This window comes from Micromonospora sp. SD19, assembly GCF_054462275.1.
Window position 1 is genome coordinate 115,344 of record NZ_JBTLMN010000005.1, and the last position, 57,671, is coordinate 173,014.

Below are 57,671 nucleotides of genomic sequence, written 5' to 3' on the forward strand. Positions count from 1 at the left end.
ACGAGATGGCCGCGCAGATCCGTGAGGAGGTCAACTCGGCGATCTTCGCGCTGGTCGCCGGCCGGATCGGCCCGGCGGGCGCGGCCCGGTTGGACGGGATGCTGGTCACGGCAGGTGCGGGAAGCAAGAGCGACGCGGCCACCGCCCACGGCTGACCGCCCCCGGCACCGGCCGACCTCCCATTCTCACCCTCGCCGACCGGCTTCTCGCCGCCATCCTCCACCACCGACTCGCGCTGCCCCAGGTCACCATCGCCGCCCTGTTCCGAGTCCGACCCGAAACGATCAACAGACATCTGCGCGAGATCCGCCAACTCCTACAGCAGGCAGGACACACCATCCAGCCCAACCCACACCGGCTCGCCACACTCAACGACCTCAACGACCTCGCGACCGCACAAGGCATCACCACACCGCCAGAGATCAAGATGACGTGTTAATGATCTGCAAGCCCATAGATGCAGGCTATTGGCGCTAGCTACGGTGGTGACGGTTTCTCGGCAGGGCGCCTGGCGGATCGGTGGACGTCGGTCAGCGCCACGACCAGCAGCACGATTGCGGCGACGACGCCGATTTCGCCGCCCCTGAAGAGGTGACCTGGCCCACCCGACGTGCTGTCCCCCACCACCGGCCCTGCTCCAGCCCGGCTCAGCAACCTATCCAGATCTCGCCCGAGCCTTTCGGAAGGAGAGTGTGTAGCAGGTCCTGAACGGAAAGCCGTTCCATCGTGCGACGCAGGGCTTCGCCGACACCGACACGGTGGTCATGGTGATCGTGACCTCGCTGGCGGGTTTCACACTGGTCTTCCCCCGTCTCGGCGGTACTGCGCAAGCGCGAGTCCGCCCCGGCCGGGCGAAGCAGTTAGGCAGCGTCCAGCAAAGGATCTTGTGGCGGATGATGTCGTTCACAGGGCTCTATACCTGAATCCCGTAGGGCGGGCGGTCAGCTGGCCGCGCCGGTGCCCCTTGCGTGGGCTGGCGGTGCGGGTTCGGTTACCTCGCCCGTCCCCAGTCGCGTCGGGCGAGTGGCAGGCCTACCCAGAGCAGCAGGAAGACCAGCGCGGTGATGGCGGATAGCAGCAGCGCGACGCCCCGCGAGAGCACGTAGTCGGTGATCAGTAGAACCGCGCTGGCCATGGCGATCAGCATGAAGCCCAGCGCGCCGCTGGAGACCCGGTGCGCGTACCGGACCAGCTCGGATTTGCGGCCCCGGCGGAACAGTGCCGAGTGCAACGCGACCGGCGCGATGATCAGGGCGGTCGCGGCGGCGGCGGACACCAGCGCGACGAGGTAGACGTCGCGCTGGAACGGGGTGGCGCGCGGGAATCCGGCGGTGAACGGCAGGGTGAGCAGGAAGGCGAAGAGGATTTGCACGCCTGTCTGTGCGCCGCGCAGCTCCTGCAACTCGTCGGTGAAGTTGCGCTCCAGGCGCTTCTTCTCGGTCTCCCTGGCCATAGCATTCCACCGTCCCGTCCGGTTCGGTCGTCAAGGGCAGGACCGGTATCCGATGGTAGAACGGCGCGGGGCGGGGCGCCGGTGTTCGGGGGTTGCCGGCCTGGTTCCGGACGTCGCGGGAGATGGGGACGCCGGCCGCGCCTGCATCTGCGGTGCGGCGGGACGTTAGGTGCCGCCATAAACAGGTATAGGGGGGCATGGCGACGGCAGGTGGCACGGGGACGGTGGCGGGCGGGGGACGGCCGGCCGAGCCGCCCAACATCCTCTTCATCCTGGCCGACGACCTGGGTTGGGCGGATCTCGGCTGTTACGGCTCCACGGAGATCCGTACCCCCAACCTCGACCGGCTGGCCGCGGCGGGCCTGCTGTTCCGCCACGGCTACGCCTGCTCGCCGTGGTGCTCGTCGACGCGCATCGGGCTCTACACCGGGCGCTACCCCACCCGGCTGCCGGCGGGCCTGGAGGAGCCGCTAACCACGCGCGCGGAGGGCAACGGGATCCCCGCCGAGCATCCGACCCTGTCGTCGTTGCTGCTAGCCGCCGGTTACGAGACGGCGATGTTCGGCAAGTGGCACTGCGGCTGGTTGCCCTGGTACAGCCCACTGCGCATCGGCTTCCAGAGCTTCTACGGCAACTTCGACGGGGCGATCGACTACTTCGAGCACCTCAACACCACGGGCGAGGCCGACCTGTACGAAGGGGAGACCCCGGTCGAGGAGGCCGGCTACTACACGTCGTTGATCTCCGACCGCGCGGCCGAGTTCGTCGCCGCGGACCGCACCGGCCCGTTCTACGTGCAGCTCAACTACACCGCGCCGCACTGGCCCTGGGAGGGCTCTGGCGACCGGGATGCCGGTGCGGAGATCCGGCGCAGGTTCAGCCGGCAGTCGGTGCCCACCCCCCTGATCCACCCCGACGGGGGCTCTCTGGCGAAGTACGCCGAGCTCGTCGAGGAGATGGACGCGGGCATCGGCAACGTGCTCACCGCGCTCGCCGACGCCGGACGCGCCGACAACACCGTCGTCGTCTTCACCTCTGACAACGGCGGTGAGCGATGGTCGAAGAACTGGCCGCTCGTGGGCGAGAAGGGCGACCTGGCCGAGGGCGGCATCCGGGTGCCGCTGATCCTGCGCTGGCCGGCCGCCGTGGCTGGCGGCCAGGTCACCGACGAACCGGTGCACACCCTGGACCTGACCGCGACGCTGGTGGACGCGGGCGGGACGGCTCCGGACGAGAGCTATCCGCTGGACGGGGTGGACCTGTTGCCGTGGCTGGTCGACGGCGCCGACTTCCCCGAGCACGACCTGTTCTGGCGCACCTCCAACCAGGGGGCGTTGCGCCGCGGCCGGTACAAGTACCTGTTCGACCGCCGCGACCGCTCGGTGCTGGGCAACTGGCCGCGCCGCCCCGGTCCCTTCCACCTGCTGTACGACGTGACGGTCGACGGCCGTGAGCAGGCGGACATCGCCGACCACCACCCGGAGCTGCTGGACGACCTGCGCGCGACCTGGACGCGGATCGACGCCGAGCTGCTGCCCTTCCCGCCGGAACACCCGGGCGTGCCGGCGACGACGGCCGAGCACAGCGAGCCGGACTGAGCTGGTGTGATGATGCTGCGTGATGTCCTGTCCGGGCTGGCGAACCTGGCGGTCCTGGTGTTCGCCGTGACGTCGATGCTCTCGGTCGGGTTCGCCCACTCGGCCCGGGAGATCCTCAGCCCGCTGCGGGACGTGTCGAAGTTGCTGCGGGCGCTGCTGGCCAACTTCGTCCTGGTTCCCCTCCTCGGGCTCGCCATCGTCCGGCTCTGGCCGCTCGAGCGCCCGCTGGCGGCCGGGCTGGTCCTGGTCGCAATGGCCGCCGGCGCACCCTTCCTGATCAAACTGACCGCGGTGGCCCAGGCCGAGGTCGCGCTCAGCGCCACGCTGCTGGTGCTGCTGCTACCCCTCACCGTCGTGTACGCGCCGATCATCGTGCCCCAGGTCCTGCCCGAGGCCGACGTCTCCGCCGGCGCCCTCGCGGTGCCGCTGGTCCTCACCATGCTGCTGCCCCTCGCCGTGGGCCTGCTGGTCCACGCGCGCTGGCCCGCGCTGGCCCGGCGGTCGGTGCCGTTCGTCCGTCACGCCTCCACCGTCGCGCTGGTGGTGCTCGTCGCGGGCACCACACTCGCCAACATCCCGACGATCATCGAGCTGTTCACCACGGGCGCCATCGTGGCGCCCGTGCTGCTGATCGCGGGCGCGTTCGTGATCGGCCTCCTGCTCGGCGGCAAAGACCGCAATGCCCGCGAGGTGCTCGGGCTCGGCACCGCGCAGCGCAACATCTCCGCGGCGACGGTGATGGCCACCCAGGGCTTCGCCGACAACGACACCCTGGTCATGGTGATCGCGGCGTCACTCGTGGGCTTCGCGCTGCTCTTCCCTGCGGCAGCAGTGCTGCGCCGCAGTGAGTCCGCCCCCGCCACCCCGAACGGTTGAGTCGCCTGGTCCGCGCACGCTCGAACCAGGCGCGCGGGGCGCCGGTGCGTCACTCCACCGCGATCCGCACCACCTGAACGTCCTTGTCGAGGCTCACCTCGATAATCCGGGGCCCCTCGCGGCGCGGGATCACGCTGATCGTGCCGTCCCGTTCAAGGTAGGCAAGCCGCACCCGCGAGAGATCGCTCTCGCTGCCCGTCTCGTGCAGCGCCTGGTCGAGATCCATCCGGGAGATGTGCGCGTCGCGCAGCGCGGCACGATCGGCCTGCCCGTCCTCGACCAGCAGCACCGGATGACCCTTGACGAGCGGACCGAACCAGTCGACGTGGTACGCGAGCGCCGCCATCAGCCGATGCAACATGACGAGCACGAAACCGGCCAGCCAGATCGCGAGCAGCCCCGAGGTGTTCGTGATGGCGCGGCTCATCACGGAGCCGACCATGATCGCGACAACGAGGTCGAACGCCGTCCCCTTACCGAACAGCCGCTTGTGACCCAAACGGACGATGATCACCGCCACCACGAAGGTCAGGACCGCCCGCAGTGCCATCTGACCGGGATTGAGGTCGTCCGCGCCGATGCCGACCAGGGACCGCAAAAACTCAATCACCGCCCGACACCTCCAGCCTCGCCTCAACCACAATAATCGCGGATTAATTGGAGGATACTGGACGCCACCGGGGCCGCAGCGACGTGAAACGACGTTTGCCGTGGACACCACCAAGGGGTGTCGCCGGGCCGCACTGCGGCGAGGGCCTGGTCCAAGTCAAGCCGGGCGCGGGTAGTGCCGGAATACGCCCGGTCGAGGTAGATCCGTTCGGCCGGCACCCCAGGGCGATTGCGTTCTCGCGGTTCCATCCTGGCCCTGGACATGAAAACCAGCAGCGAAGACCTCCGGCGCGAGTAACACCGGGAAGCTCTGGAAGCTGTCTCGATCCCGGCGTTCCAGCGGCAGCCCGAGCGGCTGATAACGATGGAGACCCTCTGTCCCGTAAACGCTCCTTTACGGGACGAGGAACCACGCTCGACCGCCGGAGGCGTTCGCACAGGACGGCGAGTCCCGAAACCCGTCCCAGAACCGGCGTGTCGAAACCGGGGTTACGGGACGTTTCCGGGACGATCGGCGGCGTGACTCTCGCCTCCGCCCACACCCCCGCCGCCGTGCCGCCGCAGCCACACAACCGGATCCGCGTCGGCTACGCCCGGGTCAGCACCCGCGACCAAGACCACGACTCCCAACTCGACGACCTCAACGCCGCGCACTGCCGTGAGATCATCATCGAGACCGCGAGCACCCGCGCCGACCGCCCCAAGCTGCGCACCGCCCTGGACGCCCTGCGTCCCGGCGACACCCTCGTCATCCACCGCCCCGACCGAGTCGCCCGCTCCATGAAGGAACTGCTCGTCTTCCTCGAAGACGAACTCCACGCCCGCGACATCACCCTGGAAATCCTCACCGGCATCTGCGCCGGCGTGCACCGTCCCGGCGGAGCCACCCTCGCCGACCGGCTCCTGTTCGCCGTCGCCGCCCTCGCCGCCGAGATGGAACGCGAACTCATCCGCGACCGCACCCTCGACGGACTACGCGCCGCGGCCGTCGCCGGCCGGCACGGCGGACGCCCCACCACCGTCACCGACGACGTCCTCGCCATCGCACGCGCCCGCCAAACCCGCGGCGAATCCGTCACCGCCATCGCCCGACACCTCGGAGTCGGCCGCTCCACTCTCTACCGGGCACTACAACCCCCCGACCAGGCGATCACGGCTTAGCGCCGGATCCACTGCCATTGGTCCCCAAGGGCCTGCTCAGAGCGGATTTGGCAGATCCGTCTGAGAACCGCAGCTCATCACCAGGATTGGGGCGGAAGCACTGAGCGGTCAGCACGGCGGTGACGCCGACTCCGGTGGCCTGCCCGTGGCCTGACGCCAGTCGAGTACGGCGATGAACAGCAGCACCACGGCGGCCGTGGCCGCGGTGGCCAGCGGCGGCAGGGGCCGCAGCAGCGGCGTGGCCGCGATCAGCAGGGCGATGGCGACGATCCTGCGCCGCGCGACCCGGGAGAACACCAACTGCTCCAGGCGGGCGCGGCCGGCCATGAACAGCGCGGGCCCTCCCACGATGGCCACCAGCCAGGACCACCGGGTGCCTGCGGTATGGGCGTACTGCACGATGTCCTGCCCGATGGCGGCGATGACGATCCCGAACACCATCACCGCGTGGGCGAACCCGACCCGCCGTCCCCAGCCGGCGGGATCAGCGCAGGCGGTGAGGGCCTCCGGAAGGAGTTGCCCGGACTTGAAGAAGTACACCCGCCACAGCAGCACGGTCGTCGCGAACGCCACCACCAGACCGGCGCTCTCATACGCGCGCCAGGGATGGGTGCTGTAGCTGATACCGACGGCCAGGACGCTCTCCCCCAGGGCGATCATCAACAGTTGGGCGTACCGGTCGGCCAGGTGCCCGCCCGCGACCTGCCAGGTCGTCGTGCGGCCCCGCCCCAGCCCTGGCACGGGCCAGCCCAGCCGCGCCGATCCCAGATCTAGCACGACCGCGACCGTCCACCAGGTCAGCTGGGTGAGGCCGTCGGTTAAGCCGCCGAGCAGCCACGGCACACCGGCCAGGCCAAACCACACCAGGGTCCGCCCATACAGCCGCCGCAGCCGATGCGAGCGCAGGCCCGCCGCCAGTACCCCGGTGCGCAGTACCTGCGTCGCGACGAACGCCACCGCGAACACCACGCCGCCGTCGCCGGCCACATCAACGACCGCGGCCCCCATGACGATCATCGCGAAGGCGCTGCCGACCAGCATCACCTGGGTGCCGGCGTGGCGCGGCTCGAAGCGGGCGGTGATGAACGCGGTCGTGGTCCACAGCCACATCACCGCCACGAACAACAGCAGCGTCCGCACGAGGGCGCCCCACCGCGGGACAGCGCCGGCGGCCAGCAGTGCCGGCAACGACTGGGCCACCAGCCGGTTGAGCGCGAACACCACCGCCAAATCGAAGAACAACTCCACGAACGTCGCCTGCTGCCCGCTGCCGCCGCGACGCAGCAGACCCACCGCCCGACCCTCGAGTCCCCGCCGTCGCGTCCACCGGCCGCCCACCTGACCATTGCACCGCCCGGCCGGCCCCCACACCCCCGATACGCCGAACCCCGAAACGCGACGTGATCCGGCAGCACGGCTGCCGGCCAGGAGTCGTATGGTGTCGGCGTACGACTTCAGGTGCCCGCCTAACGTGACTTTCCCAAACGTTGGTCAGGGCCTACCCCGGCCGGGGGCGTCGAGGCGTGCGACCGGCCCCGGATATAGCGCAGCCCACCGGCCACGGGGGAAGCCGGCGGGCTGCGCTATATGTCGGCTGAGGCTACTCCTGCCGGCCGTCGCGGTCGATCAGCCGGTTGAGCAGTCCCACGATCTCGGTCAGGTGGGCGCCGTGCTGATCGCGGAGGTGCCCGACCGTTACGGTCAGCTGATCGACCTTCTCGCCGAGCCCGGTGATCGCCTGTCCCTGTTCGAGCTGGGTCTCCCGCAGCGCGTTGAGCGTGCGGGTGTGCCCGCGCAACTCGGCCCGGTAGTCGGCGACGTCGCGATCGGCGCCGGACGCCAACGCGCGGGCTGCGGCCGCCTCCTGCCGCAGCACGCCGACCTCCGCCTCCAGCGTGGCGACCCGCTGGGCGAGCTCGTCGAGGTTCATGGTGGTCACGGTACCTTTCCGCTGTGCGGCTATCGGCCGGTGAGGTGGGCGGCCAGTTCCGCGCGGTCGTCGATAAGTTTGTAGATGGTCGGACGGGACACCGCGAAGTGCCGGGCGATACCGGTCACGTTCCAGACCGGCCGGTCGTCGGAGCCGCGTTCGTCGAGCATCTGGTACACCTGCTTGATCTGGCGCATGGACAGCTTGTGCGGACGCCCGCCGTTGCGGCCGCGGTTGGTGGTGGCGGCCAGACCCTCGCGGGTGCCCTCCACGATCAGTTCCCGGTTGAACTCGTCGAACGCGCCGAGCAGGTGGAACATGAGCCGGCCGGTGGAGGTGGAGGTGTCGATGTCCTGCTGGATAACCTTCAGGTCCACGCCCCGCTCGCGCAGATCACCGGTGAGGCTAATCAGGTGCTTGAGGCTGCGAAACAGCCGCGACAGCCGGGTGATCACCAGGGTGTCGCCGCGGCGCAGCCGCGCCAAAGCCTTGTCCAGCTCCGGACGGCTGGCGGTCTTGCCCGACACACCCTCGTCGATGTAGATCTCCTCACAGCCGGCCTCGGCCAGTAGCTGGCGCTGACTGATGGAGTTCTGCTCGCGGGTCGACACCCGGGCGTAGCCGATCCTCATCGGCCGAGTGTAAAGCAATCACGGTCCTGCAAGCCATGTTTGCTGACACAGTGTTTGTTGACACGTGTTTCTTGACACTCGACCTGGGCCTTCTCAAGATCTCGAAGTTGAGGCGGGTGTCAAGGAATCACGTTCGAGATTCCTTGACACTCCCGACCCGATCCCATGCGATCTTGAGACCCCGGCCCGGAACCGCCATCGAGGCAGAGGCTCCCGCCTATTGCCGGTTTCCGCCGTACCTTGGCTGACTCCCTGTAGGAGACGACGTTGTCGCAGGCCAGACCGTGCTGGCGGGCGAGCCAGCCCATGCCGCCGCCGAGGGTCAGGCCGCCGACCCCGGTGTGCGAGACGTTGCCGGCAGTCGTGGCGAGGCCGTACGGCTGCGACGCCCGGTCGAGTGCGCCGAGCAGCGCGCCACCCTGGACCCGGGCGCGTCGCCGGATCGGGTCGACCCGAACGCCGTTCAACGGGGTCAGGTCGATCATGAGGCCGTTCGCGGGGACGGCGAAGCCGGCCACGTTGTGCCCGCCGCAGCGTACGCCGATCTCCAGGTCGAGGTCGCGGGCCAGGCGCACCGCGGCCACCACGTCGGTGACGCTCGCGGCCTGCACGATCATCCGCGGCTGCCGGTCAACCATGGCGTTCCAGACGGTGCGGGCCGCGTCGTAACCCGGATCACCGGGGGTGAGGACGCGGCCGTCAAAGCGGGGATTGGTCGTTGTCGTCATACATCTGAGCCTGATGGAAATCGGTACACCCGGTAAGGTCCGATTCCATGGGGCGAATCAGGACCAATTCGAGCACCGCGGAGGACCTGCTCATCCATGTCGACCGGTCCGCCGCCGAACCGCTGCACCGGCAGATCGCCGCCTCGATTCGGGGCGGCATCCGGGCCGGCCGGTTGCGTCTCGGAACGTCACTGCCGCCCACCCGCACCGTCGCCGCCGATCTCGGCGTCGCCCGCGGCGTCGTCGTCGAGGCCTACCAGCAACTCGTCGCCGAGGGCTACCTCACCAGTCGGGCGGGCGGGTACACCCGGGTCGCGGTCGAGCCGGCCCCACCGACGGCAGGTCGGAGCGGCGCTGACCGACCGGCGGCACAGATCGACTTCGGGTATGGCCGCACCGACGTGTCGTCGTTCCCACGCGCCGCCTGGCTGCGTTCGGTGCGAACGGTCCTCACCACCACCCCGAACGAACGCTTCGCCTACCTCGACGGGCGTGGCGTACCCGAACTGCACGTCGCCCTGACCGACTACCTCAACCGGGTCCGCGGCACATCCGCCCGTCCGGAGAACGTCGTGATCTGCAGCGGCTACGGCCAAGGCGTCGCGCTGATACTCCAGGTGCTCGCGGCGCGCGGCGCGCGCAGGCTGGCCGTTGAGGACCCGTCCGCGGACGACGACGCCCGCCTCGTCGCGGCCGTGGCCGGCCTGGACGTGATCGGCGTCCCGGTCGGGCCAGACGGCCTCCTCGTCGAGGAGCTGGAACGGACCGACGCGGACGTCGTCGTGCTGACGCCCTCGCACCAGTGGCCCACCGGCGGCGTCCTGTCGGCCACCGCGCGGGCCCGGGTCATCGGCTGGGCGCAGCGCCGCGGCGCCGTGGTGATCGAGGACGACTACGACGCGGAGTACCGCTACGACCGGGCGCCCGTCGGCGCCATGCAGGGGCTGGCACCCGACACCGTCGTCTACTGCGGCACGGCGAGCAAGACCCTGGCGCCGGGGCTGCGCCTGGGATGGCTGCTCGCCCCGGCACACCTGGTCGACGAGATCACGGCGGCCAAGGTACGGGCCGACCGCGGTTCTCCCGTCATCGACCAATTGACCTTCGCCGACTTCCTCACCCGCGGCGAATTCGACAGGCACCTGCGGCGCATGCGCCCGGTCTACCGCCGCCGTCGCGACGCACTCCTGGCCGCGCTGCGCGCACGGCTACCCGAACTGGAGCCGGTCGGTGTCGCGGCGGGCCAACACGTCGTGACCTGGCTCCCGCAGGACCTCGACGAGGCGTCGGTCGTGGCCGCCGCCGCCCGGCGCGGACTGGTCGTGCAGGGCGTCTCCCGGTACCGCGTGAGCCCTGCCGGGCTCGGCGGGCTGATCTTCGGCTACGCCACCCTCACCGAACGCTCCATCGTCGACGGAGTGGAAGTCCTGGCCGACGCGATCGCAGAGGTCCGTGCCCAGGTCCGCCCTGAGGTGCCCGCCACCGACAGTGGCGCGGTCGCCGGTTCCTGAGCGAGGCGCGGTTTCCGGGTTAACGGACAGCGGCGAGGGCGGCGAGTCCGCCGGCAATGACGGGGCGCGGACCACCGGGATCGCGGCTGCCAGCGGGGTACCCGCGTAGATGCGGGCCCCTTCTACTGTGAGGACATGTGGTGGTATCTCCTGCTCGCTGGCATCGGGCTCGCCACGGGCGGCACAGTCCTGCTTCATCGGCGCAGACGCCGTCGGCCACAGACCGCCGAGGAGAAGGTGGCGGCGGCGCGGTCCGCCATGCGCGCGATACGGCGTAGATCGCCACGCCCTGGTCGCGACATCTTCGAGCGGGGTCGAGGTGTCCCCGAGCGCTATTCCGCCGCCATCGCGGAGAACGCTGTCTATGGCGACGCGGCGAACTTCGATTCAGGTGGTGGCGCAGGGGGAACGCCCTGACCAGCGACGTGCCGCCGGACAGCGAATCACCGAGACGAAGTTCTCGCGGGCGCGGCAGCGGCCGGAACACGGTGGGGTTGTCGGAACGATTTCGCCGCAGGCCCGACAGTGGGCACCGGTCAGGTCTGGCGGGTGGTGACGGGCCGGCGTAGTTCGGTTACCAGCGACCGTACCCATGGCTGGCGCATGGTGGGTTCGCCGGTTATCGCGGCGGTAAGCCCGGCTCGCCCTTCGGGCGAGCGGCCGTAGGCGACGATGGCCACGGCTTCGGCGAGGGCGGCCAACGCTGCTGTCGGGGGAGCGGCCGACGACGTAGAGGTCCGCGTCGGCGCTGCGGGCAAGGACCTTGGCGGCGCACTCGAGCAGGTCGGGTAGGAACCACAGATCGGGCTCGGGGACAGCGTCGAGGAGCGCGCCGAGCTGGGCCGGAGAGACAAGGTCCCACCGGAACGGACCCGTCGGTGGCGGTACTGCTGTCACAGCCGAGACCCTATCCGGCTGCGCACCTCCACCCCTTGGCCACCAGCGGTCGCCCATCGCAATCGCCCCACAGGACCACAACCACAGACGACTGTCGATGTTGCCCGAGCGGCCGCAGGTGTGCTGGAATGGCGACCATCGCTGCAGCGTGGGGGCAACCGCGCTGGGAACGGTCAGCGCGGGAGCAGCACAGTGCTGGCAGAGCGCCGCCCCGGCGGACGCGCGCCGCACCGCCGAACCATCTCCACGACGACGGGCAGATGTCCGCCGTACGTCAATGCGGCCACGTGTTCCCACCGGCACCGAGGCGTTCAACCTCCGACACGTCGGAGGCGTCCCTCGCGTCACGACGACGGACCCGAACCGGTGACGGGATGAGCAGCGATCGTGATGTCCGAAAGCACTGATCCGGCCCTGCCCGCGCGGTAGGGACCCAACGCCATGAAGGATGACCATGCGCCGTTCCCTCGCGGTGATCACCGCTGCCCTGATCCTCGGCACCACAGCCAGCAGTGTCCCGGCCGGCGCGTCGGGCGCCTCCCACCGCTCGTGCGCCGGTGGCCTGCTCTTCTGTGAAGACTTCGAGCGCCTGCCGCGAGGTGGCGCCAGCACGTTGGACTGGGGCGTCGACACCCGCAACGGCACGCTCACCGTCGAGCGTGCCCGCCACGGCAACCAGGTGTTGCACGTGCACACGGTCGACAACGGGCGGGCCTTCCTGCGGGTCGACGATTTCGCCGCGCCGGGCAACCGCTTCTATGGCCGGATGCGGCTGCGCGTCGATGCGTTCCCCACCGCCCCCGACTGGGCGCACTTCACGCTGGTGGAGGCGACCGGCACCGGTAGTGCGGAGGTCGTCCGGCCGGTCGGCGGCCAGTACGCGCCCACAGTCCCCGGCATCTTCTGGGGCGTGGGCGCCGACGGTGGCCCGACCGGCGACTGGACCAACTGGCGGGAGTCCGCCCCGGTTGCCGAGGACACCTGGCAGTGCTTCGAGTGGAAGCTCGACCCGACGGACAACCGCGTCACGGTGTGGATCGACGAGGTGGCGATCCCGGGGCTGAGCGCGTCGACGACCGATCACGGCGGCAACGACGTGCCCTTCGTCCTGCCGACGGTGAACACAGTGAAGATCGGCTGGCAGCTCTATCAGGGCGGCACCACACCACGCGACTTCGACCTCTGGATCGACGACATCGCGCTCTCCACCAAACGACTGGGCTGCTGACGTCGTTCGTCACCGGGGGCGTCGAGCATCTCGTCGCCGGCGCCCCCAGGACTGCCGTCGGCTTTCCGACTCACCTGCTCGGACGCTCACCGCTCTGGCCAACGTCGCTGCCTTCGCCAGGCACCGTCATCATCCGACGCGGCCCAACCGTGCCATCCGCGCCTCGCGCTGATGCGCGTGCACACGACTCCCACCTGCGACTACGTCAGGTGACGCCGGTGCCCGGCGGGTCAGACCGGCACGACGACCTGGACGGCCTGTTTGCCGTCGCCGGTCCAGTTGACCTCGAAATGGCCGTGACCTGCGCCCCGCCGGGACCGGTCATGGGGTCGAAAACATCGCCCAATCAGACGTTTCTATGCCGAGTCCCCTCCAATCACAATGGTTCCCTTGGACACGGGGGGTGATCGCCGCATGACAACTTTGATCTTCGTGCACGGTACGGGCGCGCGCACCTCACGGTACGAGCCCGTGCTCAAGAAGTTCGATGCGGCGATGCGAGACCGGTGTCCGGACACGACAGTCATCCCGTGTCTCTGGGGTGACCGGCTCGGCTCTCCGCCACCGGCCCCGCACAGGTCCATCCCCCGATACCGGCCGAGCACCACCGCACAGTCCCCGGTGTCCGGGTGGCCGACCGCCCGATGGACCATCCTGGACCTGGATCCCTTGCACGATGTCCGGGTCTGCGCGGCGGTCAGCGCTCGCACCCGTCCGGCGCCTCGCCTGCCGGGGCAGCTCAGTAACGCGGACCGCATCTCCCGTGCGGTGGCCCAGATGTCGCAGGCGACCACGCTGAACGAGGATCTGGTCGCGACCGGGCTCGCCGAGGGGTTCGACGTGGCGGTGGACTCGGTGCTGCGTTCGGCACCGGCCCGCGAGGCGATCGCCCAATCCCAGGGCGACGCCGCCTGGGGTGAGCTGGTCGACGCGCTGGCCGAAGCGATCATCGCGGAGACGCTGCGCCACCAGTCCACCACGACACGCCTGGTGCCCGCCGATCGGCGGCGGCTCGTCGAGTCGGTGATCGACGCCTTTCAAGGCGGTCAGCTCGGCGTACTGGGCACAGCGGCCAGGATCAGCGCGGAGCTCGCCATGCGGATGGGTGGCGCGTGGGCGCTCGACCACTGGCGCGGCTCGCTCAGTGACAGCGCCCACCCGTTCGTGGGCGACGTCCTGCGTTACCTCGCCCGCGGCGAAGCGATCCGGCGGCTCATCGCCGACTGCGTCCGGGACGCGGCCGGTCCGGTCGTCCTCGTGGGGCACAGCCTGGGCGGCATCGCGGCGCTGGACACGCTCGTCCTTCGGTCGCTGCCCGCTGTCGCGGCGCTCGTCACTGTCGGGTCGCAGGGGCCGCTCCTGCACGAGATGGGCGCACTGCCGAGTCTCGACGCCGGCGAGCCGCTGCCCGGCTCGGTGCCCCGCTGGCTCAACGTCCACCACCGGCGGGACCTCCTGTCCTACCTGGCCGAACCGATCTTCCCGGGGCGGGTGGAGGATGTCGAGATCGCCGGAAACGAGGTCATGCCGGAGGCCCACAGCGCCTACTTCGACCGGAAGGACTTCTACGACCTACTCGCGTCACTCGTCAAGGAGGTGGGGAGGGCCGCCCCATGACCACCCCGCCGGCTCTCGTACCCGGGGGCCTCTCCCAGCGGACGTTCGCACTCGTCGTCGGGGTGCAGGACTACCCGGATCTCGGCCCTGACTTCGCCCGCAAGGGCATCGCCGACGACGCCGTCGGCTTCGCCGAGGTCCTGTTGAGGTTCGGTGTTCCGCCGGCCAACATCCGGCTCCTGCTGTCGGCCGAGGAGATTCCGCCGATGCCGCACGGCCTGGAGGTCGCCGGTCCGGCAACGTCCGCCGCAGTTCGCGCGGAGATCCTCCGGTTGCCGCAGCACGACGGCGACCTGCTGTGGGTGTTCTGGGCGGGCCATGGTTGGTACGCCGACCTGCAGTCGCGTCTCCTCCTCGCCGACGCCACAGCGGCACACCAGATCAACATCAGCTTCGAGGAGTTGGTGACGCTCTGCGGCTCCGAGTTCCTGCCCGGCTTCGGCCGGCAGGTCTTCACCGTGGACGCGTGCCGCCTGCCGAACGCGCGGCTACCGAGGGCCGAGTCGCTGCCGGAGAAGGAGGAGGGCAAGAGCGAGTGCTGGCAGGCGATCATGTACGCGGCACCGCCCCGTCGCGCCGCCGGGTACTCGTACGGTGACCGTGGCGGGCTCTTCTCCCGTTCCCTGTTGGACGCGTTGAGGCGGGCCGACACGGCGGTGTGGCCCCCCTCGCTCGCCGACCTCTCGACCACGGTGCTGGCCGGGATGAAGGACCGGGGATCGTCCGACAGCGAGCCGACCACCTGCTACTTCAGCCCAGAGACCGGAGTGAACGAACCCGGCCGCCGGCTTGTCGCGGGCCCGGCGGCCGACGCCACCAAGGCCTACGAGCTGGCGGGGTACGTGATCCCGTCCGGCTGGTCGCCGGGTCGGCTGGTGCCGGGTTGCAGCGAGCGTACGGCGGTCCGGCTCGACCTGCGGTGGATCCTGGACCGGACACCGGCCCACGGCGTGGTGGCGGAGCCGTCGAATGCCGACCTGGCGACCGACCTGAACAGCGCTGAGCTGGTGCTCCGGGAGCACTCCCGGATGACCGTCACGCAGCGTCGATGGCTCACCGTCGAGCCGGCACGGTCGGGCGATCCATGGCGGCTGTCCGACGCCGACTCCTCGTTTCTCGACGCGGGCGGTCCTGACGAGGATCGCGCCTTCGTGCTCCGCGTCGACGTCGAGGTTGCCGCGGAGGGCCCGGACGCCGCGACGGCGAGCCTGTGCCGTGCCTGGACGGCGTACCTTCGGGACCGCTTCCCCGCGTCCTCGGTCGTGGTCGCCGTACGGGCTCCGACGCCGGTCGACGCCATGCTCACCGCACAGCGGTTGGCCGAGGTGCTGACCAGAGACGGGACCGGCTGGCTGACGGTGACCCGCTTCCGGCCGGGCGAACGGCCGACCACCGCCACCCCGCTGCCGTCGGGCAGCACCCCCGCGACGCCGGTGCTGCCCGCTGTCGTGCACCGGCTGCGCCAGGAGGCCGTCCGACGCGGGCTGAAGCCCGTGCTCCCGCCGCTGCCCGGCTACGCCGGACCGGACCTTGACAGCGTTTCCCCTTCGCTGCTGGCCGATCTGGTGATCAGCGAGCTGGAGGACGGCGACGGCCGGGTGGTGGAAACCGACCTGATGTGTGCCGTCCGCGACTTCCTGCCAGGCTGGTATCCGCAGTTCCTGACCGCTTCCGGCGCCCGGCGAACCGGCGCCGGCTGGGTTGCCGGGCTGACCGTGGCCTGCGCCTTCGACGCCGACGTTGGCAGGTGGCTGGACTCAATCGGTGATCGCCGGGTGGCACCGACCGACCTGCCCGCCCCGCTGACCGAATCGGTCGTCGAGGCGCTGGTGCTGGCGGCCCTCCGCGATCCGGCCGCGCGCCCGAAACTGCCCGGCTGGCGGTCCGCCTTCGCCGGCCGCGCCATAGCGGACCTGGTCCGGGTCATGGCCAGCCGCCCCGCCACCCCCGGCGACGGGGACGGCACGTCGTCGGCACCGACACCGGCCGAACTGAGCCGGGAAGCGGCACTTCTCACCGGGCGCATCGGCGTGGCCGCCGCGATCGTGCGCGCGGCCCGACCCGCGGACCGGCTGACCGACGCCTACATGGCTGCCCTGCGCGCCTGCCCGATGAGCGCGGATCTGATCGAGCTTCTGACCGGGCCGCCGGACGTGCCGTCCGCCGTGGCGATGGCGGTGGGACTGCGGCCGGTGGACCCCCGCACCGAACAGGTGCTCATTGACCGTATCGCCGAACTCAGACGCGTCCTTTACTACCTTCCGGCTCACCCCGACGGAGAGTGCGCATGATCGAGACCTGGTACTTCTGTTCGGCGGTGCACGCGTCGCCGCATCACGCGGAGGCGTTCATCTCCATCACGGAGGCGCTCACCTCGCGGCACTCCGGCGCTGACCTGCTGAACGCGGCTCTGCGTCAGCTCGCCAACTGTGAACCGGCCATGCGCCGGTACGCCGCCCCGCAGGTGCTGGCCGTCGCCGTGCGGCCCGGTGTCGAACCGGGCACGGCGGCCCTGGCGCGCAGTGCGCTCGACGACACGCTGGCAGTGCTGGACGGGTCGATCCGTACCGCGGTGGCGCAGGCGGTGGAGGCCATCTTCACGGCCCGGTCGGCCGAGACCGTCGCGGGTCACCTGTCGGAGGCGGCGCGACGAGCGCTGGCGCGCGTGCGTCCCGGCCGCGCGGCGCACCCCTATCTCGACATCGAGAGCTTCACCGCCGAGGTGGTGGTGCTCGCCGCCTGCGTCGAGGCGGCACGGCGCATCCCGGCGTCCGCGCGACTCGTGGTCGACGAGACGATCGGCAAGCTCAGCCGGGACGCGCTCGCCGGTCACTGCGGCCGCCGAGCGCAACTGCTCGCCGCGGAACTCGCCGCCATGGTCGGCGACGAGCTGATGAGCTCCGACGACGTCGTCACCCAACTCCTCGATCCGCGCATCGGCGCGACGTTCCAGGAGCCGGACCTCCTTGCCGCGATCGCCCGACTCACCTTCGGATTCCCCGGGACGTCCGCTCCGGCCGGCCCGGCGCCCGGTGCGGCCGGCCTGATCTCGAACGAGGTCGTGACGCTGTCGCACCTCCGCCGGCTGCGGCGCGGGCGACCCGATCCGTCGACCGCGTCGGAGGCCTTGTCGCGGCTGGGACTGTCCGGTCAGCATCCAGCCACCATCGCCATGGTTCTCTGGCAGGCCGTCCTGGACGAGCTGTCGGCCGACATCGATCCGCAGGGGACGGCGGACGCGCTGGCGCACCGGTGGATCGCACCCCACCGGGAGATCAACAAGCCGATCCGGGTACGGATCCCGCTGCCGACCCACGAACTGAACGCGTGGCAGACGAGCGCGGCGTCGCTCGCCCGACTGCGGACCGGGAACGAGAAGCCGGTGGAGTTCATCGTCCGGTCCGGGCCCCTGCAACTGTCGAGCTGGTTCTCCGTCGCCGTGCTGTCGCCGTGGTTCAACCGCCAGAACAGCGCGTACAACGCCCGCTTCACCCGAGATCCGGACGAGCAGATCAGGGACTCGCTGTTCCCGATGGGTGGTGACTCCGTCCTGCTGCTGCGGCTGATGCTCGCGGTGTGCACCGCCGTACGTCTGCTCCGCAGCGTCGAGGCCGGCCGGGCCGAACACCTCGCCGCACTCGTCCTGCACGCCGCGGACGTGCTGTCCGACACCCGGCACCGGGCCTTCCTGAGCGAGCTGGCGTACCGCCTGGAGTCGCCGAACCCCTCGATGTCCCTCCCGCTGGCCGGGCTGGCCCTGCACACCTACCGGGAATACGAGCGGGCCGGCGACGGCAGGTACCCCCAGATCGAGCCGTCGGTCTTCGCGGATCTGCTGCTCGCCGACCACCACGAGGAGGCGCTGCCACAGCAGGAGCGGTGGTTGCGCGGCCGACCGGGGGTGTCCCTGGTGACCGGCTGGATCGAGAACGCCCTCAGCGGAACGGTGCCGGACCTCGACACCGGTGGCCAGGGGCGATGGCGGCAGCCGGTGGCCGGTGGGCTCAGCCTCGCCGAGCGGGTCCTGATCCGCGCCGTCCAGATCCTTCCGCCATCGCTGACCAAGCGACCGGCAGCCCTGTTGCGGCTGCACTTCCGGCGTGCCGAAGAAGGCGACGCGCTGACGCCGTGGTACGAGCGCGACGTTCATCCGTCCCGCGTCTCGAACCAGTGGGAGGTCCTGGCCGTTCCGCCGCTCACTGCCGACGGCTGGCGACGCTACCCCAGTCTCGTCAACGATCGGCACGGCGTTCAGCTCGCCCTGCTGACCGAGCGTCTGGCGGCCCTCCTCACCGAGCCGGACGTGATCTCTGAGGCCGAGCGCACCGACTGGGTGGAGCAGTGGCGCACCGCGATCAACGCCGTGACCAAGGTGCGCGAGCTGTCCCGGCCGGTCCGGATGCGCCTGCTCGCCGCGCTCGCCCAGGGCATCGGGGGCCACTCCTGGCAGCGGTTGGTCCTCGAGGACATCATCGACACCGAGATCGAGTTCGGCCTCGGCACCCCACTCGACCGCTGGCTCATGTTCGACCGGCTCGGACCGAAGGCGGTGCTTCCGCCGTACCTGGCCGAGGCTCTCCGGCATCGTCTGCTTCGCGGCCTGTACCAGCGGCAGTCGGTGGACCAGCAGGAGCGCCTGCTCAACAACCCGTGGCAGTCACTCGGCGTTCGGCGGAGCAACGCGCTGCTGACCATGCTGATGCAGCGACTCGTCTTCGAGCTGGGTCCCGCCGACGTCGTCATCGGTGGGCACACGCTGTCCGACTTCGTCCTGCAACTGTGGCAGGACGCCCATCAGAACCTCCGCCTGACGGAGCTGAGCATCCCGGTGGACGAGGATGAGGGGGCACACGGCCTGGTCGACCCCCGGCTCCTCGCCGGGCTCACCGTCGACCCGGTGGACGGCGTGCTCCGGGTCCACTCGCGACGATCGCCGCAACTGCGGACCTTCTCGGGGGCGAGCGTCGAAGACCCGTTCCGGCTCTCACCCGAGCAGTTCGGGCGCCTGCTCGGGAACGACCCCTCGTACGTCATCGGCATGGTCTGCGCGGCCAAGGATGGTCAGGTCTGGGTGAACTGCGGCCTGGCCGACCCGCTGGCGGTGCCGGCGCCGGTCGACGCCGTCCGGGTCGGCGACCAGGTGGCGGTTCCGCTGCGCCGGAGCATCGCCGGACCGGCGGCAGCGGGCCCGATCGAGCGGTTGGCCTCGTTGCCGGTCGTCGGCGACCTGCGGCCCGCGACGATCGAGCGGCCGGCCACCGGACGCCTCGTCGTCCGGGTGGCCGACGCCATGCCGTTCGATGTGGCGGCCCTTCCGCAGCAGGCGCGGCGGAGCTGGGATCCCGATCTCCTCGGTGAGCTGGAGGAGCAGCCCGTGGGCGAGTACCCGGCCCTCGCGCGATGGGAGGGCGAGCACTGGCTGCCCGTCGACCGTGAGTACGTCGAGTTCCTGGCGATACTCACCGGTCGCGGCGAACCGGCGCCGATCCGGCTGGTGGTGATCGAGCTCGTCCGGCAGGGCCGCTCGATCCGGTTCTCGGCCGGCCCCGGCTGCAACGTGGTGCTGGACAACCAGGTCTGGGACGACGGTGACCGCGCGGACCTCCTCGCCGCCGTCCGCGAGGCCGCCGGTGACCCGTGCGGCCTTGTCGTGACGGCCGATCTGTACGGCGACGACGTCGGCGCGCCGCGACTGCGCCTGCGTCGGGAACCCGGCCGGCCGGCCGAGGATGCGCTCGACGTGCGCGCGTTGCGGTGGCGTGACCTGTTCCGGGACGGCTCGGACCACGAGGCGCGCCTCGTCGACGGCACGTGGCGGTTCGACCCCCGGTTGGCGGACCTTCCGGACGTCGTCGTCACCGGGCTCGACGCGCCCGGAACCCTGTGCCGCTTCACCCCCTCCGCCTGGGGGGAGGAACAGCAGCGGCGGCGGCAGATCGCCGGGCGGGTCGTGCCGGCCCGTCATCTGAACCTGCCGGATCGGCCGGATCGGGAGCTCTTCGAACGGCTCGTCGATCTGGCCGACGGGCACGTCGTTCAACTCCGCACCACCGTGGCGGAACCGCAGTGGGGCATGCGGCGCGGCTACACCGTCGAGGGGATGGCGGTCGACGTGGAGGCGGAGTCGATCTGGCTCGGGCCGGTCTCCGCCCGACACCGGGTGCATCAGCGCCTGCGACAGAACCGTCAGTCCCAGGTCTGCGACGTGCGGACCTTCGAGTTGCCCACCGGTGACGGCGAGCCGGCGCCGGTACCCAACATCAACCTCACCGCGGGTCTCGCCGAGGCCGACCGGGAGGCCGGCGAGGACGCCCTGGTGCGGCAGCACGAGTTGCGCGGCATCGTGGTCGACGCGCCGATCACCCGGAGCCGGGCCGACGTCTACACGGTCCTGCTCGACCTCGGAGTCGACATCGCGGTCTGCTCTCTGCGCCGGGAGAACTTCGACCGCCCGCCGACCGACATCGGCGCGATCGTGCGTGGCCGCCGCAGCCGGCACGGCTGGATCTTCACCGCGTACCGCCGGCGTATTCGCGTCCGGGCGGTCTGGGAGTACCAGAACGAGGTTCCTCCGTCGGACGCGATCGGCCTCGGCGTCGTGCAGTGGCGAGGACAGCGCAAGGCGCTGGCCCAGTCGACCAACCGGCCGGTCCTCTACCTGTACGACGACCTCTCCGCCACGGCGCATCTGCGACCGGTCGGAGCGAACGGCGAGGAACCCGCGCTGAGCGCCGGCACTGTCGAGATGTCCCGGGTCTACCCGGACCGCGACCGGCGTCGCATGGCGGTCCGGTATGCGGACCGGCGTGGATCGGCCGAGGTGCACGGTGAGACGCGCTACGTCCAAGCCGGTCCGTTCTCCCGGGTCGTCGGTGTCGACGTGGCGCTCGAGGACGTGGATCCGGGACATGTCGTGGTCCGGCGCAGCTTCAGCCTGTCCACCGGGGTCGCGCAGCAGCCAGCCGCCACCCCCGCTCCGGGGCAGTCGAGCACCGACGGTTACTACCGCTATCTCGCCGGTGAGCGCTCCCCGTTGACGGCGACGCTCAGCGGCTCCACGGTGACCCTGCAGACGGAGTGGACGGTGCCGACGCCCACCGGAGGGTCGACGTGGCAGATCCCGCTCGCCGAGGGCGAGGAGCCCTGGGTGGCCGTCGCGTACCGCAGCAACGATGTGCGGGTCGTTCTGCTGGAGTTGGCCGGCGGCGTGTTCGCCAGCTACCGGACCGCGCCCGCGCTCTCCATGGCGGAGTTCTTCCGGCACTTCCAGCGACAGGGCATCCGCCTCGGGATTCGTTCGGATCTGCGCGGGGCACGGCTGCACTACGTCGACCGCCGGGAGACGGCGCAGGGGGTGATGCACCGGTTCGAGTGGGGTTACGGCCACACGCTGGAACTGAACGAGCAGGCCCTCACCATCGACGGCAGACCGGCGGCGGACAACGCCGTCTCCCTCTTCCACGGCGACTTCGTCACCGACGTCCTGATCGACCAGCGCGCCGGCACCCAGGACCTCGTCCTGGACATCCGGATGGAACACATCCGCTGGGGTTGGTACGCGCAGCTCCACCGGGAGGCCGCCAACCAGGTCATCCACCTCGCCGACATCGTCGCCGACCAGGACGGTGGCCGCCCGCGCATCAAGGCGCTGCACGTCCGCTGGCGCAAGCAACCCGCCGACGGCCCGGTCTACCGGGACACCCAGACGGTGGTGCTGCGGCGGTTGCGGCTGGCGCCGGAGGCCAGCCGCCGCATCACCGACGCCTGGCAGGCGGAACGGCGCGAGGCCCGGCCGGACCGCCCGAACCAGGCGCTCGTCCGGCTCGACGTCGACAAGTTCAGGCGCAGCGGTGGCGCGCAGGTCGAGTTCCACTTCATCAGTCCGACGTTCGACAACGGTGAGCTTCCGCAGGGATGCCGCCTGTTCCTGACCGCTGACGAGATCCGCCCGCTGCCCAACGACGTCGCCCTCACGCTGCGCGGTGGCGATCTCATCGGCGGCGGATCGCGGACGGGTTTCGAGGTCGCGGTGCTGCGCCGTGACTTCTCCCGCCGGCAGGCGCTCCTGCAGCACATCCACCGCAACGCCGAGCCGGGAACCCACCCGCTGCGTGGCGCCGTCTACCTCGTCAAGCTGACGCGCATTCATCCGGCTGACAATCGCGCCGAGGGCTCGATCGTGGGCGGCCCCGGACGCCCGCACGCCGCCCTGATGAGCCGGCTTGCCAACGACGAGACCCCGTGCTTCGCCACTGTCGTACGGCAGGGCGACCGGATCGAGTTCGAGGTACGGCCGAACGTCGTGTTCCGTTTCAGCGCCGATGCCGTCGCCAACGCGGACGAGGCGCGCAACGGATCGATCGTCCGTCTGCTGCGCGGGCCAGACCGGTCACTCATGGTCCGTCAGGCGCTGCTCGGTGACGCGGCGTATCTGCCACGGGAGGGCCGGCCGGTCCAGCTGCTGCCGATGCAGAACCTGCTGAGCCGGCGCGATGACGGCGCGACAGCGCTCAGCCGGGGCTCGTACACCGTCGTCGGCCTCCCGTCGGTCATCGTGCCGGCCTCCCGTCGGGGGCGTACCCCGGACGCCCAGGCCCGGGAGCTGATCGCGACGCCACATCCGAAGCTGGGCGTCGTCCGGCGGGAAGCCCGCAACTCCTACCACCTGGAGCGGATCGGCAGCGACGTCCGCGTGGGCATCCTGCGACGCGAAGCCGATGGCACCCTGTCCGCCGCTGGCCGCGACGCCGACGGGGTCGCCTGGCGTACGCGGGTCCGTTGGGCCCAGGTGTCCTTCTTCGACCGTGGCGCGAATGGAATCCGGGAGTGGTGCGACAAGTCGTCCTGGGAGTATCACGACAGCACGACCGGGTACCGCCAGGGCGAGCGACTGGAGACGGTCACCACCGAGCGACTCAATCCGTCCGCCACGGTCTGGACCGACCCGGTGTTCCTCGGCAGCGGCGGGATGCTGCGGTACAGCGCTGACGAGCTACGGCAGTACGGTCTGCCCGCTACCGAACTGGTCGACGGCGGCGCCGGTCGGAAGGTCGGTCGTCCCCGTACCTACGCGGTGGGTGGCGTCACCCACCGCGGCGGCCGTCCGAGTGGCCTCTGGGTCGAGGTCGCTCCGGGCCGCCTCATCGAGGTCACCGGTCCCATGCTGTCCACACCGGACGGGAACAGCCTCGACGGTATGGACTGGTCGAGCTTCGCCCCCGGCGACCGCGTCACCCTGTCGGTGCAGCGGCACGATCCCACCGAGATCGGCGGCCTTGTGCTGCACGAGTGGATCGCCGGCCCCCGGGGGGCGCTGGGGCGGCGCGCGCTGCTGCCGATCGGGCAGACCGACACCGCCCGCCGCAGCGTACGGGTGGGGGTCGGGATCTGGTCGGCCACCCTGCCCACCGAGCCCGACGAGGCTCACCGGAAGGACTCCCTGGTCTGGCTCACCGATCGGAACGAGGTCACGTCGGCTGGCGAGAGACCTGTGGTCGGTCGCGGTGACACGGTCCTTCTCGAGGAGGGCGAGGCCGGCCTCAGCATCGTTGGCCTGCCGGATCGTGTCCCCGTGGCGGCCGGGAGCGACTCCATGGCGGGATGGCTCGTCGCGGCGTTGAAGGATCCGGCGGATCGTCGGGCGCTGTTCGAGCTGTGCGGGGGTGCTCTGCCCGTCACGGTCGAGGAGGTGTCCGGGACGACCATCCGCTGTTCGCGGCGCCGGCACGACCGCGACCTGAGCCCGGGTGAACTGACAGTGCTTCAGCCGCTCGGTGTGCTGCCGTCCGGTGAGCTGCTGCTGCGCCGGGGGTTCCGGCTAACTGTGGGTGCCGTCGGTGACCTCGTTCCGGGTCTTCCGCTTCCCCTGGTCGACCAGGCCATCCAGACGATCCGCCGCACGCGGCAACCGCTCTGGGCGTACGCCGACCGGTCGGCGGGAGTCCGGCTCGGGTTGCCCGACGAGCCGAGCCGACCTGCCGAGGAGATCACCGTCAGGCCGGTGGGAGTGATCGGCACCGGTGCCGACGCCGGCATCATCTGCCTCGAACGGCGCACGAACCGGCCCCGCTGGCTGCCCGCCACGGAGGTCGGCTGGACGCCACTGGACGCCGAGCACCTGCACCACTACCTGGGCCGACCGAACAGCCGGCAGCGACTGCGCGAGCTGTCCTGTCGGCTGCTGCCGGACGGCACCGTCTCGCTGGTCCGCACGGCGGCGAACCTGCAGCGCTTCGAACAGCTGAGGCTGGGCGACCCGCTCCGGGTGGAGGTGATCGGCGAGGAGGCGACCGAACGTCTGGCGGACGGACGGCACCGGTACATCGTCCGCGCGTACATGTCCGACATCCTGCTCGACATGCGGCTGGAAGGGTCGGCTCCTCCACTGACCGCCGAGCCCCGCCTGTGCGAGGTCGACAGGCGTCTTCTGGACCGTGGTTCCCCACGAATCAGCGTCTGCGACCCCGACCAGCGTCACCTCGCTCTCGACCTGCCGGCGTGGCTGATCCCGCAGGCGCCGGACCGGTCATCCGCGGTGGATCCGTCGGCACGGGGCGAGTACCAGGCGTTGCTGGCCGGGGCGGGTGCCGTCGTACACGGGGACGCCGGGCCCAGTGAGGACCACCAGGCTTCCCTCGGGCGCTGGCTCGCGACTGACGCAGCGGCGGCCTTCGGGCTGGGCGCACCCCGGGACATCGAGCTGGCGCCCGCGGTGGCAGCCGCGCTGCTGCTCGACGCAATGCGCGGGCACCCGTCGGTCGGGGCGAGCGCCGCGGCCGCGGCCGTCCACCTGTGCCGCCAGTTGGCGCTGCGGGCGATCCGGTCCCGGCACCTCGAGCCGCTCCTGCACGACTGGATCGGTGACCCGGACACGGCGGTCAAGACCGACCTGTGGCGGCGGTTGGATCAGGTGAATCTGGGCCCGGTGCTCAAGCCGGCCGATTTCCGGACCATCAAGGACGTGCAACGAGGCATCCGGGCCCGAACCGCCCTGCGGCCGGACCAGGCGCTCAGCATCGTCATGGAGAGTCTCGCCGCGAGCGCCGGCACGCACGTCAGCTATGACGAGATCGAGGGGTACGAGGGCGTACTGGGCAGCGTCGCCGCGCTGGGCCGGCCGCTGGCGCCGTCGCCGGGGCAGGTGACGGCGCAGCGGGAGCTTCTCCCGGCGCAACGGGACGCGCTCGGGCGGGTGCTGTGGGGATCGGTGCAGCGATGGCATGGCCTGACGCTGCTTCCGGTCCCGCCGATCGTGCAGGATCCGGACTGCGCCCGCAGTGCGCAGCTGCTCGAGGCCCTCGTGGGGGTGATACCCGCAGCGGAACCACCGGCCAGCCAGGCGTGACGGGCTGAGCCCGTCCGCCACGACGCTTCCGATCGACATGCCGTGCCTGTCGATCGGAAGAATGTCGCCCCGGGTTGTTAGCGTGCCGCATTCGCCGGCGGGGGGCGGACGAGGTGCCGTGCCAGCCGTCATCATGCTGACCAGAAAGGGCGTGGACCGGGTGGACGACGCTGAGAAGAACGCACTGTTGATGTTCCTGGAGGCGCAACGTTCCAGTGTTCTCGCGATTGTTGACGGCCTTGACCTCGACGCTCTGACCACCGCGGTGCTGCCCTCAGGTTGGACGCCGCTGGGTCTCGTGGAGCACCTCGGCTACGCCGAGCGACACTGGTTCCAGGAGATCGCCACCGGCTCCGTCGAGCCGCTGGCCTGGCCCGACGACGACCACACGCCCCTGACCACCCCACGGCCACCGTCGGTGGTCTTCGCGTTCTACCGGGCACAGTGCGAGCGTTCCAACACCGTCGTTGCCACGACACCACTGTCCGCGCCGGTGCGCGGGCGTCATCCCGGTTGGCTCGGCGACGAGGTCACCGACCTGCGGCGCATCATCCTTCACATGATCGAGGAGACCGCACGCCATGCCGGTCACCTCGACGTCGTGCGCGAGCTGATCGATGGAAAGACGGGGCTCGGACCTCGATAGCAGTTCCCCCTCGACCGTCGCCGAAAAATTTTCTGGGAAAGGCGGTAACCAAATCAGCTGACCAACCCGTCTGGTCAGCGACGGATCACCACAGCGGGTGGTCGGCCGGGGGAGGGGTTCGGGACATGGGTGACGTCCGTGTGCGTTTCACTGACGATCTGGCCCGGCACCCCGCCCCGCCGTTGGGTGATCTGGTTCAGCAGTCGATGGTCCAGGGCCGCCGGCTGCGCCGTCGGCGCCGCCTGGCACAGTTCGGCGCGGGCGGCTCGGCGCTGGTGATGGTGCTGGTGGTCGGGCTGGCTGTCGGGCCGTTCGGCGTCGGCGCGAATGACGTCGGTCCACCAGGCGGCGCGGCCGGTGGCTCGCCGGCCAGGCCGGTCGGCTCCGCCCCGCCGTCCCCGGTTCAGCGCTCCGATGGGCCGCCGGGTCTGATGGGCGTCGACGACGAGGGGCGGGCGAACCCCTTCCGGGCGGGCCTGCCGACTTCCTCGACCACGGTGATCGGCACCGTGCGGATGGGCGTGGTACCGGACGGTGACCTGCTGCCCACCACACCGCAGGGGGCCCTGGAACTGCTCACCCGGCTGCTGCCCGAGGGCAAGACCAGCGGTTACGCGAGTCTGCAGGGCAGCGGGGCGGGCCCCGGCACGCCGTACGTGCAGCTCTACCTGGATCGGGGCGCTGGCCCGGGGATGCTGCGGCTCTCCGTCTACCAGGGCGGCCTCGGCGGCAACCCGGCCCCGGGGACGGTGGAGCTGACCGAAGTGCCCGACAACTGCGTACAGAACAAGATGGTCACGGTGCATCACCCCGATGGCGTCCAGGTCAATCTGATGATCTCGACGTGTGTGGACTGGGGCGCCAAGGGGACCTTGCCGGCACGACCCGTCCTGTCCGTGGACGAGGCGACCGCTGTCGCCGCGAGCCCGATGTGGGGGACGAAACTGCCGGCGGAGTTCGTCGTCACCGGTTCCAAGAGGTTCCCGTCGCTGGCCCGGTCGAATGGCTGACGAGGACTTCGTCGAGTTCGCGCAGGCTGCCGCTGGCCGCCTGCGCGACGCGGCGTTCCTGATGTGCCGCGACTGGCATCTCGCCCAGGACCTCACCCAGACGACGCTGGCCAAGGTGTACGCCAACTGGCGACGGGTCCGCCGCGCCGACGACCCGCACGCGTACGCCCGCAAGGTGCTGCTGCGGTGCCTGATCGACCAGCAGCGTCGTCGCTCCAGCCGTGAGTTGGCGATGTCGGCTCCGCCGGACCGGGGCGAGGAACATCCGGCCGAGCTGCGCATGACGCTGCTGGACGCGGTCGCCACCCTGCCGTTGCGGGATCGGGCGATCATCGTGCTGCGCTACTGGGACGACCTGAGTGTGGAGACAGTCGCCGAGGTCGTGGGCGTCTCCGCCGCGGTGGTCAAGAGCCAGAGCATGCGCTCGCTCAGTCGTCTGCGCGAGGTGCTCGGCGAGACCCGGGCCGAGCTGTTCGCCGAGGAACGGCATTGATCGGTCCGGCTGCGGCCGACGTGCGGCGGATCCCGCTGGTGCTGGGCCGCGCCTGTCGTACGCGGCGAATGACCCACCACGCGCGGTCGTCACGAACGCGACCCACGGTGGCGAACATCTGTGTTGGGGGAGGTCCATGGTGTCCGTATCGAGCAGCGGGAGGGGCCGAGGCCGGCCTCGCGGTGAGGGCCGCGGCTCGGCCGCCGTCGTCCCGGTGATCCTGACGGCGTTGGTGCTGAGCGCCGCGGGGTGTCATCGGGGGGAGCCCGGCGTCGGCCCCGCTGGGCGGCACACCGCGAACGCGGAGCCGGGCGGCTCGGGCATGCTGCTGGGGGCCGGCGAGCTGGGTTCGGACTGGCGCGAGGACGACGCGCGAACCGGTCTGCCGCCCTGGCCGTGGGAGCAGGACAACTGCCCCAGCTATCAGAGCAGCGACTACCCGGCCAAGTCGCATCGGCGCGCGGCCGTGCAGCGCTACTACCGGCCGTCTGACGGCTCGTCGCAGGCCCATCACGTCGTGGAGACGTACGAGCCGGGATGGGCCGAGCGGAATGTCGACGATGTCCGTCGCGTCCTGCTGCGGTGCGCGAGCTACCTGGCGTTCGGCTCGCGGGTCGCGTTCGACGTCGTCGATCCGCAGTATCTCGACGGCACCGGCATGCTCATTCGAGGTCGCATCGCGCGTGCCGACGCCCGGACCACCGTCAGGTGGTTCGTGATGCTGAGACGAGGCGAGACGGTTTCGACGGTCAGCGTGCCCGATCCGGGCAGCCGGGCCGCGGTGGACGTCATCGCGGCGAGGGTGGTGGCCCGCCTTGGCTGAGCGGAAAGGCCGGCAACTGCCGCGCCGGTGGGTTGTCTCCACTGTCGCCATGTCTCTCGCCGGTGTGGCGACGGCCGCCTTCGGCGCCACTCGCGATCGCCTCGGCGACCACCCCGGCCCGTCAGTCGGTCCTTCCCCTGCCAGTCCGATCCCCACCACACCGGCCGTCGACCGGGTCGCCGAGGCGAGGACGCGCATCGAGGCCTACGTGGACCGCTTCGACGGCCACCTGGCGGTCGCGGCACTGGACCGGCAGGGAACGGCTGCGGTGACGGCGGGCACCAAACGCTTCGAGACCGCCAGCATCGTCAAGGCCAACATTCTGGCGGCCCTGCTGCTGCGTCAGCGACCGCCGGGCAAGACCCTGGGGGCGAACACCCGGCGATTGGCCGAGGACATGATCATGTCCAGTGACAACGATGCGGCGGTGGCCCTGTGGCAGCGGATCGAGGGCTCGCGCGGCCTGACCGCCGCGAACCGCGCGTTCGGTCTGCGGGAGACCAAGCCCAACTCGCACTGGGGGCTCACCACGACTACGGCCGCCGACCAGCTCCGTCTCCTGACCGCGCTGACCTCGCCGACCGGACCGCTGACCCCGCAGGACCGTACCTTCATCATGGGCCTCATGACGAAGGTGATCCCCGAGCAGCGATGGGGGATCACCGCCGCCCGAGAGCCGGGCAATCGTTCCGTCTACGTCAAGAACGGCTGGGACACCGCTGACGTCGACGGCGGTCGTTGGTTGGTCAACAGCATCGGACGGATCGTCGAGGCCCGTCATGACTGGCTGATCGCGGTGCTCTCCGACCATCACGTGAGCCAGAAGGCCGGCGTCCGGGTTGTCGAGAAGGCCGCCACGTACGTGCTCAAGGAGCTGCGTGCCGCCACTGCCGACGATGGCCCTGCACAGGGGTAGGCCGCCTCACCTGGCACGCCGACGGGGTGACGGAGAGCGCGGTTCCTCAGCCTCGGTAGCCGTTCTGCTGGGTGCCACCCGACGGGGGAGAGCCGTACGAGCCCGGGAACCCGCCGCCGACGGGCCCGATGCGCAGCACCGCCGTCGGAGCGTCGGCCATGCTCCCACCGGTCGGCGTCAGCAACTCGGTCGTCGCCGGCGTACCCGCCTCCGGTGCGTTCCTCCGACGCATCACGACCAGTACCAGCGCGCCCAGGCCGGCGGCGACGAGTAGGCCGCCGAGGAGGAAGAACGGCGACGTACCGCCTGCCTCGTCGCTGACGGCCTTGAACGTCGGTGGCGCAGCCTCCGGGGTGCCGTCGCCCGCCGCCGCGACCGGGCTCGCCTCCGCAGCGGGCGACGGCGACGCCTTGGTGGGCGCTGCCTCCACGGCGAGGGTCAGCCGCACGGTCGCGACGTCACCGGCGCTGCCCCGTACGGTCGTGCGAGCGGTGCGGTAGCCGTCCTTGGTCGCGCGGACAGTGATGGACCCGGCGGCGATCGTCTTGCTGGCGCTCGACGTGATCGAGAACTGGCCGCTGGGGCTGCTGGTCGTCCGGTATTCGTGCCCGGCGCTGTCCTGGATGGTCAGGGCCACGCCGCCGATCGCCTTACCGTCGGCGTCGCGGACCCGGCCGGAGACCCCACGCACGCCGGCCGCCGGCTTGTTCTCGCCCGACGACGCCGCACCCGGGCCGTGGACGTAGACCATCTTGTGGGCGTAACTGTTCTGCCCGGCAAGACGCACACCGACCGAGATGTTGAGGCCGGTGATCTCACCTGGGCGAGCGTCGGGGGCGACGAGCGTCGTGTCGAACGTCTGACTCCGGCCGGGCCCGAGGTTCGGTTCCACCCGGCATCCGGAGGTGCATCGCAGGCCGCCGCCGATCACCACGATGGCCGTCTCGGCCTTGCGTCCGTTGTTGGTGACCCGGTAGCGCAGGCGCACCGTGTCGTTGGGTTTCACGTTCTCCGCCGACACGCTCAGGATGCTGACGGTCTCCGGGGCCGCCGTCGCGGGTGCCGCCGACACGGCGAGCGTCCCGCCGGTCAGCGTGATCAGTGCGGCCACGGTCCAGCGGAGACGTAAGCGCGTCGTCACTTCCCACCACCTTCTGTACAGCGAGCAACCCCGTCGATGGCACCGCGGGCCACTATGCCCTGTCCGGAACGGGTTGCGCGACCTACCCCCGACGGCAGGGCCGGGAGACGCTGCCCGGTGCCACGTCCGCACCTGTTGTGAGCCAGCGCCCTGCGTTGTCGCCGTGCCAAGCCCGGCCGAGACTGTCAGTATCGTGGTTTGTGGAGCCGGTCCGCGTGAGCGAGGAGAAGGCATGAGTGACTGGAACGACAAGATCATCGCCGAGTTTCGCGCCAACGATGGGCAGGTTGGCGGCCAGTTCGCGGGCGCGCCGCTGCTGCTGTTGCACACGGTCGGTGCCAAAAGCGGCCAGCCTCGGGTGAACCCGATGATGTACCAGAAGGTGGATGGCGGCTACGCCGTGTTCGCGTCCAAGGGCGGTGCGCCCAGCAATCCGGACTGGTACTACAACCTGCTCGCCAATCCGCGGGCCCAGGCGGAGATCGGCACGGACAAGGTCGAGTTGGTAGCCAGGGTGGCCACCGGGGACGAGCGCGAACGGATCTGGAGCGCGCAGAAGGCCGCGTACCCCGGCTTCGCCGACTACGAGCGGAAGACCGCCCGCCAGATCCCCGTCGTCGTACTGGAACCCGCGCCATAGCCGACCCCGGTCACCCCACCCGCGACCATCAGGGCTTCACCGGGCGTGACCGGGCAGATCGCCGCGCAGGCGGTCCAACTCGGCGAGGTACATCGCCTGCATGCGGTTGTAGTGCCGGACCAGCAGTTGGACCTCCTCGGCGCTGTAGCCCTCGATGAGCCATTCCGCCCGCTCGGCGAACCGCTCGTACGGTCGCTCCAACTCGGCGACCCGGTCCGGCCGCAGGGTGACGATCACCCGCCGCCGGTCGGCCGGGTCGCGCTCGGTCGTCACGTAGCCGGCCTGCTGGAGCCGGCGGAGCATGCTGGTCACCGCCCCGGTGGTGAGGTTGGTCCGTTCGGCCACCTGCCCCGCGGTGGCGGATCCGACGTCCGCCAGGTGGTCCAGGCATTCCAGGTCGCTCACGGTGAGGCCGAGCCGCTCCGCGATGGCGTACCGGAACACCATGGACAGCCGCGACATCTCCCGCCCGGCGCGCATCAGCTCGGCGATCGCGGAGGCGGGGGCCGGCTCGTGGGACATGCCCGCAATCATGCCTCCGGTACGGTGACCCGGTGCAGCCGAGGTAACACGCGGGTCAGCACCCAGTGCGGTGCGGCCGCACCCCCGGTGAGGCGGCGCATCAACCCGGCGGCGGTGTCGACGGCGCGGAACGCGTAGGGCACCATCTCGTCCTGGTAGCCGGCGATCGCCTCCTCCACCGACGCGCCGCCGGAGCGGGCCTCGACCAGCTTGCGGCCGAGCAGGGCGGCGTCGCGAAGCGCGGTGTTGCCGCCGTGTGCGCCGAACGGCGGCATGACGTGCACGGCGTCGCCCATCATCGTCGCGCGGGGCACCGCCCACCGGCGTGGGCGACGGCCGGTGGCGAAGAGGTTGAGCACCGTGGCGTCCAGCTCGGCGGTGCCGACCAGCCGTCGGATGACCGGGTGGAAGTCCACGCTCCTCTGGGAGGCCAGCCTCCACAGCGCCAGCAGGTCCCCGCGGCTGTCGACGGGCGCCTCCTGCTGCTGGAGCAGCAGTCCCCACATGACGTAGTCGTAGCCGGTGGGCGCGTAGTTGCCCGGGGCCAGGCGCCCGAACGCCTCCTGAGGGCTCTCGCCGAACCGCATGGAGGTGAAGAAGAAGGCGCGGCCCGGCCGGTCGGCGAGGGCCAGGACCCCGCTGGTACGCAGCGCCTCCGGGATGACGCTCTCGCCGTTTCGGTGGAGGGGCGACCGGCCGTAGATGCCCGCCATCGGGGTGTTCACCGGGTCCGCGTCCGGCATGAGCTGTGGGCGTAGGGCCGAGCCGACGCCGTCCGCGCCCACGACGACAGTTGCCGCGGCGGCCCCGCCGTCGGAGAACCGCAGCCGCAGCCCCGCCGGGCCGCCGGTGTCGACGGCGACGGCGTCCTTGCCGTAGTGGATGCGCCCGTTCAGCCCGGACTGCAGGATCGACCGCAGGGTCAGCCGGTCGACCTGGCGGGTCGCGTGCGGCTCGTCCTTGAAGGTGATGGTGAACGCGTCACGCAGCCGGCTGTCGGTGAAGCGCAGGTGCCCGCCGGGTTCGTCGCCGGTGGCCAGCGCCAGCTGGTACAGCGCGCGCGGCAGGCTTTCGCGCAGCGCCTGCAGCCCGTGCCGGTCGAGAATGATGCGGTAACCCTGCCGCCGGACGAAGGGGCCCGCGTCCCGCTCGTAGACGTGCACGTCGATGCCGGCGCGCATCAGGTACTGGGCGAGGCAGAGGCCGGAGAGGCCGGCGCCGGCGATTGCCACCGAGAAGTCAGTCGATGTGCCCATGCGATTATCTTAATGACTAAGATGATTTGGGCAAGGGCCCGGCGCCGCCGCGTGTCAGCGGCCCTGCAGGCGCTTCACGTTGTCGCCGAAGGTCCACCCCTTCGACCCGTCCCAGTTCGCCGACCAGGTCATCAGGCCCTTGAGGCCGGGTACGGAGTTCCAGGCCTGCGTGACCAGCGACGTCGACAGGTAGCCGCCGCCCGCCCCGATCTGCGCGGGCAGACCCGGGACCTGCTTGTCGTACGGCACCCGGATCGTGGTGCCCTGGATGGTGAGGCCGTTGTTCAGGCACTGGGTCTGCACGGTGAAGCCCTGCACGGTGCCCGCCGGGTACGAGTCGCCGGCGCAGCCGTACATGCTGCCGTTGTAGTACTGCATGTTCAGCCACCAGAGCCGGCCGTTGTCCACGTACTTCTTGATGATCGGCAGGTACGAGCCCCAGATCGAGCCGTAGACGACGCTGCCGCCGGTGACGTAGGCCGTTTCCGGTGCCATGGTCAGGCCGAAGTTCGAGGGCATCCGGGCCAGCACGCCGTCGATGATCCGGATCAGGTTGGCCTGCGACGTGGACAGCGTGTTGATGTTGCCGCTGCCGGTCAGGCCGGTCTCGATGTCGATGTCGATGCCGTCGAAGTGGTAGGCCGTCAGGATCGGCACGATCGTCGCGATGAACCGGTCAGCGACCGCGCTGGAGCTGAGGTCGATGCCCGCGGCGGCCCCGCCGATCGACATCAGGATGGTCGCGCCCGCCGCTTTGGCCTGGCACATCTCGGCCGGGGTGGCGACCTTCACGCCCGCGTCCATGCCGTTCTCCCAGAGGACCGTGCCGTCCGCGCGGATCACCGGGAACGCCGCGTTGATCACGTTGTAGCCGTGCTGGTTGAGCCGGCTGTCGGTGATCGGGATCCAGCCGAGGCCGGGGTGAACGCCGTTGGAGGCCCCGTCCCAGTTCTCCCAGTACCCCTGCAACACCTTGCCGGTGGGCCGTGACTTCACCGCGCACGTCCCGCCGGTCGGTGGTGGGGTGGTCGGCGGCGGTGTGGTCGGGGGAGGCGTGGTGGGCGGTGGGGTGGTCGGGGGAGGCGTGGTGGGTGGCGGCGTGCTTCCCGAGCACGCACCCAGGTCACGCCAGAGCGACGGCGTCGCGGCGGGGTTCCAGCCGGCGCCGGGGTGCGCGGTGTGGGTGACCAGTGCCTGGTAGAGCCGTCCGCCGTAGATGACCTGGCTGCCCGCCTGGTAGGTGGTGCCCTCCGCCCAGGCCGGGGCGGTGCAGGCGATCATCGCGACGGCGTTGGCCGAGGGTGCTGCCGCCGTGCTGCTGGGGACGAAGGCGACGGCGGCCGTGACGGTCATCGCCGCCCCGGCCAGCGCTGCGAAGATCCGACGGCTTCTCATGGCTCACTCCCCAAGGGCTCGACGACCCGCGACCTCCACATATTGACGTTCGTGACCGTGAATATCAAGGGTTGTTTACAGATAGCACGTGGCCGTACCGCGTCGTGCCCCACGCACCACGCCGAGGGCCGTTCCAGGCCCGGCCCCGACCGGGCCGGCGGCAATGGGAACGGCTGCCGCCGGCCCGGCTCGGCGTGACGTCAGAGTCGGGAGGTGAAGGTGGCCAGGAAGCGGTGCGGGGTGACCGCGCCGGTGTTGTCGAAGCAGATGACGTCGACGTCGGCGTTGGTGGTGTACGTCCATTGCTGGGTGAGGTGGCAGTAGTTGCTGCCGGCGCCCTGCGCCACCACCTGGGCGTGCGTCTCCTTGAGGCCGACCTGCGGGAAGGTCGCCAGGTAGCGGCCGGCGGGCGCCAGCGGCGCCACGGTGTTCGCGCCGACGCCGAGCACCGAGTTGTCGTTGGTCGGCCCGCCGACGGCGGTACCCAGGTAGCCGAAGTACGACGGCGGGCCGAGGGAGCCGATCACCGGCCGGCGACGGTGGTACGAGAGGACGAAGTCGGTGTTGACGAACGCGCCGGCCTGGTCGTAGCAGAAGACGTAGACCTGCACGTCGCTGCCGACCGCGCTCCAGGAGTAGACCTTGCACCGGCGCGGACCGGCGTTCGGCTGCACGGCGGTGACCTGCGGGTTGCCGGCGAGCACTCCGGCCAGCCCCACCCCGGGCAGTCGCACCAGGTACTGCCCGACGCCCAGCGGTCCGACAGCGTTCGCGACGCCGGTGGAGTTGTACGACTGCGTCATCAGGCCGCTGCTCCACTGCACGTACGCGTGGGAGGTGCCGGCCGGTAGCACGCCCGAGCTGGTTGTCCAGAGCACCGTGAACGGAGTGTCCTCGCGCGTGCCACCGGGACGGTGGCACTGCACGTCGACGATCTCGTCAGCGCCGGACTGGAACCAGCGGACCACCTCGCAGTAGTGACCGGTCCGGTTCACCGGGGTCACGTGGGGAACGCCCCGTGAACTGGCACCTATCTGCGGGAAGCGGACCTGGAACCGGCCGGGAGCGAGTTTGACGCCGTCGGCCCAGGCGGCCGGGAACGCGGTTTTCCAGCTGCCCCACTGCCGGCTGGTGTCCAGCACCGTCCAGACCGGCACGGTGGGGTCCTTGACGTACGCGAAGCCCCAGCGGTCGGCGGTGGCCGCCGCGGCCGGTGCCGCCGGCGCGAGTGCGCTGGCGGCCAGGACGGCGGCCAGTGCCGCGGTGGCAAACGATCGGAGACGCATCTGTTCCTCCAGTCGACGGGAACATGTCGGAGAGGAGCGTGCACGTAGTGACTCCATGGTCACAGTCGGCTACCTCGCGCTCTGGTGTCGGCTGTCCGCCACTGGGCGCCCCATGGCCGACCGGCAGGTGTGTCAGCCGGTGGCATTCTTCTGGTCCTGACTCGACGACCTGTCCGGCGTGGTACCAATACCCAGATAGGCCAAGCGGCAGAAGTGGGCGGCCCATGTCGACAAGGGCAGCAGCGCTGCTTCGAAAGCCGGGGCAACCGCAGCGACCGAGCCTTCTGGAGCTCTTCTTCGACCTGGTCTTCGTCTTCGCTCTCAACCGGGTGTCGCAGCGGCTGGTCGAGGAGCTCACCGAGCGGCGGATCGTCCTCGTCGAGGCCGGCGAGACCCTGCTGTTGCTGCTGGCCTTCCTGGTGCTGTGGTTCGTCACGGCGTGGGTCACCGACCTCTACGACCCACAGAAACCGCAGGTCCAGCTCCTGGTCTACACGGCGATGCTCGGCGCGCTGGTGATGGCGGTGGCGGTGCCGAACGCGTTCGCCGACAGAAGTCTGGCCTTCGCTGGCGCGTACGTGGCCGTCCATATCGCTCGTGGGCTGATCATCGTGCCGATGCTGCGCGGCCATGACGCGCAGCGCCGAGCGGCCGGGGTGTTCTTCTGGTTCGCGTTGTCGGCCGTGCCCTGGCTCGTCGGCGCGATAGCCACGGATCAGGCCCGAGTGCTGTTGTGGACGCTGGCGATCGGCATCGACTGCATGGCACTGCTGCTGTTCTATCCCACGCCGTGGTCCTGCCCCACCCCACGGCAGTGGCCCGTCCTGGCCGAGTACCTGTCCGAGCGCTACCGACAATTCTTCATCATCGCCCTCGGCGAGCTGATTCTGACGACCGGCTCGGCCTACAGCGACACGTCCTCCGGGCAGGGCGGGGCAGCCGCAGCCTTCGCGGTCTCCTTCATCACGACGGTGCTGCTGTTCCGCGTCTACCTCTTCCGGGCGGGCCAGCTGTTGCCCGAGGCGATCAGAGCCTCCGCCGACCCCTCGCACCTCGTCCGGGACGCCTTCCTCGCGCACGTCCTCATGGTGGTCGGCATCGTTGCCGTCGCAGTCGGATACGAAATCGTGATCGAACACCCGTTCGGGCACACCGAAGCGGCATGGATTCTCATTGTCCTGGGCGGACCGATGCTGTTCCTGATCGGGCGGGCCCTGGTGGAACATGCAGTCTTCGACCGGGTGTCACGCTCTCGGATCATCGGCGCCGCGGTGATCGCCGGCGCCGCGCCGTTCATGATCCGGCTGCCGCCGCTGGCTGTGGCCGTCACCGCCGTCGTCGTCCTCGCCGGCATCGCCGCCTCCGACGCCATCCACGCCAGTGGCAAGCCGCCTGAACGGCCGCACCCGCCCCACCCCAGGCAGTGAGCGGTTCGGGCTAGCCGTCACGGTTCAGGCGGGGCGGGTGACGATGGTCAGCGTCCTGCGGACGAATTCCAGTGCTTCGTCGCGGAGCGCCGGGGTTTCGGCCGAGACGATGAGGTAGCCGGCGCGTTCCGCGCTCCAGGTGGCCGCCGGCACGACGTCGCCGGGATTCTTCCACCAGCCGCACGCGACGAAGGCCGGGTGTGCCTCGATCTCGGCCATGCCCCGCATCTCGACCAGGATGCCGGGTGGCGCGATGGGGAGATAGCTCGCCGCGTACGCGACGGGGCCCGACGGTGGTTCGGGCAGGGGCATCGCCATGGCGAGCCGGACGACCATCTCGAACCAGTCCAGGCCGTAGGTGAGGCTGAGCAGATCCATGAGGTAGTCGCCGGGGGTCCGGACGGCGATCTCCATCAGGGTCGGCCCGTCGGCGGCGAGCCGGAACTCGAGGTGCACGATGCCCGTACGCATGCCGAGGGCGCTCACCACCGCGGTGCAGAACTCCGTCACCTCGGCGGCGGCCTCGTGGTCGAGCTGGACGCCGGTGCGATGCGCTATCTCGACGAAGTGGGGCGGCTCGGCGGTCTCCTTGGCGGTGAGGTTGGCCAGCCACACCTTCCCCTCGCTGATCAGCGCCTCCCAGCTGTATTCCGGGCCGTCCACAGCCGTCTCCACCAGGAGCGGACCCTCGTCGTTCCGGCGTGCCACAGCGTCCTGGAAGGCGTCCAGGCTGTCGACCAGTTCCACTCCCTCGCTTCCCGCGGCGGACAGTGGCTTCACGACGACCGGCAGGCGGGCGGTGGCCCAGTCGCGCGCCGATTCCAGGTCGCCGGTCATCAGATACTCCGGTTGGCGGATGCCCGCCGCGGCGAACAGCCCCCGTTGCAGAGCCTTGTTGCGGGAGACGGTCGCGGCGTGCAGGGACGGGCCGGGAACGCCGAGCCGGTCCTGCAGCAGGGCCGCGCCGAGCACGTTGTTCTCGGTGAACGCCACCACTCCCGCCGGCCGGCGGTCTGCCGCGGCCGCCCAGGCCCCTTCGGCCCACTGCTCGTCGTGGTTACCGGGGGCAACCCGGATGTGGTCGACGAGCCCGCCCGTGTCGGCGGCTCGGGCCGCGCCTTCCACGGCTGCCACCCGCAGACCCAGCCGTCGCGCGGCGGCGAGGTACGGCCTGCCCATGAAACCGACCCCGACCAGCAGCAGCTCAGACATTGTTGTCCGCCTTGCCGGCGGCCGTGACCTTGACCGAGGCGAAGATGTCCCGCAGGAACTGTTCGAGCACCGCCGTGGGTGCCGGGCCGACGATACCGGCGACGGGTACGTCGTACTCGGCGTAGCTCAGCGCCTGACTGACCGGCTCGTCCTCGGTGCGCTGCACCCAGCGCCAGGTCAGCGGGCTGCGCCGGAACTCGTCCGCGCCGTCGACGGTGCAGAACCTCGCGCCCAGGGTGTGACCGGGGACGATGAACCAGCCGTACCGGGCGTCCGGGCCGGAGTCGTGCGCCTCGGGGGCGGAGGCGCCGGGCGTCGAGAGGGCCCGCAGTTGCACCGACGGCATGTGCACGCCGGTCGCCAGCTCGAAGGTGTCGGCCACGCCGGCCCCGCCGAACCTGCTGGCCACCTCGAGGAAGACCAGGCCGTCGGGCGTCTCGATGCCTTCGAGGTGGAACAGGCTCGTGGTGATGCCGACGGCCTGTAGGCAGGCGGTGGTCCACTCCACGACGGCCGGCGGGGTGTCCGTCTGCACCGAACCGAGCGGGTTGCCCTCGGCGTACCCGAGGCAGGTGCCGACGTACCGGCTGGCCTGCAGCGTGACCGGGGTGCCGTCGACGGCCAACCCGTCGACGTGGATGATCGGGCCGCTGACGAATTCCTCGATCTCGAAGCCGCTCGGGTCCGCGTCGGAGGGCAGGCCGTCACGGCGTACCGTTTCGAGGGCGGATGCGGCGGTGTCGAATACGCGTACGCCCTGGCTGGAGGCGCCGTCGAGCGGCTTGAGCACCGTCTGGCCCGACCACCCGATGTCGGCTCCGGCGAGGGCCGAGGCCAGCGGGAGATAGCGCGGCACACGCAGACCCGCCCGGGCGGCGGCGGCCTTCATCATGACCTTGTCCCGGACGGGAAGCACGTCGGCCTCGCGTGGGCCGGGCACGTCGAGGGCCTCCCGGATGCGCGCCGCGGCGATCAGGTCGAACTCGGACTGGGCGATGACCAGGTCGGGCTTCGGGTGGCCGGCGAGCGCCGCCACCACCTCGGTCTCCGTGGCGCCCGTTCCGGGCCGCTCGATCCGTGTGCCGGGCAGCCGTGCGGGCAGTGTCGCCATGCGCTCGGCCGTACCGATGAAGGTCACCTCGTGGGCTTCGAAGTCGAGGCCATCCGCGTAGCGGATGATGTCATCGGTGATTCGGTGCAGGATCAGGATGCGCATGCGGATACCTCAGTTGAAGGACCAGTGGGAGCAACAGAACGGCGACGAGAACGGACCCGAGCACCGCGCCGAGCAGTACGGCCTGCGGGCCGTGCGCGGTGGCGAAGACGGCGACGACGAAGCCCGAGACCGGCAGGGAGACCTGGTTCAGCAGGACGATGAGGCCGATCGTCTTGCCGAGGTGTTCGCGGGGGATGCGGCGGATCCGTTCGGCGCGGATGAAGACGTTCAGGATGCCGACGGTGCCGATCAGCAACGTGTAGCCGATGGCGAACTGCGTGAACGTGTTCGCCTGGCTGATCGTGAGCCCACCCAGGCAGATGATCACGAAGGTGCCCAGGATGGCGACCAGTGGGGTGATCCGCCGGGACAGTCGCGGGATGATGAAGAAGATCAGCAGGGAGAGCACGCCCTCGGCGAAGGACAGCACCCCGAAGTAGCGGTCGGGCTTGCCGAAGGTGCCGGTGGTGATGGCGGCGCTGGTCGCCATGCCGACGCCGACCATGAGGTTCACCATCATCGTCAGCCCGACGAGGCCCACGATCGCGGGGAGCTTGAACAGCGTGCGCGCACCCTCGGCCACTGAGGCCAGCACACCGCGCACCGTCGTGGGCTCGGTGTTGGTGACCGCACTGCGCAGGCTGCCGCGCAGGGTCAGGACGTTGATCGTGGTGAGCGCGAAGAGCACCCCGGTCACCAGCAGGAGATCGGTCGTTCCCAGCAGTGTGGCCAGCAGGACCGCGATGGCCGGCCCGAGCACTGTGCTCGCCTGCTCGGTGCCCTGGATGACGGACTGGGCGCGCACCATGTGCTCGGGGGGCACGAACCGGGGGAGAGTGGTCTCCATCGCGATGTACGCCTGGGCGCTGGCCAGGGACATGGACGCGGCGAGAATGCTGAGCGTCACCACCGTCGCGCCCGGCCAGGCCAGCACGGCGGCGAAGGCCCCCACGGCGAGCAGTGCCCGGACGCTGTCGGCGATCAGATAGAGCCGGTAGCCGTCGACCCGGTCGGCGAGCACCCCGGCAACGGGGACGAAGATGACCCTCGGCAGCCACTCGACCAGGAAGACGAGCCCGCTCGCGGCGACACTGCCGGTGGTCTTGAAGACCAGCAGCGGAATGGCGAACAACAGAAACTGGTCGGCCAGCGCGGCGACCCCCCGGCCCCCGACGAAGCGCACGATCTGGTGGGGCCGGATGTCAGTTGTCGGGGACTCCCTGGCGGGGGCACGCAATGGTCCATTCACGCAGAGCTCCCCCGTCTGTCCATCGAGGAGCGTAACAGCGGCCGATCAGCAGCGACAACCCCGTCCAATCGGTGTGCGGTGAGCAGACCGTGGCCGGTGGCCGGGTTCGGGCTCTGCGCACCGCACTCGTCCCCGGTGATGGAACGACCCCGGATGACCGGAACACAGTGGACGGCCAACGACTCGGCGGTGCACGGCAGACCCTGCTGAATCGCCAGTGCCACCACGCCGGCGGCGTACGCCGTGGCACCTGACGTGCCGCTCGACACCAGCCAGCCGTCATCCGCACCCGTGCCGTCGTACTTGCTGTTGCGGCGGTCGAACAGGCAACCGGGTTGGGTGGGGAAGAGGATGTAGTTGCCGTTGGGCAACATGCCGCACGGGCCGGACACGTCCGGCACGGCCCGTCCGGGAAAGACCGCCGACCGGTAGCTGGAGGCGAGATCGGCGGCCCGCAGCTCGCCGTCCGGGCCGACGTGCACGCCCCCGACGGTGATCGCACCAGGGGTGGCGACGGACTGGAACATCGCTGTCGGCCGGTCGGTCGAGCCGTTACCGGCGGCGAACAGCACTGTGCAGCCCCGCCGGATCGCGTTGGCCACCTCGAGATGCAGATGGGGTTCCGCGCGCAACGTCCCCCAGCTGCAGGAGATGACGTCAGGTTCGAGCTGCACCGCCCGCTGGAACGCGGCGACCGGAAACGAGAAGCCCTCGGTGGCCATCTTGACCATGGTGAGCGACACGTCGGGCGCCACCGCCAGCAGCAGGGCCGACATCGCGGTGCCGTGACCGCGTTCGTCGACCGCGGGATCGAGCTGCGCCAGTGCGGGGATGACCGAGGTCCGGTAGCCGTGCTGGCGGTGATGCGGGTGGTCGTAGAGGCCGGTGTCGACCATGACGACGCGGACGCCGTCGCCGCGGACACCGGCGGCGTGCAGCGCTTCGGCTCCGGCCACCCGCACCGCGTCGCCGGGAAGGCGGAGGTGGTGCCCGGTCCCGTGCACCACCGGCGGCGACGCGGTGGCGGTCAGCTCGAATCCGGAACGTGGCACCGAGACCGCACTGATGAGGTCGGTGCACACCCGGGAACGCAGTGGACCCCGCGCCACGAGTTCGTAGCGGGGGGAGTCGCGGATGTACTTGTTGCGGACCACGCCGACGGCGCTGCCGAAGACGTCCCCGAGCAGGCTCTGCTCGCCGCTGACGGTCAGGCCCACGTCGGTTCGGGCCTCGATCGCGAGGCCTTCCCGGAGCAGCGCCTCGGCGACCCGGTCGACGGTGGCCGGCGTGGGGAGGAACTCCTCGACACCGTGGCGCAGCAGCTCGGCGGGGTCGGTGAGGCTGCGCCCGCTCGCCGCCCGTGGGACAACTGTCAGCACACCCCGCCCGGTGAACGCGGCGATCTCGTCATCGATCATCGGAGGTCACCAGGTCGCGCAGGCGGGAGCGGTCGAGTTTGCCGGTCGGTGTCAGGCCGACGTCGCCCTCGTCGATCATGACGATCTTGGCCGGGACCATGTACGGCGGCAACACCCGCGCCAGCTCGGCCCTCAGGTCGGTTTCGGCGCCGATCCGGTCGGCGGCCAGGACGAAGAGCGTGATGGCCCGGCCGGCGACCCGGTGCTGGGTCACCACCGCGCAGCAGTCGACCACCCAGTCCACGGCCAGCGCCGCGGCTTCGACCTCGGAGGTGTGCACGAGGTTTCCGGCGATCTTCACGGCATCGTCGCGTCGGCCGACGAAGACGAGCTGACCGGCGCCGGTGCGCCGAACGAAGTCGCCCGACCGGTAGTACCGGATCTCGGGGGAGCCGCGTGTGATCAGCACCTGCTCGGTCCTCGCCCGCTCCTCGCAGTAACCCAGCATGACCTGCGGGCCGCCGATGAGCAGCTCACCCGTGTCGCCGTCGGGCACCGGTCGCAGGTCGTCGTCGACGATCAGGACGTCGACGGCGGGCAGCGGGGTCCCGATCGGCAGGTACTCGTCATCGTGGCCGGCGATGTCGTCGGTCACGTACAGGGTGGCGCTGTGCGTGGTCTCGGTCGGGCCGTAGCCGTGCACATAGGTCAGACCCGGAAGCTTCTTGTCCATCGCCCGCAGCAGCGAGGTCGGGCACGACTCGCCGCCGAACCACAGGCGGCGCAGGGAGCTCAGGTCGCGGCGGTCGATGTCGCTGAACCGCCCGAGCAGCATCCGGATGACCGAGGGCACCAGCAGCACGTCGGTGATGCCCCACTGCTCGCACGCCTGCGTGACCTGGCCGGCCATCGACAGCCGGGGCAGCAGGTGCACGCTGCCGCCGACCAGGAAGGTGGAGTACAGGTCGACAACGGACGCGTCGAAGAACAGCGGCGCCACGTTCAGGTATCGCATCCGTTCCGGAAAACCGACCACCTGCTGTACGCCCTCCAGCAGCGCGCACACACTGCGGTGGCTGATCATGACGCCCTTCGGACCGCCGGTCGATCCCGAGGTGAAGATGACGTACGCCTGGTCGTCCGGCGTCCTGTCCCCGTACGCCGACGGCCGGTAGTCGGCCTCAGCCGACACGTCCCAGGAGTCACCGGCGACCACCAGAGTGCCGGCCGCCGCCTCGGCGAGCAGCCCGAGATACCGCGGATGCGCCACCGTCACCGTCGGGCGGCACCTGGCGAACTGCACCGCGGTCCGGGCCGGCGGCAACGACTCGTCGACGGGGACGTACCGCGCGCCGAGTCGAAGCGCCGCCACCATGCAGACCACCGAGTCGATGGACTTGTCCATCACCATCGCGACGGTGCCGTGCCGCCCGACAAGGGGAGCCAGCAGGTCGGTCAGGGCCTGGACCCGCCGAGCCAGCGTCCGGTAGGACACCTGGACGCTGGTGGCCAGATCGACCACCGCCACGGCGTCGTCGTCGTGGCGGCGGTCGATGACCTCGTCGACGAAGCGGAGCGGGCCACCGGTCACCTGTCGACCATCTCGAGTTGCCGGCACACCGCCTCCAGCAGCTCCGGGAAGGTGTCCAGCTTCTGGTCGTACGACCCGAAGTGGCCCATCCCCTCCATCACCGTCAGCCGGCTGCCGGTCAGTCGGTGCAGCTCCCGGGCCACGTCGAGGGGGACCCACGGATCGTCCGTCGAGTGGAACTGGACGATGAAGCGTTGGTTCCGCTTGATCGCCGCCCAGTCCCACGGCTGGTCGAAGAATCCGCTGCGCCGTTCGAGTTCGAAGCCGCAGTCGGTGTGGTGCCCGGCCACCACGAAGGTGCCCAGCAGCGGCGCCGACTCCGCGTACCGCAGTGCGGTCAGTGCTCCCGACGAATGCCCGACGATGACCGTCTGGTCGTCCGGACGGATGACGTCGGTCAGGTAGGGCAGCCAGTACCGCATCCGACCCTTGATCGGATCGGGGAAGGTCTGGGCCACCACGTTGTGGCCCCGAGCCTCAAGCTCCCGTTTGAGGTACGGGAACCAGATGCCGTCGATGGTTGCTCCGGCGTTGCCGTGCACCAGGACGACCCGTACCCCATCAGACATAGGAGTCGTCGTTGAGCTGGTCCTCGAGCATGGTCGCGAGCGAGCCGAGGGTGGCGAAGTGCTCCACCGTCAGCAGCTCCGGTTCGAGTTCGATGTCGTAGTACGACTCGAAGGCCAGCGTCAGCTCGATCATCTGGGTGGAGTTCAACGAGAGCCCGCCGTTGAACAGGGGCGTGTTCGAGGTCAACTCGACGTCGTGGTTCGGGAAGACCTCGGCTGCGATCTTGCGCAGGTCGTCCTCGATGTCGACGCGGGTCTTCCGGTCGGTGCTCGTCACGTCAGCCCGCCTTCGGCGCGGTGCTGGAGTCGGCTGGCCGGGTCGCCAGCTTGGACTGCAGGAAGACCGGTGTGCGGGGGATGTTCATCTCGTCCTGGTGGAACGGGTTGCGCTTGTTCTTCAGGGAGAGGTACATGGTGCGCCGGGCCCGCGCCTTCTCCTCGTCGGAGTAGAACAGGAAGGCGATGTTGCCGGCGTTCTCCCGGCCGACCTCGGTGAGGGTGATGTCCTCGTCGGTCTCGATCGCGTACCCGCTCTCGACCATCCAGTTGATCTCCCGGCGGTACTTCTCCAGGTTGGCGACGTCCGCCTTGCGTACGGTGCCGAAGACCGGGAAGAACACCATCACCCGGTTCTCGACCTCGTCCTCACTGCAGATCCGGCCCTGCTCGATCGGGATGATGCCGTCCTCGACGTCCTTGATCCAGCGGTCCACGTTGGTGTGGTTGCGGTAGCTCCGCTCGCCCATGTAGTTCTCGGCGGCCGGGCCGATGCCCAGTGTGTAACTCGCCCGGTAGCCGTTGCCGCCGCAGGCGTGGTCCAGCCCGATCGGGCCGGTCTCGTCGAGGTGGGTGAAGAAGTTGATCAGGAGCTGCTTGTCGTACCCGTAGTCGGCCAGGCTCTCCTTGATTTGGCGGTACTGGACCCGCTCGATGCTGCCGGACGGCAGCACGTCGCTCACCTTGCCGGCCCGGATCTGCTTGTCGAGCCGGGTGCCCTCCCACTGGTTGAACCGGTACGTCTGCACGAAGCTGGGGCGCAGCTCGGCGCAGATGCCGTGGATGTCGGAGGCGAGGATCTCGTCGGTCTGACCGGCGAGGTTGTACATCAGGTCCAGCGCGAAGGTCCTGATCCCGGCTTTGCGGATGTTCTCCGCCGTCTGGTAGACCTGCTCGACGGTGGCCTTGATGGTCAGCTTGCGCCGGATCTCCTCGTTGAGCGTCTGCACGCCGAACGAGATGCGGGTGATCCCCAGGGACTTGAGCATCTCGATGTAGCCGTCCGTGGACAGGCCGAGCGGGCTGCCCTCCAACGAGATCCCGTCGACCTCGCTCAGGTCGAACTCGCGGTGCACGGCCTGGATGATGGTCGCCATCGACTCCTGGTCGAGCGCCGACGGCGTGCCCCCGCCGAACTGCACGTACTTGATCTTCGTGCCCTGGAAGTACGCCGAGCGGGCGTTGCGCTCGATCTCCTTCACCATGGCCTTGACGAACCGCACCCGCTGCTCGCCCTGGTACTTCGCCGAGGACTCCTTGAAGCAGGCGCAGAAGTTGCAGAACGCCTCGCAGAAGGGGATGTGGAAGTACAGCAGGATGTTCGTCTGCTGCGGGTGCGTCTGACGGTCGAGGAAGGAGAAGTATTCCGCCTTCTCCTGCTCGGTCCGCAGCGCGTCCTGGAAGCCGCAGATCTTCGGGTAGAACCAGGTGACGTTGGTCCGCTTCTCCGGGCTCTCGAAGTCGTCCTTGAGGTAGAAGTTCGAATCGAGACCGAGCATGAACGAGTTCTCGATGGTAGTCATGTCTGTCGATCCCATCCCTTATGAGGCGGACTTCTTGCTGACGGAATTGGCGTCGCTCTGGTAGATCACCGGGTACTGCTGGCTCATCTCACCGTTGATCAGGATCCACTCGAACTTGTCCTCGGGCAGCTCGACATCGGCCCAGATGGCTTCCGGCGGACATTCGGCAACGCAGGCGTTGCAGTCGATGCACTCCTCCGGATTGATGTAGAGCATCTCCGGGCCTTCGTGGAAGCAGTTGACCGGGCAGACGTCCACGCAGTCGGTGTACTTGCACCCGATGCACGCATCGGTGACGACGTAGGCCATGATCTAGATCTCCTGACGGGTTGCGCTGCCGTGGTCAGGCGTGGACAGTCGAAACTTCGGTGAGCCGGCGCATCCAGCCGAACCGGTCGATCACCTCGCCGCGGTGCAGGCCCCCGAGCACCTCTCGGAGGTGCGACGCCACGGCCACGCTGCCGGGCAGTCGGTATTCCTCCCCGCGATAGCCGAGGCCGTTGATGGACACGACGCCCTCGACCGTGCCGGTGCCGAAGCACTCGGTGATCCGGCCGTCGCTGATGCCCTGCAACACCTCCGCCAACGGAACCGGCCGTTCGACGACAACGGTCCCGGCATCACGGGACAGCTTGATGATCGAGTCGCGGATGATCCCCGGCCGTACGGTGCCGTCCAGCGACGGCGTGGTCAGGACGCCGTCGATGACGAAGAACGCGTTCATCGCGCCGACCTGTTGGACAGTGCGCTCCGGATCGCCGCCCACCCACAGCACGTGGTGATAGTCGTAGTTGGCGGCGATCTCCCGCGGGACCAGCCCCGGCCCGTAGTTACCGACGGCGTTGATGTCGCCCGTGCCGCCCGGCCACGCCCGCACGTAGTCGTCCACGACCATCGCCCGCACCGGCACGTCGCTGGGAGCCGGCCGGGTCAGCGGGCTCGCCACGATCGTGAACAGGCACTCCTCGGCCGGGGCGACCTCGAGTGACGAGCCGTTGCCGGCCAGGACGGAGTGCAGCAGCAGCGCCGACCCGGGCTGCGCCGGGATCCACGCCTCGTCCAGGTCCACGAGTCGGCGGATCGCGAGCCAGACGCGGTCGAAGTCGAGTTGCGGGAGCGCCATCCGCCGGGCCCCGTTGTTGAGCCGCTTGATGTGGCTGTCCGGGCGGTACACCGACACGGACCCGTCGGTCATCCGGTAGGCCGCGAGGTCGTCGAAGACCGCCTGTCCGTGGTTCAGGGCCGAGGACGTGGGCCGTACGGACGGCAGCGCGTCCCGGTCGGCGATGACCATGCCCTGCCAGGACCGCCGCTTGCTCCACCGCATCGAGTACGCGTGATCGGTCAGAACGCCGCCCGGGCGCGTCGGCGCGTCGGCCGCCGGCTTCGAACGGGGTGCGGTCGTCGCCTCGACGATCAGATCGTTGTCCTTGCTCACGATCAGCTGCCTTCCTTGTCGGATATATCGACCCGCACGTCGCGGAGCACGGCGCCGACCAGTTCCTCGACCCGGCCGGGATCGCCGACGAAATAGACCTGCGCGACCCGGTTGTGGAAGATGTCGTCGGGATCGAGCGCCGCGCCGCGCTCGGCCTCGAAGACGATCCGGTCGAACTCGTCGACATCGAGAAACGGCTCGATGCCGGACACACTGCCGGCGAAGGCGCCCGGCCGATCGGTGGTGACGAAGGCGACCCCGGCGCTCGCCGACGAGACCGGCTCGTCCAGGTAACGGCCGCCCCGCGCCGCCTCAGCCGTCGCCAGGTAGAGATCCACCCCAGGGCCCGCCATGATCAGTTCGGGGATGCAGTCGCCGGCCAACCGCGCACCCACCTCGATCAGCACCGGACGACCGTCCGCGGCGATGCGGGTCTCGATGTGGAACGGCCCGACGGTGATGTCGAAGGCGGCGACCACCTGCGCGGCGAACTCGTGCAGCAGCTGTCCGTGCGGTGAACTCCGTGGCGGCGTGGCGACGTGGCCCATCTCGAAGAACTGCGGCAGCGCGCTGACGAGTTTCGTGGTGATGCTGACGAGATGCAGCCCGGCCGCGTCCACCCAGCCCTCCAGAGAGAACTCGGGGCCCTCGACGTACTCCTCGACCAGGGCGACCCGCCGCGGATCGTGGTGGAACTTGACCTCGCCGTACCGGTGGATCTCCGCGCACGCGCGCTGGTATTCGTCCGCGTCCCGGACGAGGCGCACCATCAGGCTGCCGCCCCAGTCGGCCGGCTTGACGACCGCCGGGAACGCGAAGGGACATTCGCCCACATCGTCGGCCGGGACCGTGATCGATGCCGGGACGGCGATGCCGTGCTTGACGCAGCGCTCCCGCATCACGTCCTTCTGCCGGACGGCCTCGGCCGTATCCTGGCTCAGCGCCGGCAGCCCGAGGGCGCGGGCCAGCTCGGCCGCCGGGCCGACGGTGTACTCGAAGCCCGCGATGACGCCGGTCGGCGTCACCCCCAGCCGGCCGACGAGCGCCAGCAGAGCGGGGACGCCGTGGTCCGGATGCCAGTCGACGACGCGCGCGCCGGAGTGGACCTCCGCCGGCAGCAGATCGGGAAACTGCGTCGGGATCAGGCACGGGACACCGGCCGCCACCAGCCGGCTCGCCAGCTGGATCCCGGCCGAGAGCGGCTGGACGATTATCAACACGCGGCGCCGGCCTTCCCCACGTGCAGGGTGAACACCATCGGCACCGGACCGAAGTTCTCCAGCGTCCGCAGCCCCTGGGCCTGGGCCGCGCGGTCGGTGGTCACGCAGGCGTCGTAGTCGCCCGCGGCGCAGGCGGCGGCCGCCACCGAGTTGCTGCTCGCGTACGAGATCGTGCCCCGATTCGTCACCAGGCAGCTGGGGGCGGGATGGGTGACGATGGTGGTGACGAACTGCTGGCCCGGCCGCGCGGCGAGCACCATGTCGTACGTGTCCAGGATGAAGCTGTCGGCCATCGTGAGCCGATGGAGATTACCGAACACCAGGTCGTGCAGGCGCGGATAAACGGCACAGGCGAGGATCGCCTCGCTGCCGTCGAACGCCATGACGTCGAGGCCATCCTCGACCTCGGCGTGCAGGACCACCCGGCCCTGGCGCTGTCGGTCGGCGAACCAGCGGTGCGCGGCCTTCTCCAGGTTGGTGCCGGTCGGCCCGAGCGTGTGGATGGTGGTGACGTGCGGCAGTTCGGTTGAGCTGGAACCCGCTGTGGAACGGCCGTTGGCGTCAGGCATCCGCCATCTCCCTTACTGTCGGTCGGTCGAGCTGTGAACGGATGCAAGGTCTTTGCGTACGCTCCGCAGCCATCCGTGGGTGTCCGGGCGGCTGCCGTGCTGGATCTCCATGAGCGTGTGCCGCACCCGGGCGGTCACCACGCCTTCCTGCCCGTCCCCGATCGTCACGTCGTCGTCTCCGTCGGCGATCCGGCCGACCGCCACGACCACGGCGGCGGTCCCGCACGCGAACATCTCGACGAGTCGCCCGGACCGGGCGCCGGCCATGAGGGCGTCGATCGGGGTCGGTTCCTCGGTGACCGGAATGCCGAGCTCACCGGCGAGGGTGATGACGCAGTCGCGGGTCACGCCCCGCATGATCGTCCCCTGGCACGGCGGGGTGGTCAGCCGCACGCCGTGCCGCTCGTCGTCGTCGCGCCAGACGAAGAAGACGTTCATGCCGCTGAGCTCCTCGACCCAGCGGAACTCGAGGCCGTCGAGCCACAGCACCTCGTCGTAGCCGCGCGCCTGGGCTCGCTTGCGGGTCAGCAGGCTGGCGGCGTAGTTGCCGGAACACTTCGCCTCGCCCATCCCGCCGCGCACGGCGCGTACCGTGTCCGCCGAGGTCAGCACGGAGATCGGGGTGAAGGCCCGGCCGAAGCAGGGGTCGGCCGGATACGCCAGGAAGGTGCACCGGTAGCGCCGCGAGTCGCGGAGCCCGAGCTCGGCCTCGGTCGCGATCATCAACGGGCGCAGGTAGAGGCCCTGGCCCGGCTCCTCGGGAAGCCAGCCGTCGTCAACGGCGACGAGCTGAGCGCAGGCGTCCAGGAACAGGTCGGCCGGCATCTCGGCCATCGCCAGCCGACGCGCCGACCGGGCCAGCCTGCGGGCGTGGTCGGCGGGGCGGAACAACGCGGCGGAGCCGTCGGGCTGGCGGAACGCCTTCAGGCCCTCGAAGACGCTCTGTCCGTAGTGCAGCACGAGGGTGCCGGGATCCATGGTCATCGGGGCGTACGGCTCAACGGAGAGGTCGGACCAGCCGCGCTCGGCCGACCAGTCGACGACCGCGGTGTTGTCGGTGTGGAACCGGCAGAACCCGGGATCGCGAAGGGCAGCGGCACGGTCGGTGATGGTCAGGATCCCGTCAGACATGGACCTCACTGCCCCAGAGGCTCAGGGATGCCCGGGGGCCGCCGTACCTGTCCGCCTTGTTCTCCGGTTCCAGTAGCAATCTCTCGTACAGGAAATCGGTGACCTTCTCGCGATAGGACTCGTCGTCGGTGATCGCCTCGAATTCCTCGATCGTCCGGACGAGTTCCTTGGCCGACGCGACGATTTCCGCCTTGCCGGCCAGACTGCGCCGGCCGTCGTCGCCGATGGTGAACAGGCCGTGCTCGGCAAGCCAGGTGCCGAGGGCGAAGCCGGTCCCGGAGTCGAAGTTGCGCAACGGGCGTGGCTCGGCCGGGTAGCGGAAGAGCCTTTCCAGGATGATGTACTCGAAAATGATGTCGCCGTAGGGCACCGACTCCTCGTGGCAGGCGATCGCCGACTTCAGATCGACCTTGAGCTCCTCGGCGAGACCGGGGCGCCATTTCGTCTTCAACGCCAGGTGCTGATCCAGCGGACGGGGCCCGGTGTGGTGGTAGTAGTCGTGCAGGTAGCCCCAGACGCAGCGCGCCTGATAGACGTCCTCCGGGTCGACGTCGGCGGACGCCAGCACCTTCGTGTCGGCGAACGGGGAACCGACACCACAGAGCCGCGCCACGATTTCCAGCGTGCGGGCGTAGATGGTGGTGTGCCGGTTGAAGAAGAACCAGGCGAACGACTGATCCACTGTGGGACTGGCCGTCGGAATGTTCTCCGGGAAGAAGACGACGCAGTTTCCGTCGCGCAATCCTGGGGAGGCGGAAAGGAGTCGGGTCGATTGGAAAACCGCTTTGTCGTGCGGATAGCGCGACTGAAGTTCGGCGGTGCAGTCCGGGTCCTGGCGGACGACCGTGAACGCCTCGAGGAAGGCGCCGCGGGAGCCGTCGCCGTTGGGCAGGGTGACCGGTCCGACGAAGGCGGCGGCTTCTCCGTCCTCCGGCGCGGGAACGGTGTCACGGGTCGCGTCGAAGGCCGGCTTCGCCAGAAAGCCGGAGTCTGACCAGGCACGCAAGTCGTGGACCGTCGCCTCGATCTGACGCGTCGGCATCAGCGGAGCGAGCTGCTCGATGTCGCGGCAGAGCTGGTCGAGGTGCGCGAGGGCCTGATCGCCGTCGCCACGGATCTGGGCCGCGCGGATCAGGCCGGCGGCCGGCACTATGCGACGCTCGAATTCCAGGAGCTGAGAGAGCGTGCGTGGTTCCACAATATCCCCTCGGCAGCAGCATCGACGCCGTTACGGCGTCCCACCCCGTGATGCACCTCGAAGTATGCACGAAAGTTCCCCATCCCCGAGGAACCGCTTGATCGAAATCCTCTGGGGCTGATCCGGGTCCGTCAAACGACTCTCGCTATCTGGGATATCGACAGGAGTGACTAGAGGTATTGCCGGTCTTGATTGCCCCTTGTTTTGCCCGATTGCGAGGTAAATATCGGCTGATGGCCAGTGTCGAACCTCCACACTGAATGGCTAAAGTCAACAATGTGGCATCGACGGTCAATCAAATCATATGAGCGCAATGTCCAACTTGGACGAATAGATTAGGAAGCGTTCAGGCCGGTTGGCCCACGCCCGCGACGAAGGCGTGCGCCAGATGTCGGGTGTGCGTCAGGGTGATCAGCCAGGAATGGACACCGGCCGCCTCGGCGAGCGCCGCCGCGCGCCCGGCCAGGGCCAGTTCCGGCTGCCCGGAGTGCCGGCGCACCACCTCGATCTCCCGCAGGGCCGCCCCGCTCAGGCCGGTGCCGAGAGCCTTCAACACCGCCTCCTTGGCGGCGAAACGGACGGCGAAGCGTTCCGCCGGGTCGCGTTCGAGCAGGCAGTACGCGCGCTCACCCGCGGTGAAGTGCCGCTGCGCGAAGCGCGGCTGCCGGGCCAGCAACGCCCGGATGTCGTCGACGTCGACGAGGTCGGTGCCCGCACACACGACCACCCGGCCCACCACCTGGCGGGCGGCGCTGTCGGCGGCCGCGACGATCCGCTCGTCACCCCGGCTCACCGGCGCACCGTCCCTCCCGAGTCGCCGCAGTCTGCCTATGACCGGCGACAATACGGTCGGTATTCTGCACCTGTCATCCGACAAACTTCCCCTGCGTGTTCGTTCTCGGTGACTGAGCGCCCAGGGATGCGGCCATTGAGAGGACCCGGCCATGAGCCTGCCGTTCCCGTTGCAGCAGAATCCGAACCCGGCCAGCGCGCAGCGGCGAGCCGAGATCATGGCGAATCCGGGGTTCGGCACCTACTTCACCGACCACATGGCACGGGCGGTGTGGAGGCCGGACGGCGGCTGGCAGGATTCCGAGATCGTCCCTTTCGGCCCGATCCTCATGCACCCGGCCGCGGCGGTGCTGCACTACGCGCAGGAGATCTTTGAGGGGATGAAGGCGTACCGGCACGCCGACGGCTCGATCTGGTCGTTCCGGCCGCAGGCCAACGGCGAGCGCTTCGCCCGGTCCGCCCGACGGCTGGCACTGCCCGAACTGCCGGTGCCGGACTTCATGGCCTCGGTCGAGGGGCTGGTCCGGGCCGACCAGGTGTGGGTGCCGGACGAGGACGAGTACAGCGTCTACCTGCGACCGTTCATGTTCGCGTCCGAGCCGTTCCTGGGGGTTCGCCCGGCGAAGGAGATCACCTACATGGTGATCGCCTGCCCGGTCGGCGCGTACTTCTCCGGTGGTGTCAAGCCGGTCTCTATCTGGCTCTCCACCGAATACACCCGGGCGGCGCGCGGCGGCACGGGTGAGGCGAAGTGCGGCGGCAACTACGCCTCCAGCCTGGCGCCGATGGTCGAGGCCGCCGAGCACGGCTGTGAGCAGGTCTGTTTCCTGGACGCCGCCGAGGGCCGCTACGTGGAGGAGTTGGGCGGCATGAACCTCTACTTCATCACCGCCGACGGCAAGATCATCACCCCGGAACTCGGCACCATCCTCGAGGGCGTCACCCGGGGGTCGATCCTCATCCTCGCCAAGGACCTGGGCCTGGAGGTCGAGGAGCGCCCGGTGGAGATCCGGGAATGGCAGGAGGGCGTGGCATCCGGCGCGATCACCGAGGTCTTCGCGTGTGGCACCGGCGCCGTGGTCACGCCGGTCGGGCGTCTGGTCTGGGACGGCGGCGAGGTGACGGCACCGAAGGCCGGTGCCGAGGACTCGGTGACCATGCGGCTGCGTCGGCATCTGCTCGACATCCAGTACGGCCGGGCCGCCGACCCGTACGGCTGGATGACCCGCCTGGTGTGACGAGGACCGTCCGCTCGGTCGCGTCGCTGTTCGCGGCCACGCCACGGGCGGGCGGCGTCACGGTGTGCGGTAGTGGCCGGTGAGGCGACCGAGCTTCATGGCCAGGTGCAGGCACAGGCGCTCGTTGCCGTCCTTGAGGTCGGTCCCAGCGAGCTGTTCCACCCGCTGCAGCCGGTAGTACAGCGTGGTCCGGTGCAGTCGCAGTTTCTCGGCGGTCGCGTGCGCGTTGCCCGCCAGGTCGAGGTAGGCCTCAAGGGTCTCCAGCAGCACCTGGTGGGCGTCGTCGCGCAGCAGCCGCTCCAGCCCGGGATGGACGCCCGCGACGTCCAGATGCTGGCTGTCCAGCTGGGACAGCACCCGGTAGATGCCCAGGCCGGCCCAGGAGATCACCCGGCCGAGCGCGGGCAGTTGGGTGCCGACCCGGGCCGCCTGGGCGGCCTCCTGGTAGGACGCGACGGCGCTGGACAACTCGGCGCGGGGCTGGCCGATCCCGGTCACGGTCCGGTCCACCGACGCCAGACCCCGGGTCGCGGTGCTCAGCGCCGCGTCCAGATGCGCGGCGGAAGCCTCCGGCGTGGGGCGGCCGGCGATCCGGTCGCCGCAGACCAGCAGCACCCCGTGGTCGTGCCAGACCAGGTGCAGCGTCTCCCGTACGCCGATCCACCGACGGGTGGTGACCAGGGCCTGCTCCAGGGCGATCCGGGCCACCTCGTCGGGTTGCCGCCCACCGGTCGGCACGAGCTGCGCGACGAGCGCGACGGTAGATCCGTCGGCGGCCACCACGCCCTCATCCAGCAGCGCCCGCGCCGCGTGCTCCCGCGCCTGCCGGCCCTCCACCAGGAGGGTTCGGGTGGCCTCGGTCTCCCGCTGCGAGGCGAGCTCACCGAGCAGGTTCTCCCGGTAGAGGGCCAGGGACAGGTCGGTGAAGGCGCCGGCCGCGGTGGCGATGTCGGCATCGGTCATCGAGCCGTCGGCGTCGATGAACCAGACGAACCCGAGCAGCAGGTCGTCGTGCCGGATCGGCACGCAGACCCTCGCCAGCAGGTCCAGCTCGGCGCACGCCGGGGTGCGGATCGGTGCGCGCGCCGTGAGCACGCCCTTCCCCCGGAACCAGGCGATCACCTCCGGCGTCGTCTGCCGACGCAGGATCGACATCCGGCGGACGTCGTCCATCGGGCCGTCGTGCTCGCTGTAGGCGACCACCCGTTGCCGCCGGTCCTCGATGAGGGCGGGTCGCCCCACCCGGGCGGCGACGGCGTCGACGATTCGCTGGAGCTCACCGTGCATGTATCTCCCATGGTTGCGCTGCGTGACAGGGATCGCGCGACCGTCAGTCCTTACCCTCCGGTGCGGATGGGCCATTGCGCAAGGTCCACTGTCGAAGTCGCGACATAAGGACGGACGGCACCGCGACTGTTCCGGCATCTGTCCGAAGACCGGGGATGACAGACGTTCCTAAGGTTCCGGTACGGACCGCACCGGTGCCCCGCGCACGATGCGGTACCGATGACGGGCGTTTGCCGGCGGGGAGGGGATATCCGAGTGGGAACTGGTAGGCCCTGGCGGGGCGTGCTGGTCGCCATCACCACACCGTTCCGCACCGACCTGTCGGTCGACTTCGACCAGCTCCAGGAACACGTCCGTTGGCTCGCCGCCGAGGGGTGTCACGGGGTCGCGCCGTGCGCGTCGATGGGGGAGTACCGGGCCCTCTCCGACGACGAGCGGGCCGCCGTGGTGAAGGCGACGGTGCAGGCCGCGCCACCCGGTTGCGCGGTGGTGCCCGGTGTCGGCGGTTACGGCAGCAGGCAGGCCCGCCACTGGGCGGAGCAGGCCGCCGCGGTCGGCGCCGACGGCGTGCTGGCACGGCCGCCCGACGGGCCCGCCGCCCGGCCCGCCGATGTGGTCGCCCACTACCGGGAGGTGGCGGCGGTCGGCCTGCCGGTGGTCGCCCACAACGACCCGTACGACGCCCGGCTGGACCTCACGCCGGACCTGTTGGCCACCGTCGCCGAGATCGACGGAATCGTCGCGGTCAAGGAGGTCACCGGCGACGTCCGCAGGTTGCACCGCCTGCGGGACCTCTGCCCACACGTGGACGTGCTGGTCGGGGCCGACGACGTGGTGCTCGAACTGGTGTTGTGCGGCGCCACCGGATGGATCGCCACCCTGCCCAACGCGCTGCCCCGCCAGGCCGTGCGCCTGTACGAGCTGTGCGCCGCCCGCGACCTGGCCCAGGCGCTGCCGCTCTACGCCGAGCTGCACCCGATCCTGGGCTGGGCCTCCCGGCCGGAAGCCGTACAGGCGGTCAAGCTGGCCATGGAGTGCGCCGGGCGGTTCGGCGGACGGTGCCGCCCCCCGCGCGGACCCCTGTCCGGCACCGCTGTGGACGGGGTGCGCCGCGACGTGCTGCGGGCCCTCGCGGCGACGGCCGGGCCGGCGTTCGGGGCCGGCAGTGGCTGAGCCGGCGGGCACGCCGGTCCTTCAGGTGTCGGAAGTCGTCGGCCCACCTGCCGACATCTGCACGGTGACCGGCACCGGCCCGCCCTCCTAGATTCGCTGCGCGGCCTGCTGACAGGTGTCGCGCGGTACCCCCACCGGGACGCCAGCGCCGCGTTTTCCTCCGACGAGAGGTGATTCCGTGCACCGTGCTACCCCCCATCGAACCCGGCTGAGGCGGGCCGTACTGGCCGCAGCCGTGGTGACCACCCTGGTGGCGACCGGGGCGGCGCAGGCCGCCGCGGCCCCGGCCAACCCGGCCGGCGGCACCGCGCCGTTCCAGGTCCTGGACCCGCAGGCCTGGCAGAACCCGGACACGATGACCTGGAACGACTACAAGGCTGTGCCGGGCAAGAACTGGGCCGACCCGAGCGTGTCGGGCTCGGTCCGCAACTTCAAGATCGCTCTGGTGGCGCTCGACTATCCGGATGAGACGTTCGCGGTCTCCCAGCGGGCCCGCTCGACGGTGTTCGGCAACCCGCAGTCCGTCGCGACGAACATTCCCCGGGCCGACGTGCCGAAGTTCTACCAGGACTTCCTGAACACCCCGAACACTTTGAACAAGGGCCACACCCTGCACGAGTACTGGATGCAGGACTCCAACGGCCGCTACGGCGTCGACCTCACCGGGTTCGGGCCGTACCAGATGCCGGCCAAGTCCTACCAGTACGGGCTGGACAACGGGTTCAACCCGGGTGCCTGCCCGAGCGGGGACGTGTGCGGCAAGAACATCCGCACCGACGGCCTGGGCGCCTGGCGGGCGGCCGTCGGCGAGGAGGTCGCCAACCAGTACGAGTTGGTGTTCATCCTCAGCGCCGGCCAGGACGAGTCGTCGACCTGGCAGGAGTTCGGGCAGATGATCTTCCAGAACAAGGAGGACGTGCCGGACGCCTGGGGTCCGCCGGACCCCAACCTGCCGAACTGGGCGAAGACCCGCTACGTGGACTGGACCTCGTGGAAGGCGGCGGCGACGCTGTGGCCGAACGCTGGCGGCGGCTCCTCGACGCAGGGCGAGAGCTCCGGCATGGGCGTCTACGCCCACGAGTTGTCCCACCTGCTCGGCATCGGCGACAACTACAACAACCCGTACGGCGAGCCGCTGCGCCGGGCGTACACCGGGATCTGGAGCATGATGTCGCGCGGGTCGTTCAACGGCCCGGGCGGTCCGCACACCCGCTGGCAGATCCCACCGACCAACGGTGGCTCGATGGGCTCGCTGCACACCCTGCGGGACAAGATCAAGATCGGGCTGGTCGGCGAGGAGCACGTGCTGCGGCTGTCGCGGGAGTCGCTGGCCTCCTCGGGTCTGGTGGTCGCGCAGGTCACGTCCCGGGCGGTCGACGCCGGCCCGAAGGGTCTGAGTGGGGTGAACATCGCGCTCAACAAGGACCTGTCGCCGACCTGTGCGGTCAGCACCGACCCGTTGTGCGACGGCGGCAACTTCAACAACTACACG

Annotated in this window: 45 protein-coding genes and 2 pseudogenes (2 of these 47 cut by a window edge); 20 read left to right on the forward strand and 27 right to left on the reverse strand. The window is 70.1% G+C overall.

Annotated features, from left to right (window positions below):
* Both ACX27O_RS18375 and ACX27O_RS18380 read left to right on the forward strand, forming a co-directional pair.
* A pseudogene (locus ACX27O_RS18375) lies at nt 1–134 on the forward strand (DUF4158 domain-containing protein); its annotated part reaches 472 nt to the left of the window's first position; the annotation flags it as partial.
* Nucleotides 131–439: pseudogene (locus tag ACX27O_RS18380) on the forward strand (ISAzo13 family transposase); the annotation flags it as partial. The pseudogenes ACX27O_RS18375 and ACX27O_RS18380, both read left to right, overlap by 4 nt.
* A gap of 552 nt (nt 440–991) precedes the next feature.
* Here the strand turns inward: ACX27O_RS18380 and ACX27O_RS18385 are convergent.
* Complete coding sequence (locus tag ACX27O_RS18385; RefSeq protein ID WP_458939799.1) at nt 992–1,453, reverse strand: DUF6328 family protein; 462 nt, start codon at nt 1,451–1,453, stop codon at nt 992–994.
* A 197-nt stretch (nt 1,454–1,650) separates the two neighbouring features.
* Between ACX27O_RS18385 and ACX27O_RS18390 the strand changes: the two genes are divergently transcribed.
* Both ACX27O_RS18390 and ACX27O_RS18395 read left to right on the forward strand, forming a co-directional pair.
* On the forward strand, nt 1,651–3,051 hold the full coding sequence (locus ACX27O_RS18390; protein WP_458939800.1) for a sulfatase family protein: 1,401 nt from the start codon (nt 1,651–1,653) through the stop codon (nt 3,049–3,051).
* Between the two features lie 9 nt (nt 3,052–3,060).
* A complete protein-coding gene (locus ACX27O_RS18395; RefSeq protein ID WP_458939801.1) occupies nt 3,061–3,927 on the forward strand; it encodes a bile acid:sodium symporter family protein in 867 nt (288 codons plus the stop codon).
* Nucleotides 3,928–3,976: 49 nt separating this feature from the next.
* On the opposite strand, the gene ACX27O_RS18400 is transcribed toward ACX27O_RS18395, so the two are convergent.
* On the reverse strand, nt 3,977–4,477 hold the full coding sequence (locus tag ACX27O_RS18400) for a DUF421 domain-containing protein (RefSeq protein WP_458939802.1): 501 nt from the start codon (nt 4,475–4,477) through the stop codon (nt 3,977–3,979).
* Between the two features lie 578 nt (nt 4,478–5,055).
* On the opposite strand from ACX27O_RS18400, the gene ACX27O_RS18405 reads away from it, so the two are divergent.
* The gene (locus tag ACX27O_RS18405; protein ID WP_458939803.1) at nt 5,056–5,697 is read left to right on the forward strand and encodes a recombinase family protein; all 642 of its coding nucleotides are present in this window, start codon (nt 5,056–5,058) and stop codon (nt 5,695–5,697) included.
* A 108-nt stretch (nt 5,698–5,805) separates the two neighbouring features.
* On the opposite strand, the gene ACX27O_RS18410 is transcribed toward ACX27O_RS18405, so the two are convergent.
* The 4 genes from ACX27O_RS18410 to ACX27O_RS18425 form a co-directional block, all read right to left on the reverse strand.
* Entirely contained in the window at nt 5,806–6,990 is a 1,185-nt protein-coding gene (locus ACX27O_RS18410; protein WP_458939804.1) for a low temperature requirement protein A, read from the reverse strand.
* Between the two features lie 307 nt (nt 6,991–7,297).
* Nucleotides 7,298–7,627: a hypothetical protein gene (locus tag ACX27O_RS18415; protein WP_458939805.1), complete on the reverse strand. Its 330-nt coding sequence runs from the start codon at nt 7,625–7,627 to the stop codon at nt 7,298–7,300.
* A 29-nt stretch (nt 7,628–7,656) separates the two neighbouring features.
* A complete protein-coding gene (locus ACX27O_RS18420; protein ID WP_458939806.1) occupies nt 7,657–8,259 on the reverse strand; it encodes a recombinase family protein in 603 nt (200 codons plus the stop codon).
* A gap of 119 nt (nt 8,260–8,378) precedes the next feature.
* Nucleotides 8,379–8,987, reverse strand: a complete 609-nt coding sequence (locus ACX27O_RS18425; RefSeq protein ID WP_458939807.1) for an FAD-binding oxidoreductase — start codon at nt 8,985–8,987, stop codon at nt 8,379–8,381.
* Between the two features lie 47 nt (nt 8,988–9,034).
* On the opposite strand from ACX27O_RS18425, the gene pdxR reads away from it, so the two are divergent.
* The 10 genes from pdxR to ACX27O_RS18475 all read left to right on the forward strand — a co-directional run bounded on the left by pdxR (nt 9,035) and on the right by ACX27O_RS18475 (nt 29,472).
* The gene (gene pdxR / locus ACX27O_RS18430; RefSeq protein WP_210864573.1) at nt 9,035–10,498 is read left to right on the forward strand and encodes a MocR-like pyridoxine biosynthesis transcription factor PdxR; all 1,464 of its coding nucleotides are present in this window, start codon (nt 9,035–9,037) and stop codon (nt 10,496–10,498) included.
* Between the two features lie 1,351 nt (nt 10,499–11,849).
* Nucleotides 11,850–12,623: a hypothetical protein gene (locus ACX27O_RS18435; RefSeq protein ID WP_209444531.1), complete on the forward strand. Its 774-nt coding sequence runs from the start codon at nt 11,850–11,852 to the stop codon at nt 12,621–12,623.
* A 777-nt stretch (nt 12,624–13,400) separates the two neighbouring features.
* Entirely contained in the window at nt 13,401–14,240 is an 840-nt protein-coding gene (locus ACX27O_RS18440; protein ID WP_156057446.1) for an alpha/beta fold hydrolase, read from the forward strand.
* Nucleotides 14,237–16,531, forward strand: a complete 2,295-nt coding sequence (locus tag ACX27O_RS18445) for a caspase family protein (RefSeq protein WP_458939808.1) — start codon at nt 14,237–14,239, stop codon at nt 16,529–16,531. The genes ACX27O_RS18440 and ACX27O_RS18445 overlap by 4 nt, the downstream gene beginning before the upstream one ends.
* Nucleotides 16,528–25,584 (forward strand): hypothetical protein, encoded by a 9,057-nt coding sequence (locus tag ACX27O_RS18450; protein WP_458939809.1) that lies wholly within the window; start codon nt 16,528–16,530, stop codon nt 25,582–25,584. Before ACX27O_RS18445 ends, ACX27O_RS18450 begins: the two co-directional genes overlap by 4 nt.
* A 118-nt stretch (nt 25,585–25,702) precedes the next feature.
* A complete protein-coding gene (locus ACX27O_RS18455; RefSeq protein WP_209444530.1) occupies nt 25,703–26,230 on the forward strand; it encodes a DinB family protein in 528 nt (175 codons plus the stop codon).
* 125 nt (nt 26,231–26,355) lie between these two features.
* Nucleotides 26,356–27,240 carry a hypothetical protein gene (locus ACX27O_RS18460; RefSeq protein ID WP_358127213.1) on the forward strand — a complete coding sequence of 295 codons (885 nt, stop codon included), beginning with the start codon at nt 26,356–26,358 and terminating at the stop codon, nt 27,238–27,240.
* Nucleotides 27,233–27,733 carry a SigE family RNA polymerase sigma factor gene (locus tag ACX27O_RS18465; RefSeq protein ID WP_030330920.1) on the forward strand — a complete coding sequence of 167 codons (501 nt, stop codon included), beginning with the start codon at nt 27,233–27,235 and terminating at the stop codon, nt 27,731–27,733. The genes ACX27O_RS18460 and ACX27O_RS18465 overlap by 8 nt, the downstream gene beginning before the upstream one ends.
* Before the next feature lie 214 nt (nt 27,734–27,947).
* On the forward strand, nt 27,948–28,556 hold the full coding sequence (locus ACX27O_RS18470) for a hypothetical protein (protein WP_030330919.1): 609 nt from the start codon (nt 27,948–27,950) through the stop codon (nt 28,554–28,556).
* Between the two features lie 49 nt (nt 28,557–28,605).
* A complete protein-coding gene (locus ACX27O_RS18475) occupies nt 28,606–29,472 on the forward strand; it encodes a serine hydrolase (RefSeq protein ID WP_358127216.1) in 867 nt (288 codons plus the stop codon).
* Nucleotides 29,473–29,518: 46 nt separating this feature from the next.
* Here ACX27O_RS18475 and ACX27O_RS18480 read toward each other — a convergent pair whose 3' ends face one another.
* Nucleotides 29,519–30,613, reverse strand: a complete 1,095-nt coding sequence (locus ACX27O_RS18480; protein ID WP_358127219.1) for a carboxypeptidase-like regulatory domain-containing protein — start codon at nt 30,611–30,613, stop codon at nt 29,519–29,521.
* Between the two features lie 232 nt (nt 30,614–30,845).
* On the opposite strand from ACX27O_RS18480, the gene ACX27O_RS18485 reads away from it, so the two are divergent.
* Nucleotides 30,846–31,253: a nitroreductase family deazaflavin-dependent oxidoreductase gene (locus ACX27O_RS18485; protein WP_030330914.1), complete on the forward strand. Its 408-nt coding sequence runs from the start codon at nt 30,846–30,848 to the stop codon at nt 31,251–31,253.
* Between the two features lie 36 nt (nt 31,254–31,289).
* On the opposite strand, the gene ACX27O_RS18490 is transcribed toward ACX27O_RS18485, so the two are convergent.
* The 4 genes from ACX27O_RS18490 to ACX27O_RS18505 all read right to left on the reverse strand — a co-directional run bounded on the left by ACX27O_RS18490 (nt 31,290) and on the right by ACX27O_RS18505 (nt 35,712).
* Nucleotides 31,290–31,775: a MarR family winged helix-turn-helix transcriptional regulator gene (locus ACX27O_RS18490; RefSeq protein WP_247680078.1), complete on the reverse strand. Its 486-nt coding sequence runs from the start codon at nt 31,773–31,775 to the stop codon at nt 31,290–31,292.
* An 8-nt stretch (nt 31,776–31,783) separates the two neighbouring features.
* Nucleotides 31,784–33,031 (reverse strand): FAD-dependent oxidoreductase, encoded by a 1,248-nt coding sequence (locus ACX27O_RS18495; RefSeq protein ID WP_358127223.1) that lies wholly within the window; start codon nt 33,029–33,031, stop codon nt 31,784–31,786.
* A gap of 54 nt (nt 33,032–33,085) precedes the next feature.
* Entirely contained in the window at nt 33,086–34,426 is a 1,341-nt protein-coding gene (locus ACX27O_RS18500) for a carbohydrate-binding protein (RefSeq protein WP_358127226.1), read from the reverse strand.
* Between the two features lie 200 nt (nt 34,427–34,626).
* The gene (locus ACX27O_RS18505) at nt 34,627–35,712 is read right to left on the reverse strand and encodes a hypothetical protein (protein ID WP_210864563.1); all 1,086 of its coding nucleotides are present in this window, start codon (nt 35,710–35,712) and stop codon (nt 34,627–34,629) included.
* Nucleotides 35,713–35,936: 224 nt separating this feature from the next.
* Here ACX27O_RS18505 and ACX27O_RS18510 point away from each other — a divergent pair, with 224 nt between their 5' ends.
* On the forward strand, nt 35,937–37,139 hold the full coding sequence (locus tag ACX27O_RS18510; protein ID WP_458939810.1) for a low temperature requirement protein A: 1,203 nt from the start codon (nt 35,937–35,939) through the stop codon (nt 37,137–37,139).
* A gap of 24 nt (nt 37,140–37,163) precedes the next feature.
* Here the strand turns inward: ACX27O_RS18510 and ACX27O_RS18515 are convergent, their stop codons facing one another.
* The 15 genes from ACX27O_RS18515 to acpS form a co-directional block, all read right to left on the reverse strand.
* On the reverse strand, nt 37,164–38,351 hold the full coding sequence (locus ACX27O_RS18515; RefSeq protein WP_210864562.1) for an ATP-grasp domain-containing protein: 1,188 nt from the start codon (nt 38,349–38,351) through the stop codon (nt 37,164–37,166).
* The gene (locus ACX27O_RS18520) at nt 38,344–39,567 is read right to left on the reverse strand and encodes an ATP-grasp domain-containing protein (protein ID WP_358127232.1); all 1,224 of its coding nucleotides are present in this window, start codon (nt 39,565–39,567) and stop codon (nt 38,344–38,346) included. The genes ACX27O_RS18515 and ACX27O_RS18520 overlap by 8 nt, the downstream gene beginning before the upstream one ends.
* Nucleotides 39,533–40,816, reverse strand: coding sequence for an MFS transporter (locus ACX27O_RS18525; protein ID WP_210864560.1), 1,284 nt, complete (start codon nt 40,814–40,816; stop codon nt 39,533–39,535). The genes ACX27O_RS18520 and ACX27O_RS18525 overlap by 35 nt, the downstream gene beginning before the upstream one ends.
* The gene (locus tag ACX27O_RS18530) at nt 40,813–42,234 is read right to left on the reverse strand and encodes a S8 family serine peptidase (protein WP_458939811.1); all 1,422 of its coding nucleotides are present in this window, start codon (nt 42,232–42,234) and stop codon (nt 40,813–40,815) included. The genes ACX27O_RS18525 and ACX27O_RS18530 overlap by 4 nt, the downstream gene beginning before the upstream one ends.
* Nucleotides 42,224–43,765, reverse strand: a complete 1,542-nt coding sequence (locus ACX27O_RS18535) for an amino acid adenylation domain-containing protein (RefSeq protein WP_358127238.1) — start codon at nt 43,763–43,765, stop codon at nt 42,224–42,226. The genes ACX27O_RS18530 and ACX27O_RS18535 overlap by 11 nt, the downstream gene beginning before the upstream one ends.
* On the reverse strand, nt 43,762–44,334 hold the full coding sequence (locus ACX27O_RS18540) for an RBBP9/YdeN family alpha/beta hydrolase (protein WP_210859953.1): 573 nt from the start codon (nt 44,332–44,334) through the stop codon (nt 43,762–43,764). The genes ACX27O_RS18535 and ACX27O_RS18540 overlap by 4 nt, the downstream gene beginning before the upstream one ends.
* Entirely contained in the window at nt 44,327–44,611 is a 285-nt protein-coding gene (locus ACX27O_RS18545) for an acyl carrier protein (RefSeq protein ID WP_358127241.1), read from the reverse strand. Before ACX27O_RS18545 ends, ACX27O_RS18540 begins: the two co-directional genes overlap by 8 nt.
* Nucleotide 44,612: 1 nt before the next feature.
* Nucleotides 44,613–46,133, reverse strand: a complete 1,521-nt coding sequence (locus ACX27O_RS18550) for a coproporphyrinogen-III oxidase family protein (protein WP_036411167.1) — start codon at nt 46,131–46,133, stop codon at nt 44,613–44,615.
* An 18-nt stretch (nt 46,134–46,151) separates the two neighbouring features.
* Nucleotides 46,152–46,442: a 4Fe-4S dicluster domain-containing protein gene (locus tag ACX27O_RS18555; RefSeq protein WP_030330895.1), complete on the reverse strand. Its 291-nt coding sequence runs from the start codon at nt 46,440–46,442 to the stop codon at nt 46,152–46,154.
* A gap of 34 nt (nt 46,443–46,476) precedes the next feature.
* Entirely contained in the window at nt 46,477–47,571 is a 1,095-nt protein-coding gene (locus tag ACX27O_RS18560) for an aminotransferase class IV (RefSeq protein WP_458939812.1), read from the reverse strand.
* A gap of 2 nt (nt 47,572–47,573) precedes the next feature.
* Nucleotides 47,574–48,791, reverse strand: coding sequence for an ATP-grasp domain-containing protein (locus ACX27O_RS18565; RefSeq protein WP_458939813.1), 1,218 nt, complete (start codon nt 48,789–48,791; stop codon nt 47,574–47,576).
* Complete coding sequence (locus ACX27O_RS18570) at nt 48,785–49,360, reverse strand: hypothetical protein (protein WP_458939814.1); 576 nt, start codon at nt 49,358–49,360, stop codon at nt 48,785–48,787. Before ACX27O_RS18570 ends, ACX27O_RS18565 begins: the two co-directional genes overlap by 7 nt.
* 12 nt (nt 49,361–49,372) lie before the next feature.
* Nucleotides 49,373–50,491 (reverse strand): branched-chain amino acid aminotransferase, encoded by a 1,119-nt coding sequence (locus ACX27O_RS18575; protein WP_358127252.1) that lies wholly within the window; start codon nt 50,489–50,491, stop codon nt 49,373–49,375.
* The gene (locus ACX27O_RS18580) at nt 50,484–51,689 is read right to left on the reverse strand and encodes a DUF6421 family protein (protein ID WP_030330886.1); all 1,206 of its coding nucleotides are present in this window, start codon (nt 51,687–51,689) and stop codon (nt 50,484–50,486) included. Before ACX27O_RS18580 ends, ACX27O_RS18575 begins: the two co-directional genes overlap by 8 nt.
* Before the next feature lie 346 nt (nt 51,690–52,035).
* A complete protein-coding gene (gene acpS / locus ACX27O_RS18585; RefSeq protein ID WP_209444528.1) occupies nt 52,036–52,482 on the reverse strand; it encodes a holo-ACP synthase in 447 nt (148 codons plus the stop codon).
* Nucleotides 52,483–52,633: 151 nt separating this feature from the next.
* On the opposite strand from acpS, the gene ACX27O_RS18590 reads away from it, so the two are divergent.
* Entirely contained in the window at nt 52,634–53,719 is a 1,086-nt protein-coding gene (locus ACX27O_RS18590) for a branched-chain amino acid aminotransferase (protein ID WP_210859420.1), read from the forward strand.
* Between the two features lie 57 nt (nt 53,720–53,776).
* On the opposite strand, the gene ACX27O_RS18595 is transcribed toward ACX27O_RS18590, so the two are convergent.
* Nucleotides 53,777–55,006: a PucR family transcriptional regulator gene (locus ACX27O_RS18595; protein ID WP_051708318.1), complete on the reverse strand. Its 1,230-nt coding sequence runs from the start codon at nt 55,004–55,006 to the stop codon at nt 53,777–53,779.
* A gap of 255 nt (nt 55,007–55,261) precedes the next feature.
* On the opposite strand from ACX27O_RS18595, the gene ACX27O_RS18600 reads away from it, so the two are divergent.
* Nucleotides 55,262–56,179, forward strand: coding sequence for a dihydrodipicolinate synthase family protein (locus tag ACX27O_RS18600; RefSeq protein WP_307857735.1), 918 nt, complete (start codon nt 55,262–55,264; stop codon nt 56,177–56,179).
* Between the two features lie 178 nt (nt 56,180–56,357).
* On the forward strand, nt 56,358–57,671 hold the 5' portion of the coding sequence (locus tag ACX27O_RS18605) for a M6 family metalloprotease domain-containing protein (RefSeq protein WP_036411164.1). Its footprint extends 732 nt past the window's final position; the window shows 1,314 of its 2,046 coding nt (coding positions 1–1,314); its start codon is at nt 56,358–56,360; its stop codon lies beyond the right edge, outside the window.

Coding starts and splice junctions, on each gene's coding strand:
- ACX27O_RS18385 (WP_458939799.1), bottom strand. CDS start 1,453: ATGGCCAGGGAGACCGAGAAGAAGCGCCTGGAGCGCAACTTCACCGAC.
- ACX27O_RS18390 (WP_458939800.1), top strand. CDS start 1,651: ATGGCGACGGCAGGTGGCACGGGGACGGTGGCGGGCGGGGGACGGCCG.
- ACX27O_RS18395 (WP_458939801.1), top strand. CDS start 3,061: ATGATGCTGCGTGATGTCCTGTCCGGGCTGGCGAACCTGGCGGTCCTG.
- ACX27O_RS18400 (WP_458939802.1), bottom strand. CDS start 4,477: ATGGCACTGCGGGCGGTCCTGACCTTCGTGGTGGCGGTGATCATCGTC.
- ACX27O_RS18415 (WP_458939805.1), bottom strand. CDS start 7,627: ATGAACCTCGACGAGCTCGCCCAGCGGGTCGCCACGCTGGAGGCGGAG.
- ACX27O_RS18420 (WP_458939806.1), bottom strand. CDS start 8,259: ATGAGGATCGGCTACGCCCGGGTGTCGACCCGCGAGCAGAACTCCATC.
- ACX27O_RS18425 (WP_458939807.1), bottom strand. CDS start 8,987: ATGACGACAACGACCAATCCCCGCTTTGACGGCCGCGTCCTCACCCCC.
- pdxR (WP_210864573.1), top strand. CDS start 9,035: ATGGGGCGAATCAGGACCAATTCGAGCACCGCGGAGGACCTGCTCATC.
- ACX27O_RS18435 (WP_209444531.1), top strand. CDS start 11,850: ATGCGCCGTTCCCTCGCGGTGATCACCGCTGCCCTGATCCTCGGCACC.
- ACX27O_RS18440 (WP_156057446.1), top strand. CDS start 13,401: ATGTCGCAGGCGACCACGCTGAACGAGGATCTGGTCGCGACCGGGCTC.
- ACX27O_RS18445 (WP_458939808.1), top strand. CDS start 14,237: ATGACCACCCCGCCGGCTCTCGTACCCGGGGGCCTCTCCCAGCGGACG.
- ACX27O_RS18450 (WP_458939809.1), top strand. CDS start 16,528: ATGATCGAGACCTGGTACTTCTGTTCGGCGGTGCACGCGTCGCCGCAT.
- ACX27O_RS18460 (WP_358127213.1), top strand. CDS start 26,356: ATGGGTGACGTCCGTGTGCGTTTCACTGACGATCTGGCCCGGCACCCC.
- ACX27O_RS18465 (WP_030330920.1), top strand. CDS start 27,233: ATGGCTGACGAGGACTTCGTCGAGTTCGCGCAGGCTGCCGCTGGCCGC.
- ACX27O_RS18475 (WP_358127216.1), top strand. CDS start 28,606: ATGTCTCTCGCCGGTGTGGCGACGGCCGCCTTCGGCGCCACTCGCGAT.
- ACX27O_RS18485 (WP_030330914.1), top strand. CDS start 30,846: ATGAGTGACTGGAACGACAAGATCATCGCCGAGTTTCGCGCCAACGAT.
- ACX27O_RS18490 (WP_247680078.1), bottom strand. CDS start 31,775: ATGTCCCACGAGCCGGCCCCCGCCTCCGCGATCGCCGAGCTGATGCGC.
- ACX27O_RS18495 (WP_358127223.1), bottom strand. CDS start 33,031: ATGGGCACATCGACTGACTTCTCGGTGGCAATCGCCGGCGCCGGCCTC.
- ACX27O_RS18500 (WP_358127226.1), bottom strand. CDS start 34,426: ATGAGAAGCCGTCGGATCTTCGCAGCGCTGGCCGGGGCGGCGATGACC.
- ACX27O_RS18505 (WP_210864563.1), bottom strand. CDS start 35,712: ATGCGTCTCCGATCGTTTGCCACCGCGGCACTGGCCGCCGTCCTGGCC.
- ACX27O_RS18510 (WP_458939810.1), top strand. CDS start 35,937: ATGTCGACAAGGGCAGCAGCGCTGCTTCGAAAGCCGGGGCAACCGCAG.
- ACX27O_RS18515 (WP_210864562.1), bottom strand. CDS start 38,351: ATGTCTGAGCTGCTGCTGGTCGGGGTCGGTTTCATGGGCAGGCCGTAC.
- ACX27O_RS18520 (WP_358127232.1), bottom strand. CDS start 39,567: ATGCGCATCCTGATCCTGCACCGAATCACCGATGACATCATCCGCTAC.
- ACX27O_RS18530 (WP_458939811.1), bottom strand. CDS start 42,234: ATGATCGATGACGAGATCGCCGCGTTCACCGGGCGGGGTGTGCTGACA.
- ACX27O_RS18540 (WP_210859953.1), bottom strand. CDS start 44,334: ATGTCTGATGGGGTACGGGTCGTCCTGGTGCACGGCAACGCCGGAGCA.
- ACX27O_RS18550 (WP_036411167.1), bottom strand. CDS start 46,133: ATGACTACCATCGAGAACTCGTTCATGCTCGGTCTCGATTCGAACTTC.
- ACX27O_RS18555 (WP_030330895.1), bottom strand. CDS start 46,442: ATGGCCTACGTCGTCACCGATGCGTGCATCGGGTGCAAGTACACCGAC.
- ACX27O_RS18570 (WP_458939814.1), bottom strand. CDS start 49,360: ATGCCTGACGCCAACGGCCGTTCCACAGCGGGTTCCAGCTCAACCGAA.
- ACX27O_RS18575 (WP_358127252.1), bottom strand. CDS start 50,491: ATGTCTGACGGGATCCTGACCATCACCGACCGTGCCGCTGCCCTTCGC.
- ACX27O_RS18590 (WP_210859420.1), top strand. CDS start 52,634: ATGAGCCTGCCGTTCCCGTTGCAGCAGAATCCGAACCCGGCCAGCGCG.
- ACX27O_RS18595 (WP_051708318.1), bottom strand. CDS start 55,006: ATGCACGGTGAGCTCCAGCGAATCGTCGACGCCGTCGCCGCCCGGGTG.